This is a genomic window from Imperialibacter sp. (assembly GCF_048007035.1).
Classification (GTDB): Bacteria; Bacteroidota; Bacteroidia; order Cytophagales; family Cyclobacteriaceae; genus Imperialibacter.
This window is the reverse complement of sequence record NZ_CP180355.1, coordinates 3024609-3082131: the sequence shown is the minus strand read 5'-3', so window position 1 is coordinate 3082131 and position 57523 is coordinate 3024609. Positions and strand designations below refer to the sequence as shown.

General features: G+C 46.2%; 55 protein-coding genes and 1 tRNA gene (2 of these 56 only partly in view). 23 read left to right on the top strand and 33 right to left on the bottom strand.

Annotation, left to right across the window (positions count from 1 at the left end):
• The 5 genes from ACMVP2_RS13230 to ruvB all read right to left on the bottom strand — a co-directional run.
• A protein-coding gene (locus ACMVP2_RS13230) for a dicarboxylate/amino acid:cation symporter (RefSeq protein WP_416868018.1) crosses the window boundary here: on the bottom strand, positions 1 to 449 show its 5' end (the start). Its footprint begins 886 nt before the window's first position; the window shows 449 of its 1335 coding nt (coding positions 1-449); the start codon lies at positions 447 to 449; its stop codon lies beyond the left edge, outside the window.
• On the bottom strand, positions 446 to 1522 hold the full coding sequence (aroC, locus tag ACMVP2_RS13225; protein ID WP_151997579.1) for a chorismate synthase: 1077 nt from the start codon (positions 1520 to 1522) through the stop codon (positions 446 to 448). Before aroC ends, ACMVP2_RS13230 begins: the two co-directional genes overlap by 4 nt.
• On the bottom strand, positions 1523 to 2935 hold the full coding sequence (locus ACMVP2_RS13220; protein WP_416868017.1) for a BatD family protein: 1413 nt from the start codon (positions 2933 to 2935) through the stop codon (positions 1523 to 1525). It abuts the gene before it with no gap.
• Between the two features lie 438 nt (positions 2936 to 3373).
• Positions 3374 to 4306 carry a tRNA epoxyqueuosine(34) reductase QueG gene (queG, locus tag ACMVP2_RS13215; protein ID WP_416868016.1) on the bottom strand — a complete coding sequence of 311 codons (933 nt, stop codon included), beginning with the start codon at positions 4304 to 4306 and terminating at the stop codon, positions 3374 to 3376.
• 14 nt (positions 4307 to 4320) lie between these two features.
• Positions 4321 to 5352 (bottom strand): Holliday junction branch migration DNA helicase RuvB, encoded by a 1032-nt coding sequence (gene ruvB / locus ACMVP2_RS13210; protein WP_339791088.1) that lies wholly within the window; start codon positions 5350 to 5352, stop codon positions 4321 to 4323.
• A gap of 121 nt (positions 5353 to 5473) precedes the next feature.
• Here ruvB and ACMVP2_RS13205 point away from each other — a divergent pair, with 121 nt between their 5' ends.
• From ACMVP2_RS13205 to ACMVP2_RS13175, 7 genes are all read left to right on the top strand, one after another.
• A complete protein-coding gene (locus ACMVP2_RS13205) occupies positions 5474 to 6535 on the top strand; it encodes an FAD:protein FMN transferase (RefSeq protein WP_339791086.1) in 1062 nt (353 codons plus the stop codon).
• 143 nt (positions 6536 to 6678) lie between these two features.
• Positions 6679 to 7419, top strand: coding sequence for a ZIP family metal transporter (locus ACMVP2_RS13200; RefSeq protein WP_339791085.1), 741 nt, complete (start codon positions 6679 to 6681; stop codon positions 7417 to 7419).
• Between the two features lie 85 nt (positions 7420 to 7504).
• A complete protein-coding gene (locus ACMVP2_RS13195) occupies positions 7505 to 8365 on the top strand; it encodes a carboxypeptidase-like regulatory domain-containing protein (protein ID WP_339791084.1) in 861 nt (286 codons plus the stop codon).
• Positions 8366 to 8512: 147 nt separating this feature from the next.
• A complete protein-coding gene (locus ACMVP2_RS13190; protein WP_317489352.1) occupies positions 8513 to 8770 on the top strand; it encodes a DUF4212 domain-containing protein in 258 nt (85 codons plus the stop codon).
• Between the two features lie 22 nt (positions 8771 to 8792).
• A complete protein-coding gene (locus tag ACMVP2_RS13185; protein ID WP_416868015.1) occupies positions 8793 to 10484 on the top strand; it encodes a sodium:solute symporter family protein in 1692 nt (563 codons plus the stop codon).
• A gap of 118 nt (positions 10485 to 10602) precedes the next feature.
• A complete protein-coding gene (gene acs / locus ACMVP2_RS13180) occupies positions 10603 to 12501 on the top strand; it encodes an acetate--CoA ligase (RefSeq protein ID WP_339788660.1) in 1899 nt (632 codons plus the stop codon).
• Between the two features lie 140 nt (positions 12502 to 12641).
• Positions 12642 to 13952 carry a pyridoxal phosphate-dependent aminotransferase gene (locus tag ACMVP2_RS13175; RefSeq protein ID WP_339788657.1) on the top strand — a complete coding sequence of 437 codons (1311 nt, stop codon included), beginning with the start codon at positions 12642 to 12644 and terminating at the stop codon, positions 13950 to 13952.
• A gap of 85 nt (positions 13953 to 14037) precedes the next feature.
• Here the strand turns inward: ACMVP2_RS13175 and ACMVP2_RS13170 are convergent, their stop codons facing one another.
• Both ACMVP2_RS13170 and ACMVP2_RS13165 read right to left on the bottom strand, forming a co-directional pair.
• Positions 14038 to 16416, bottom strand: a complete 2379-nt coding sequence (locus ACMVP2_RS13170; RefSeq protein ID WP_339788654.1) for a ribonucleoside-diphosphate reductase subunit alpha — start codon at positions 16414 to 16416, stop codon at positions 14038 to 14040.
• A 32-nt stretch (positions 16417 to 16448) separates the two neighbouring features.
• Positions 16449 to 17435: a ribonucleoside-diphosphate reductase small subunit gene (locus ACMVP2_RS13165; protein ID WP_317489347.1), complete on the bottom strand. Its 987-nt coding sequence runs from the start codon at positions 17433 to 17435 to the stop codon at positions 16449 to 16451.
• Between the two features lie 494 nt (positions 17436 to 17929).
• Here ACMVP2_RS13165 and rplU point away from each other — a divergent pair, with 494 nt between their 5' ends.
• The 3 genes from rplU (at position 17930) to ACMVP2_RS13150 (ending at position 19175) form a co-directional block, all read left to right on the top strand.
• Entirely contained in the window at positions 17930 to 18238 is a 309-nt protein-coding gene (gene rplU, locus ACMVP2_RS13160) for a 50S ribosomal protein L21 (protein WP_151997592.1), read from the top strand.
• A 9-nt stretch (positions 18239 to 18247) separates the two neighbouring features.
• A complete protein-coding gene (gene rpmA, locus ACMVP2_RS13155; protein WP_151997593.1) occupies positions 18248 to 18505 on the top strand; it encodes a 50S ribosomal protein L27 in 258 nt (85 codons plus the stop codon).
• A 220-nt stretch (positions 18506 to 18725) separates the two neighbouring features.
• Complete coding sequence (locus ACMVP2_RS13150) at positions 18726 to 19175, top strand: hypothetical protein (RefSeq protein ID WP_339788647.1); 450 nt, start codon at positions 18726 to 18728, stop codon at positions 19173 to 19175.
• Between the two features lies 1 nt (position 19176).
• Here the strand turns inward: ACMVP2_RS13150 and ACMVP2_RS13145 are convergent, their stop codons facing one another.
• Genes ACMVP2_RS13145 through ACMVP2_RS13110 form a run of 8 tightly spaced genes read right to left on the bottom strand, consistent with a single transcriptional unit; the run spans position 19177 to position 27462 of the window.
• Positions 19177 to 19797, bottom strand: a complete 621-nt coding sequence (locus ACMVP2_RS13145) for a rhomboid family intramembrane serine protease (RefSeq protein WP_151997595.1) — start codon at positions 19795 to 19797, stop codon at positions 19177 to 19179.
• Between the two features lie 35 nt (positions 19798 to 19832).
• On the bottom strand, positions 19833 to 20810 hold the full coding sequence (locus ACMVP2_RS13140) for a polyprenyl synthetase family protein (RefSeq protein ID WP_339788643.1): 978 nt from the start codon (positions 20808 to 20810) through the stop codon (positions 19833 to 19835).
• On the bottom strand, positions 20807 to 22981 hold the full coding sequence (gene rnr / locus ACMVP2_RS13135) for a ribonuclease R (protein WP_339788641.1): 2175 nt from the start codon (positions 22979 to 22981) through the stop codon (positions 20807 to 20809). The genes ACMVP2_RS13140 and rnr overlap by 4 nt, the downstream gene beginning before the upstream one ends.
• 12 nt (positions 22982 to 22993) lie before the next feature.
• On the bottom strand, positions 22994 to 24577 hold the full coding sequence (locus ACMVP2_RS13130) for an ABC transporter ATP-binding protein (protein ID WP_416868014.1): 1584 nt from the start codon (positions 24575 to 24577) through the stop codon (positions 22994 to 22996).
• On the bottom strand, positions 24574 to 25308 hold the full coding sequence (locus ACMVP2_RS13125; protein WP_416868013.1) for a 3'-5' exonuclease: 735 nt from the start codon (positions 25306 to 25308) through the stop codon (positions 24574 to 24576). The genes ACMVP2_RS13130 and ACMVP2_RS13125 overlap by 4 nt, the downstream gene beginning before the upstream one ends.
• A gap of 35 nt (positions 25309 to 25343) precedes the next feature.
• Positions 25344 to 25748, bottom strand: a complete 405-nt coding sequence (locus tag ACMVP2_RS13120; protein ID WP_339788634.1) for a hypothetical protein — start codon at positions 25746 to 25748, stop codon at positions 25344 to 25346.
• On the bottom strand, positions 25745 to 26476 hold the full coding sequence (lipB, locus tag ACMVP2_RS13115; RefSeq protein ID WP_416868012.1) for a lipoyl(octanoyl) transferase LipB: 732 nt from the start codon (positions 26474 to 26476) through the stop codon (positions 25745 to 25747). Before lipB ends, ACMVP2_RS13120 begins: the two co-directional genes overlap by 4 nt.
• Positions 26477 to 26478: 2 nt before the next feature.
• On the bottom strand, positions 26479 to 27462 hold the full coding sequence (locus ACMVP2_RS13110) for a type I phosphomannose isomerase catalytic subunit (RefSeq protein WP_339788665.1): 984 nt from the start codon (positions 27460 to 27462) through the stop codon (positions 26479 to 26481).
• Between the two features lie 33 nt (positions 27463 to 27495).
• On the opposite strand from ACMVP2_RS13110, the gene ACMVP2_RS13105 reads away from it, so the two are divergent.
• The gene (locus tag ACMVP2_RS13105) at positions 27496 to 27855 is read left to right on the top strand and encodes a YraN family protein (protein ID WP_339788628.1); all 360 of its coding nucleotides are present in this window, start codon (positions 27496 to 27498) and stop codon (positions 27853 to 27855) included.
• Positions 27856 to 27860: 5 nt separating this feature from the next.
• On the opposite strand, the gene ACMVP2_RS13100 is transcribed toward ACMVP2_RS13105, so the two are convergent.
• Positions 27861 to 28700: a hypothetical protein gene (locus ACMVP2_RS13100; RefSeq protein ID WP_339788625.1), complete on the bottom strand. Its 840-nt coding sequence runs from the start codon at positions 28698 to 28700 to the stop codon at positions 27861 to 27863.
• 250 nt (positions 28701 to 28950) lie between these two features.
• Here ACMVP2_RS13100 and ACMVP2_RS13095 point away from each other — a divergent pair, with 250 nt between their 5' ends.
• Positions 28951 to 29859, top strand: coding sequence for an SMP-30/gluconolactonase/LRE family protein (locus ACMVP2_RS13095; RefSeq protein WP_339788622.1), 909 nt, complete (start codon positions 28951 to 28953; stop codon positions 29857 to 29859).
• Positions 29860 to 29921: 62 nt separating this feature from the next.
• Here ACMVP2_RS13095 and ACMVP2_RS13090 read toward each other — a convergent pair.
• Positions 29922 to 29995: transfer RNA gene (locus tag ACMVP2_RS13090), tRNA-Arg, on the bottom strand.
• 234 nt (positions 29996 to 30229) lie between these two features.
• Between ACMVP2_RS13090 and ACMVP2_RS13085 the strand changes: the two genes are divergently transcribed.
• Entirely contained in the window at positions 30230 to 30970 is a 741-nt protein-coding gene (locus ACMVP2_RS13085; RefSeq protein ID WP_339788617.1) for an outer membrane beta-barrel protein, read from the top strand.
• A gap of 2 nt (positions 30971 to 30972) precedes the next feature.
• Here ACMVP2_RS13085 and ACMVP2_RS13080 read toward each other — a convergent pair whose 3' ends face one another.
• Complete coding sequence (locus tag ACMVP2_RS13080) at positions 30973 to 31578, bottom strand: PA-phosphatase (RefSeq protein WP_416868011.1); 606 nt, start codon at positions 31576 to 31578, stop codon at positions 30973 to 30975.
• Between the two features lie 14 nt (positions 31579 to 31592).
• Positions 31593 to 33035, bottom strand: a complete 1443-nt coding sequence (gene rpoN, locus ACMVP2_RS13075) for an RNA polymerase factor sigma-54 (RefSeq protein ID WP_416868010.1) — start codon at positions 33033 to 33035, stop codon at positions 31593 to 31595.
• A 299-nt stretch (positions 33036 to 33334) separates the two neighbouring features.
• Between rpoN and asnS the strand changes: the two genes are divergently transcribed.
• The gene (gene asnS, locus ACMVP2_RS13070; protein ID WP_416868009.1) at positions 33335 to 34786 is read left to right on the top strand and encodes an asparagine--tRNA ligase; all 1452 of its coding nucleotides are present in this window, start codon (positions 33335 to 33337) and stop codon (positions 34784 to 34786) included.
• Between the two features lie 72 nt (positions 34787 to 34858).
• Here asnS and ACMVP2_RS13065 read toward each other — a convergent pair whose 3' ends face one another.
• A complete protein-coding gene (locus ACMVP2_RS13065; protein ID WP_339788607.1) occupies positions 34859 to 35245 on the bottom strand; it encodes a T9SS type A sorting domain-containing protein in 387 nt (128 codons plus the stop codon).
• Positions 35246 to 35418: 173 nt separating this feature from the next.
• Complete coding sequence (locus tag ACMVP2_RS13060; protein WP_339788603.1) at positions 35419 to 36912, bottom strand: NAD(P)H-hydrate dehydratase; 1494 nt, start codon at positions 36910 to 36912, stop codon at positions 35419 to 35421.
• A gap of 137 nt (positions 36913 to 37049) precedes the next feature.
• On the opposite strand from ACMVP2_RS13060, the gene ACMVP2_RS13055 reads away from it, so the two are divergent.
• Together ACMVP2_RS13055 and ACMVP2_RS13050 are read left to right on the top strand one after the other, a co-directional pair.
• A complete protein-coding gene (locus tag ACMVP2_RS13055) occupies positions 37050 to 37943 on the top strand; it encodes a bestrophin family protein (protein WP_339788600.1) in 894 nt (297 codons plus the stop codon).
• A complete protein-coding gene (locus ACMVP2_RS13050) occupies positions 37940 to 38125 on the top strand; it encodes a hypothetical protein (protein WP_151997611.1) in 186 nt (61 codons plus the stop codon). The genes ACMVP2_RS13055 and ACMVP2_RS13050 overlap by 4 nt, the downstream gene beginning before the upstream one ends.
• Positions 38126 to 38176: 51 nt before the next feature.
• Here the strand turns inward: ACMVP2_RS13050 and lipA are convergent, their stop codons facing one another.
• The 5 genes from lipA to ACMVP2_RS13025 form a co-directional block, all read right to left on the bottom strand.
• Complete coding sequence (gene lipA / locus ACMVP2_RS13045; protein ID WP_151997612.1) at positions 38177 to 39064, bottom strand: lipoyl synthase; 888 nt, start codon at positions 39062 to 39064, stop codon at positions 38177 to 38179.
• 78 nt (positions 39065 to 39142) lie between these two features.
• Positions 39143 to 39868, bottom strand: a complete 726-nt coding sequence (locus tag ACMVP2_RS13040) for a hypothetical protein (RefSeq protein WP_416868008.1) — start codon at positions 39866 to 39868, stop codon at positions 39143 to 39145.
• A gap of 230 nt (positions 39869 to 40098) precedes the next feature.
• Positions 40099 to 40452, bottom strand: a complete 354-nt coding sequence (ytxJ, locus tag ACMVP2_RS13035; RefSeq protein WP_339788592.1) for a bacillithiol system redox-active protein YtxJ — start codon at positions 40450 to 40452, stop codon at positions 40099 to 40101.
• Between the two features lies 1 nt (position 40453).
• Positions 40454 to 42163, bottom strand: a complete 1710-nt coding sequence (locus ACMVP2_RS13030; protein WP_416868007.1) for a hypothetical protein — start codon at positions 42161 to 42163, stop codon at positions 40454 to 40456.
• Positions 42164 to 42305: 142 nt separating this feature from the next.
• Positions 42306 to 44312 (bottom strand): alpha-ketoacid dehydrogenase subunit alpha/beta, encoded by a 2007-nt coding sequence (locus ACMVP2_RS13025; RefSeq protein WP_416868006.1) that lies wholly within the window; start codon positions 44310 to 44312, stop codon positions 42306 to 42308.
• Between the two features lie 158 nt (positions 44313 to 44470).
• Here ACMVP2_RS13025 and ACMVP2_RS13020 point away from each other — a divergent pair, with 158 nt between their 5' ends.
• From ACMVP2_RS13020 to mnmD, 3 genes are read left to right on the top strand one after another with little or no spacing between them, the layout of a single operon-like run.
• On the top strand, positions 44471 to 45709 hold the full coding sequence (locus ACMVP2_RS13020) for a M16 family metallopeptidase (RefSeq protein WP_416868005.1): 1239 nt from the start codon (positions 44471 to 44473) through the stop codon (positions 45707 to 45709).
• Positions 45706 to 46215 (top strand): 2-C-methyl-D-erythritol 2,4-cyclodiphosphate synthase, encoded by a 510-nt coding sequence (ispF, locus tag ACMVP2_RS13015; RefSeq protein ID WP_339788584.1) that lies wholly within the window; start codon positions 45706 to 45708, stop codon positions 46213 to 46215. The genes ACMVP2_RS13020 and ispF overlap by 4 nt, the downstream gene beginning before the upstream one ends.
• Positions 46215 to 46892 (top strand): tRNA (5-methylaminomethyl-2-thiouridine)(34)-methyltransferase MnmD, encoded by a 678-nt coding sequence (gene mnmD / locus ACMVP2_RS13010; RefSeq protein WP_339788581.1) that lies wholly within the window; start codon positions 46215 to 46217, stop codon positions 46890 to 46892. Before ispF ends, mnmD begins: the two co-directional genes overlap by 1 nt.
• 1 nt (position 46893) lies before the next feature.
• On the opposite strand, the gene ACMVP2_RS13005 is transcribed toward mnmD, so the two are convergent.
• Positions 46894 to 47751, bottom strand: coding sequence for a class II glutamine amidotransferase (locus ACMVP2_RS13005; RefSeq protein WP_416868004.1), 858 nt, complete (start codon positions 47749 to 47751; stop codon positions 46894 to 46896).
• Between the two features lie 145 nt (positions 47752 to 47896).
• Between ACMVP2_RS13005 and ACMVP2_RS13000 the strand changes: the two genes are divergently transcribed.
• From ACMVP2_RS13000 to ACMVP2_RS12990, 3 genes are all read left to right on the top strand, one after another.
• Entirely contained in the window at positions 47897 to 48643 is a 747-nt protein-coding gene (locus tag ACMVP2_RS13000) for a hypothetical protein (protein WP_416868003.1), read from the top strand.
• Positions 48644 to 48825: 182 nt separating this feature from the next.
• Positions 48826 to 49104 carry a type II toxin-antitoxin system RelE/ParE family toxin gene (locus ACMVP2_RS12995; protein WP_416868002.1) on the top strand — a complete coding sequence of 93 codons (279 nt, stop codon included), beginning with the start codon at positions 48826 to 48828 and terminating at the stop codon, positions 49102 to 49104.
• Between the two features lie 93 nt (positions 49105 to 49197).
• Positions 49198 to 49512, top strand: a complete 315-nt coding sequence (locus ACMVP2_RS12990; protein WP_416868001.1) for a HigA family addiction module antitoxin — start codon at positions 49198 to 49200, stop codon at positions 49510 to 49512.
• 217 nt (positions 49513 to 49729) lie between these two features.
• Here the strand turns inward: ACMVP2_RS12990 and ACMVP2_RS12985 are convergent, their stop codons facing one another.
• Complete coding sequence (locus tag ACMVP2_RS12985; RefSeq protein ID WP_416864871.1) at positions 49730 to 51352, bottom strand: IS1634 family transposase; 1623 nt, start codon at positions 51350 to 51352, stop codon at positions 49730 to 49732.
• A 220-nt stretch (positions 51353 to 51572) separates the two neighbouring features.
• Here ACMVP2_RS12985 and ACMVP2_RS12980 point away from each other — a divergent pair, with 220 nt between their 5' ends.
• Complete coding sequence (locus ACMVP2_RS12980; RefSeq protein ID WP_416867791.1) at positions 51573 to 51722, top strand: hypothetical protein; 150 nt, start codon at positions 51573 to 51575, stop codon at positions 51720 to 51722.
• Positions 51723 to 51928: 206 nt separating this feature from the next.
• On the opposite strand, the gene ACMVP2_RS12975 is transcribed toward ACMVP2_RS12980, so the two are convergent.
• The 5 genes from ACMVP2_RS12975 to ACMVP2_RS12955 form a co-directional block, all read right to left on the bottom strand.
• Positions 51929 to 52090 (bottom strand): hypothetical protein, encoded by a 162-nt coding sequence (locus ACMVP2_RS12975; protein WP_416868000.1) that lies wholly within the window; start codon positions 52088 to 52090, stop codon positions 51929 to 51931.
• Position 52091: 1 nt separating this feature from the next.
• On the bottom strand, positions 52092 to 52340 hold the full coding sequence (locus ACMVP2_RS12970; RefSeq protein WP_416867999.1) for a hypothetical protein: 249 nt from the start codon (positions 52338 to 52340) through the stop codon (positions 52092 to 52094).
• A gap of 197 nt (positions 52341 to 52537) precedes the next feature.
• On the bottom strand, positions 52538 to 53527 hold the full coding sequence (locus tag ACMVP2_RS12965; protein ID WP_152001236.1) for a toxin-antitoxin system YwqK family antitoxin: 990 nt from the start codon (positions 53525 to 53527) through the stop codon (positions 52538 to 52540).
• A 228-nt stretch (positions 53528 to 53755) separates the two neighbouring features.
• The gene (locus ACMVP2_RS12960; protein ID WP_416867998.1) at positions 53756 to 54538 is read right to left on the bottom strand and encodes a HEAT repeat domain-containing protein; all 783 of its coding nucleotides are present in this window, start codon (positions 54536 to 54538) and stop codon (positions 53756 to 53758) included.
• Between the two features lie 140 nt (positions 54539 to 54678).
• Positions 54679 to 57523, bottom strand: partial view of a hypothetical protein gene (locus tag ACMVP2_RS12955; RefSeq protein WP_416867997.1) — the 3' portion only. It continues 2255 nt past the right edge of the window; the window shows 2845 of its 5100 coding nt (coding positions 2256-5100); the start codon falls outside the window, past its right edge; its stop codon occupies positions 54679 to 54681.

Sequence of the window (57523 nt, the reverse complement as noted above, 5' to 3'; positions counted from 1 at the left end):
ATATCTTCAAGCATTTGAAGAGGCCCCGACTCTTCCACGCCCTTGGCACTGGTCATTTTCAGGTTCGCATCTGAAGCGTATTTCATACGAAGCTCTTCCCTTTTGTCGCTCGGAAGAAACTTGCCAGGCTGAACAGTATTCACCAGTAGCAACCCAATGGTAATGGCAACGACCGTTGTGAATAAATAAAAGCCAATAGTTTTTCCGCCTATTCTCGAGAGTTTGGTGAGGTCGCTCAGATTAGAAATGCCATCAATTAGGGATACCAGCACCAGAGGAACTGCTATCAGCTTCAGCATTTTGATGAAGATGGTGCCGAATGGCTTCACCCAGTCTGTTGTAAATTCACCAAGGCCACCGAAAATAGCGATCATCCCCCACACCACTCCGGCCAGCATTGCAATTACTATCCAGAGGTGTAAAGGAATTTTTTTCTTTTGGCTTGTCACAGTTTCACGGTTTTGTTGATCAAATAGTAGTCGGCTATAACAAGTGCTGACATTGCCTCTACAATTGGCACTGCTCTTGGCACTACGCAGGGGTCGTGGCGGCCTTTTCCAGTTACTGTAGTGGCATCACCATGCAAATCAACACTCTCCTGATCTGTCATAATAGTGGCTACAGGTTTAAAGGCTATCCTGAAATATATATCTTCTCCATTAGAAATACCACCCTGAATTCCACCTGAGTGATTTGTTTTCGTTTTAACGGTATCGCCATCCTTATAAAAAACGTCGTTGTGTTCAGACCCTCTCATAGTAATTCCTTCGAAACCGCTTCCAAACTCAAATCCTTTCACGGCATTGATACTTAGCATGGCTTTGCCAAGTTCGGCATGCAGCTTTTCAAAAACAGGCTCACCAAGCCCCGGAGGCACACCTTTGATTACCCCGGTCACAATGCCCCCAATCGTGTCTCTGCTCTTTCTAACTTCATCGATCAGGTCGATCATCTTTTCGGCCATTGGCCCATCAGGGCAACGCACGATATTGTCGTCGATTTTTCCGAGGTCTAGCTCCTGATAAGATTTTTCAAGCTTTAAACCGCCTACCTGCGATACATAAGCGTAGCACTCAATACCCAGGGTTTTCAGAAACATTTTCGCTATTGACCCGGAAGCAACTCTGGCGGCAGTTTCTCTTGCAGAGCTTCTCCCACCACCCCGGTAGTCTCTTACACCGTATTTAACCTGATAAGTATAGTCTGCGTGAGATGGCCGGAATTTTTCAGCGATATGGGAGTAATCCTTGCTGCGCTGATCCTCATTATAAATCACCATGCCAATAGGAGTACCGGTTGCCTTCCCTTCAAAAATTCCTGAAAGGAGTTCCACCTTGTCACCCTCCTGGCGCTGAGTAGTGATTTTTGACTGGCCAGGCTTTCTCCGGTCTAGTTCTGCCTGAATAAAGTCTTCGTTGATTTCGAGCCCGGCCGGGCAGCCTTCCAGCACTGCGCCAATACCTTTTCCATGCGACTCACCAAAGGTGGATATTTTAAAGAGCTTCCCGAATGAGCTTCCCATCTATTTTCTTTTCACGTACAATGCAGCGGTAAGCGCTAACATAATTAAAATAAAAACGTTGGCAAAAATACGTGATGAGCCGGCACTTGAAAGTTTTACAAGGGTATTTTCTTCCAGGCCAATTCTGTCATAAAAAGAGCCAAGGTCGCTGGATGAAATATATTCATTTCTACGGCTCTCGCCTTTCACTACCAATTCCACTCTCGATTTAAGTGTATCGTATTTGGCCTCTTCTGGGTTAAAGAACACCATTTGGAAGTAATCCGACAGTTTGTACCCGCCGGGCTCATTGGGAATCCCAAAGTAATTGAAAGTCTTTGTACCTCTCACTTTCCCGTTGTTTCTGTTCACACTTTGCTTTACGTTAGGGTCGTAAAAGTCAAAAGCCTTGCTTTGCGCCACCTGAGGCTTGTTAATCGCAGAGATATTTCCTTCCCCAGCTACAATAAATGAGTAATTAAAACTGTCGCCTGTGTTTAACTCTGTACTGCTGATTTCTTCTTGCAGCCTGTATTTGCCCACCGGCACGGTTTGCTTCAAAGGGTGCGGCGGAAGGTCTTTGACAGCCACCACCTTTTCCTTGGAACTAAAGGTCTTGTAGTCCTCCATTCTATTCTGTCCAAAAAATGTGGGGTTCTTTGCGACCTTGTATTTAATCAGTTCCAAACCCACAGAGGGAAATTTGATGTCGTCGAGGTTGAGGGGGTAGTAGGTAGCCTGATAAAGTTTATACTGCGAATACCGCTTTCCATTGATAGTTACGGGCTCCTTCTGCACATTTTCAATGTTGTAGTTTTCCTCCCAGGTGTTGGCAGGCTTTACTTTTTTCACAATGTCGGTCAGCTGCTTGCCAAGCTCATAAAACTGTAGCGGCGCCTTGTTCTCCTCGGCTACATAAAAAGCAAGGGTCGTTGTAAAACCCTCGCCGACAAACACCTCATCCTTGTCGGTAGAGAGAGCCAAAAAAGCTTCGTCCTTAATATCAACAAACTCATTTGGTGTGCTTTTTCGCCCGAAGAAGTCCTCAAATGGGTCTATGCCAAACGGGTCTGCCTGCTGTCTCCTCGCATTAACAGGAGGCCCCACCTTGATGATTTGACCTTCAGATTTGAACTTTTCTCCGTTTACTGTGATGGTGAATGGCTGGAGGCGAAAACTGCCTTCCCTCTGAGGAGCATAATTTTGAGTAATGCTCTGGGTAGAGCTCATTTTTCCGTTAATGAAATTAGTAGATGTGGAGGAAGAGGTGCCTCTTTTTACAAATCCTGAAATTTCAGGAAATTCATCGTAGCTTCTCAGGCGGTCGTTTTGAACTGTAACCGTAATTGTAAAATATTGATTGAGAGCCATTTCTGAAGGCCCCAGGTCAATAGAAATTTCCTGAGAATAGGATTTTTCTAATATCAGAAGCATTGCTGCTGCTATCAAAAAACTGGTCTTTGCAAACGATTTCAAATGCATAAAATTGTATTTTATGTTAAATCTATTTCCAGATTAAGATTTCATTAAAAGTAGGACAAATCTTTGCCAATTACCCAACATTTTTTTAAGTTCGACGTACTTAAAACCGACGTAAAGTCTAAACGATTGAAAACGACTGTATGTTATGTTAAGAACAAGAATGCCCATGTTAGAGTACTTTAAAACAATCTTAAGTAAAGTTAGCTTTGACAAATTTCTTTTCGAAAAGGAATTGAAAAAAGCTATTAAGGCGTTGGTACCGGATGAGCTACTCGTTTTCCGGGATTGGTGCTACGAGCAATTTGGAAAGATGTATCAGTTAATCCTTAACAAACAATTCAGCAAAGTCAAATTATAACATTAACCACCGAAGGGACAAGAAATTGTCCCTTACTTTTTTCCCGCAAATTGTATATTTCTCTTCAGGCCTGCAAACTTAGTTCTCTTCACGGCCGACTTCTTGAATACCCTGCCAAACGTTTCCTCTGTCATTTCCTCCCATTCACCCCGTGAAAAACTCTCCCAGCCCTGTGGGTCAAAGGCATCTTCATGATGGGGCTTCGAAAACCGATTCCATGGGCAAACGTCCTGGCAGATATCGCATCCAAAAACCCAGTTTTCCATTTTTTCCTTAAACTCCGCTGGAATGCTCTCCTTCAGCTCAATGGTTAGGTAGGAAATGCATTTGCTGCCGTCAACAACGAAAGGCTCAGGGATGGCACCAGTAGGGCAGGCATCCTGGCAGGCGGTGCAGGTACCACAATAGTCCTTCATGGGGCCATCAGCTTCGAGCTCCAGGTCTATGATGAGCTCCGCCAAAAAGAAAAAGCTGCCCATTTGCTTATTCAGCAGCAGGCTGTTTTTGCCAACCCAGCCAAGCCCACTTTTGGCAGCCCAGGCACGTTCGTGCACAGGGGCTGAGTCCACAAACACCCTGCCTTCTACTTCGCCAATCTGCTTTTGTATGGTTGAAAAGAATGTCTTGAGCTTTTCCTTTACCACAAAGTGATAATCCTGCCCGTAAGCATATTTGGCAATTTTGAAATTGTTCCCGCTTTCATGCTTGGCCTTCGGGTAATAATTGTAGACCAGTGACACCACACTTTTGGCGCCTGGAACAAGCTTTGTTGGATCCAGCCGCATATCAAAATGATTCTCCAGGTAACCCATTTTCCCCTGGTAGCCTCTCTTCAGCCATTCCTCCAGTCTGGGGGCTTCCTCGGAGAGAAATTCAGCCTTTGCTATGCCACAAAAGGAAAAACCCAGCTCGCTGGCTATGGCTTTAATTATCTGGGTGTTTTTTGAAACTGTGTGAGTGGGCATATTAAACGCCGCTTTTATTCATCGAACAGGGTACCTGATCTTCCGGGAAGGGGTACTTTTAAATGCTTATAAGCCATAGGCGTGGCCTCTCGTCCCCTCGCCGTTCTTTTGATATACCCTTCCTGGATCAGAAAAGGCTCGTACACTTCCTCGATGGTTTCGGCCTCTTCGCCGCAAGCGGTAGCAATAGTGCTGAGCCCAACGGGGCCACCGCTAAATTTATGAATGATAGTGGAAAGTATCCTGTTGTCCATCTCGTCCAGTCCGTTCTGGTCAACATCGAGTGCCCTCAACGCCATTTCCGCAATTGGCATAGTGATCGTTCCTGTCCCCTTTATCTGGGCAAAGTCCCTCGTCCGGCGGAGCAGGTTATTGGAAATCCGGGGTGTACCACGGCTTCGGCGGGCAATTTCGTAGGCGGCGTCCTCTTCGAGCGGTGTGTTCAAGATGTCAGATGATCGCTTTACAATCTGTGTCAAAAGCTTGGCGTCGTAGTATTCGAGCCTTGCGTTGATACCAAAGCGGGCCCTCAGTGGCGAGGTGAGCAGGCCGGATCGGGTAGTGGCGCCAATCAGCGTAAAAGGGCTGAGGGTAATTTGCACACTCCGGGCGTTAGGGCCTGAATCAAGCATGATGTCAATCCGATAATCCTCCATGGCCGAATAAAGGTATTCCTCTACCACTGGGTTGAGCCGGTGAATCTCATCTATGAAAAGTACGTCGTAAGGTTCCAGATTGGTCAGCAGACCTGCCAGATCGCCAGGTTTATCAAGCACCGGGCCGGAGGTGATTTTTATATTGGACTGGAGCTCGTTGGCAATGATGTGCGAAAGGGTGGTCTTTCCCAGGCCTGGAGGGCCATGAAGCAAGACATGATCCAAAGGCTCGTTACGCTGCTTGGCGGCACTGACAAATATTTTGATGTTCTCAACCACCTTTTCCTGCCCTGTAAAATCGCCAAAATTCAAAGGGCGCAATGCCTTTTCTATCTCCTTTTCGGTGGAGCTCATTTGTTCGTCGTCGCTGCGGAGGTAGTCTTCTCTCATACTCAATTGAGGATTTGCGCTAAGTTAACGAATCGCATTCTTAAGTGGATAGTTCACTGCCCTTTGTTCAGTCAATCAAAAATTTTAACTGTAACTTGCGAGCCTAAAAAACTGATTGTCAATGGATCCTTTTGTCAGGAAGCGAATTCTGCCTCTACTATTTGTCATCGCCCTTTTTATCGTTGTGTTTGTGAGGAGAAACAGCTCACCAACACAGGTAATAATGCTTCAGGGAACAACCATGGGCCCAATACCCTACCATGTGAAATATATTTCTGCTGACGGGGTGTCGTACCAAAACCAGGTAGACTCATTGCTGCGGGCATTCAATCAATCTCTTTCCACCTACGTGCCAGATTCAGAGATCTCAAGATTCAACAAAGCCGACTCGCTGGCATTTGAATCTCCGCTGATGTTTCCCGTGCTGGAAGCCAGCAAATCGGTATATGAAATGACAGGTGGAGCTTTTGACCCAACGGTTGGCCCTCTGGTCAATGCCTGGGGTTTTGGCCCGAACAAGCAACCTTCCGCCGACACGGCAAAAGTGGATTCCCTGCTCAACTTTGTCGGGTTTGACATGATACGATTCACTTCTGCTTATGCCGTCAAGGAGGTTTCGGGCATGTACCTCGATTTCAGTGCTGTGGCCAAAGGCTATGCGGTCGACCTTGTCGGAAATTTTCTGGCTTCTAAGTCCGTCAGCGATTATATGGTAGAAATTGGGGGCGAAGTGACCTGCCGTGGCAAAAATGAAAACGGCGAAGCCTGGCTCATTGGCGTGGACAACCCGAAACTGGATATTACCAATGAAAACATTGCTGCTACGGTGAGCCTTGACAACAGAGCGATGGCCACTTCTGGCAACTACCGAAACTTCTATGAAGTGGACGGAAAAAAATATGCCCACACTATTGACCCGGTGAGCGGCAGACCTGTTCAGCACTCCCTGCTAAGTGCATCGGTCTTTGCCAGTGATTGTATGACAGCAGACGCTCTGGCAACCGCCTGTATGGTAATGGGAGTGGAAAAGGCAGCCACACTTTTTGAAGCCCACAAAGACCTGGACGCTATACTTATCTATAGCGGAGACGGCGGCGAAATACAAACTATCGTGACTTCCGGCATTAAGCCAAATGTACGCTTTCTGCTGTTTCCTGAAACCAGCGACTCAATGCCTCACTAGCAGCTACCTGTAAAGGAAATTTTTAGGGCATTGAACCTTTTGCGTACTTTCGGTATTTAGTAACGATACCTGACAGAATTTTTGCCGGCAAATGTGTCTAACGGAAACCCATAAGTCCTTCATTTTTAGCTTACTCGCTCACAATGGTTATTAGCATTATCTCTCTGTTTGTTTTAACACTGGCCGGCGGGCTTGCCTCCCAGTACTTTTCAAAACCTGCAGGCGCCAGCTATAAGCTTGCATTGGTTTTCGCAGGTTCGTACCTCTTTTCCATCACCATCATACACATTCTGCCTGAAATCATGCAGTCGTCTACCGATGGAAAACATATCGGCATGCTGGTACTGGCGGGCTTTCTCATGCAACACTTTCTGGAGTTTTTCACCACTGGGGTTGAGCATGGCCATAGTCACGATCATTCGCCAGAAAACCAATCCGGGTTAGCACCCTATTCTATCACGGTCGCTCTTTGCGTGCATGCCTTTTTGGAAGGAACAGTTTTGGCCCACCCTGGAGTTATTCATGGACAGCATGAGTCGTGGACCTTGCTGGTTGGCATTCTTTTGCACAAGATACCTGCTGCCTTTGCCCTTATGTCGGTTCTGGGCTACTTCATGGGTAAAAGCAAAAAGGCCATATTGCTACTTGTGTTGTTTGCCATTGCATCCCCATTGGGCCTGATCGTCAGCAATATTCTGAAAGATCAGCTTCTACTTTCCGAGTCTGGGTCGGTGGCTCTATTTGCAATTGTGAGTGGCAACTTTCTTCATATCTCCACCACCATCTTCTTTGAAAGCAGCCCCAAACATCATCATGGATGGAAGAAAAATTTGACCATCATCATAGGAGGCATCGTTGCCATGATATCAGAAGCGCTCATGTGATACAACCAATCGTTCAAATCACTGGTCTTGAATAAGCATCAATGCCCAAGACTTTAATTATCTTTGAGGCTCATTAAAGAAAAGGTTGATTAAAAAGCACCTCATACTGGTCATTTTCTTCCTGGCAGGCAGTTCGTTTGTCTTGGGGCAGGGCATCTTCAACGACACTTTTGTTGTAGAGGGTACACTGCTGGACAAAAATGATACAGTGCCTGTTCCCTATGCGCATGCCTATTCGATGGACTATAAAAGGTTCAGGGTTTCGGATGAAAAGGGCAAATTCACTATTCAGCTTCAAAGAGGCGATACGCTCGTTATATCGTCCATTGGGTATGCCACACGCTTTTTCCTTTTTACTGACATTCCCGCCAGCAGAAAAATAGAGCACACTATTTATATGTCGCAGGACCCTGTGGAGCTGCAAGGCATCACCATTTATGGGAAAATGCCCATGGAAGGATTCTATGACCACGAGCGGATTCCGTATGACAAGTTCAAAGAAAAAGAGCTGGAGCCTGGCTACTATAAGCCTGGCTTAAGCATGGGCCCGGGAGGCGCTGGTGTGACAGTGGGCTTTAGTGGTGCGTTGACTTTATTGGCAGCCCAATTCAATAGCGAGTATCAGCAGCTGAAGAAGCTGGACAAAATAAGGAAGCAAGAATACCAGGTGGCCCGTTACGAATACTTTGTGAAGAATCGTCTAAGCCCCAGGTATGTAACTACCAACACCTCATTGCTGACCACCGAGGTTGACGACTTTATCAAGTTCTGGTCGCCCGACACAGCCTTTGTAGAATATGCCAACGAGTATGAGTTAGTTACTGCGCTGAAGGAAAAAGAGAAGCAGTACATTGATCAAATCAAGCGCAATCGGGGCTCCGATGAAGACATCGTGAGCACCATTGAGCTGAGGAAGCTGCTGATGGACAAAGGGAATGAGGAGTAAAACCTAAGATCCAATTCCCCGCATCCCAACAAAAACGCCCACTAATACCCATCTCCATTACATTATTTCACTTGTTTTAGTACCTTACTGTTTCGAGTGTCCAATAATACACTCAACTTAAGCTCAACACTCTAAACAAGTTCGCTGATGGAAGACAAATGGCACAAACAATACTGGCAGAGAAACCTTCGCTACCTTTCTATACTTCTCATCATCTGGTTTCTAGCGTCGTTTGGCTTCGGGATTTTCTTTGTGGACACCCTTAACACTGTTAGATTGGGTGGCTTCAAACTCGGTTTCTGGTTTGCCCAACAAGGCTCCATCTACATATTCGTCGTACTCATCTTTTTATACGTTCGCTGGATGAACAAGCTGGACAAGAAGTACGACGTTGACGAAAAATAACCTGCTTAAACCTACTTAAAAAATGGACGTACAAACCTGGACCTACATTATCGTAGGCTTCACTTTCGCTATTTACATCGGCATCGCTATTTGGTCGAGGGCCGGCAGCACCAAAGAATTCTACGTGGCCGGAGGGGGTGTTTCGCCGCTCGCCAATGGCATGGCCACTGCCGCCGACTGGATGTCGGCTGCCTCCTTCATTTCAATGGCCGGACTGGTTTCGTTCATGGGCTATGATGGCACCGTTTATTTAATGGGCTGGACAGGTGGTTACGTGCTGCTTGCACTCTTGCTTGCGCCTTACCTAAGGAAGTTTGGCAAGTTTACTGTCCCTGACTTTATTGGCGACAGGTACTACTCCAACCTTGCCAGAACCGTCGCCGTCATCTGCGCCCTTTTCGTTTCATTTACCTACGTAGCAGGCCAAATGAGAGGCGTGGGCATCGTCTTCGCTCGTTTTCTGGAAGTGGATATCAATACCGGTGTTGTCATAGGCATGTGCATCGTGTTGATATATGCCGTACTCGGCGGAATGAAAGGCATTACCTACACCCAGGTCGCTCAGTATTGTGTACTGATTTTTGCCTACATGGTGCCCGCTATTTTCATTTCCCTGATTATGACAGGCAACCCGATTCCTCAGCTGGGCTTCGGCAGCGAGCTTGCTGATGGCACCTACCTTCTGGACAAACTAGATGGCCTGCATCAGGAATTGGGCTTTGCTGCCTACACCACAGGCAAAAAAACCATGATTGACCTGACATTTATAACGGCCGCTCTCATGGTCGGTACAGCTGGGCTTCCCCATGTGATCGTAAGATTCTTCACCGTTCCAAGAGTAAAAGACGCCAGAATTTCGGCTGGCTATGCACTTATCTTTATAGCTATTCTCTACACTACTGCACCAGCCATAGCGGCCTTTGCAAGAACTAACTTCATCTCCACCGTCCACAACAAAGAGTACAACAGTTTGCCTGAGTGGTTTTCCAATTGGGAAACGACCGGGCTCATCAAGTTTGATGACAAAAACAATGACGGCATCGTTACCTATGGAGCTGATGCCAACACCAACGAACTGACCATAGACCCGGACATCATGGTGCTCGCCAATCCTGAAATCGCCCGGCTCCCTAATTGGGTAATTGCCCTTGTAGCAGCAGGCGGGCTTGCAGCTGCTTTGTCAACCGCAGCAGGCTTGCTGCTCGTGATCTCCACGTCTATCGCTCACGACCTCATCAAAAAACAAATTGCTCCCGGTCTTACCGACAAGAACCAACTTTGGTTTGCCAGAGGTGCGGCATTGCTGGCTGTGATAGTCGCTGGCTATTTCGGCATCAATCCCCCTGGCTTTGTGGCAGCAGTTGTCGCCCTGGCTTTTGGCCTGGCAGCCGCATCCTTTTTCCCGGCCATTATCATGGGCATTTTCTACAAAAGAATGAACAAAGAGGGAGCTATCGCCGGCATGATCGCAGGCCTGGGCATCACCCTGTTTTACATGATGCGATACAAGCTGGGCTGGATAGGCGGGCCTACCACCTCATCTGACTGGTGGTTTGGTATTTCGCCGGAAGGATTCGGCACGGCAGGTATGTTCGTCAACTTTGCTGTTTCGCTAATAGTCTCAAGATTCACCCCGGCACCGCCAGAGGATGTGCAGGAAATGGTAGAAAGCATCCGTTACCCGAGAGGCGCCGGAGGTGCTACACACAGCTAATGTGTGCGCCAACAATTTACTCATCCATTTGAGGCATTGCGGTTGTGAACGTTTTTACTTTTGGGTAACTTGAACCGGTAGGTTTTTGTAACACATACCATACAAAAAGGGAATTGAGATGACGGATAAAATACAAACCCTCAGCGGGTATATTCACGAGTACCAAAAGAGTGTGAATGAGCCGGAAGCTTTCTGGTCAAGAATTGCTGAAAACTTTTATTGGCGGAAGAAATGGGACAAAGTAGTGGAGTGGGACTTTCACAAACCCACTATCAAATGGTTCCGCAATGGTAAGCTCAACATTACTGAAAACATTTTCGAAAGACATCTTTTCACACTGGGTGACCACCCTGCCATTATATGGGAGCCCAGCGACCCAAAAGAAAAAAACAGAGTCATTACCCTTCGGGAGTTGTACGAGATGACCTGCCAGTTTGCCAACACCATGAAAAAGAATGGTGTAAAAAAGGGCGACAGGGTTATTATTTACATGCCTATGGTGCCTGAGGCAGCTGTTGCCATGATGGCATGCGCAAGAATCGGTGCCGTGCATTCAGTGGTTTTTGCAGGCTTCAGCTCTACCTCGCTGGCCGACCGAATAAATGATTGTGAGGCCAAAATGATTCTTACTTCCGATGGAAACTTCCGTGGCAACAAAGCCATCGATGTGAAAGGTGTGGTAGACGAGGCGATAGAGAAAACGACGACCATTGAGAAGGTCATCGTTTTCAAAAGAACTGGCTCTGATGTCACGATGAAGCCCGGCCGAGACCTATGGTGGCATGAGGCCATTGAGGGCATGTCGAAGGAAAACAAGGCAGAGGAAATGGATGCAGAGAATCTGCTATTCATTCTCTACACCAGTGGATCCACAGGCAAACCCAAGGGCGTGGTGCATACCTGCGGTGGCTACATGATCTACTCACAATACACCTTCCAAAACGTATTTCAGTACAGCGCTGGAGATATATACTGGTGTACAGCGGACGTTGGCTGGATCACCGGACACTCCTATATAGTATACGGCCCGCTTTTGGCAGGAGCCACCACGCTGATGTTCGAGGGCGTGCCCACCTATCCACATCCGGGCCGCTTCTGGGAAATAATAGACAAATACCAGGTGAACCAGTTCTACACCGCCCCAACGGCCATCAGGGCGCTTCAGGCGTACGGATTGGAACCGCTGGCTCCCTACAAGCTTGATTCATTGAAAGTAATAGGTTCCGTAGGCGAACCCATCAACGAAGAAGCCTGGCATTGGTACCACGACCATGTGGGCAAAAACCAATGCCCGCTTGTCGATACATGGTGGCAAACTGAAACCGGCGGCATCATGATTTCGCCAATTCCCGGCGTAACACCTACTAAGCCATCTTACGCCACACTACCGCTGCCGGGTATCCAGCCCATCATAGTTGACCCAGATGGCAAAGAGTTGACTGGAAAAAGTGTGCAAGGCAACCTGTGTATTAAATTCCCGTGGCCTGGCATGTTGCGCACCACCTATGGCGACCACGAAAGATGTAGACAGACCTACTTTGGGACTTATCCAGGGCTCTATTTTACCGGCGACGGTGTAAAAAGAGACGAAGATGGCTACTACCGCATCCTGGGCAGGGTAGACGATGTCATCAATGTATCCGGACACAGAATGGGAACAGCAGAGGTGGAAAATGCTATCAACGAACACCCTCTGGTGGTAGAGTCAGCCGTAGTTGGCTATCCGCATGACATAAAAGGCCAGGGCATCTACGCTTTCGTGATTGCCGACATGTCGAACAGAACGGAAGAGAACCTGATCAACGAAATTCGTGAGACTGTCAGCAAGATCATTGGGCCGATTGCAAAGCCTGACAAGATTCAGATTGTGCCAGGCCTGCCAAAAACAAGGTCAGGAAAGATCATGAGACGGATACTTAGAAAAGCTGCAGAGGGTGATGTTTCTAATTTGGGAGACATCTCCACACTACTTAATCCAGAGGTGGTGGAGCAAATTATCGCTGGTTCGAAGAAGTAGTCGTTTTCTGTCAACGATTTAAAAAGCTTAGACTTCTTTTAAAGAAGCATCTAAGCTTTTTTCTTTGTGCTTTCATTAGCCCGACTTAAGCACTTTTTTCAGACACCTATTGGGAGAAGTCCCAGCATCCTATTGTTGATATGCGACAGAAGTTACTACGTGAAGGGGCCAATGAACTTTCCTATGAAATAAGAGGCATTGTTAGAAAGGCGGAACAGCTGGAAAAGCTTGGCTACAATATCCTATGGGAAAATATCGGCGACCCTATCCAGAAGAATCGCAGGCTTCCTGATTGGATGAAAGAAATCATTTCAGGACTCCTCTTCGAAGATGAGACATTCGGATACAGTCATTCGAAAGGAGTGCTACACACCCGTGAGTTTTTAGCAGATCGAAACAACAAAAAAGGCGGTGCTCAAATCACAGCCGACGACATCACCTTTTTTAACGGTTTGGGTGACGCCATAGCTAAAATATATCAGTACCTGATTCCTTCTGCCAGGGTCATAGGGCCATCACCTGCCTACTCTACACACTCATCGGCTGAGGCATCGCATGCCAACAACCACCCGCTGACCTACAAGCTGGATCCGGAAAACTCCTGGTATCCGGATTTGGATGACCTCTACAATAAAATAAAATACAACCCCAACATTGTCGGGATGCTGATCATCAACCCCGACAATCCAACGGGAATGGTGTATCCAAAACCGATTCTGGAACGCATGGTGGCCATTGCTAAAGAGTTCAACCTCTTCATTGTATGTGATGAAATCTACATGAACATCATCTACAACAATGCCGATACCTGCTCTCTTGCAGAAGTAATCGGCGATGTGCCAGGCATGTCCTTAAAAGGGATTTCCAAAGAGTTTCCGTGGCCGGGTGCCCGATGCGGATGGGCTGAGTATTACAACCGTGACAAGGACGCTGAGTTTGCCAGGCTTTGCCAGACCATCGACAATGCCAAAATGATAGAGGTGAGCTCTACCAAGCTTCCTCAAAGGGCTATTCCAAGAATCATGTCTGACAGCCGGTACCCGGATTTTATTAAGGCAACCAACAAACGGATTGGTGAAAGAAGTGCCTTTCTTTCTAAAACCTTTAAAGGCAATCCTTATATCACCTTCAACGAGACCAACGGCGCCTTCTATAACACGATGATTTTCAAACCCAACGCTTTGAAACCAGGCCAGTCGATGCCTATCAAAGACGCCAAGGTGAAACAGTTGCTGGACAGCTGGTTTGAAAGCAATAATGGGCCAATGGAAATGGACAAAAGGTTTGTCTACTACCTGCTGGCGGCAAAGCAGGTCTGCCTTGTACCTATCTCTTCTTTTTGCTCAGACCTGATGGGCTTTCGCATGACTTTGCTTGAAGAGAATGATGAGATCCGGGACGAGATTTTTAAGAGAATCAAAGAAGGAATTGAGGAATTCTGTGGAGCTTGACTTCTCCTTAAAGAGGGCACAAAAATAACCCCTTCTCATTGCTGAGAAGGGGTGTATTTAAAAGGCAGAATTAATAATCATTTCATCATCCGCTGCAAGATTCGCAAGACTCCGGATCGTCGAGCGAGCACGACATGTCGGCCTGGTTCTTCGCATCCATCTCCTCTAGCTCTGCTGCAGTAGGCACTTTATTCTTTTGCTTTTCCACCGTGAATTTGATTGCATCAGTGGCAGCCTTGGTTCTCAGGTAGTACATACCAGTCTTCAACCCTAGCTTCCATGCTGTGAAGTGCATAGAAGTAAGTTTACCAAAGTTAGGGTTCAGCATGTGGATGTTGAGGCTTTGGCTCTGGCAGATATACGGGCCACGATCTCCAGCCATTTCCAGAATAGTTTTCTGAGAAATCTCCCAAACGGTTTTGTATAGCTCTTTAATATCGTCTGGAATTCCAGGAATGTTTTGAATTGAGCCGTTCGCCCCCATAAGCTGATTCTTCATGTCCTCACTCCAGAGGTTCAGCTTAATCAGGTCTTTCAACAAATGCTTGTTCACCACAATGAACTCTCCTGACAATACCCGACGGGTGTAGATGTTGGAAGTGTATGGTTCGAAACATTCGTTGTTGCCAAGAATCTGCGAGGTAGAAGCTGTTGGCATTGGCGCAACCAGTAGAGAGTTACGTACACCATTTTTCTTCACTTCCTGCTTCAGCTTTTCCCAATCCCAACGACCGCTGTCTGGTGTAACACCCCACATATCGAACTGGAAGATTCCTTTTGAGGTAGGCGAGCCTTTGAAAGTTTCATAAGCACCCTCTACTTTGGCTATTTCCATAGATGCTTCCATGGCAGCAAAGTAAATGGTCTCGAATATCTCCTTGTTCAGCTGCTTAGCTTCGGGCGACTCAAATGGATAACGCATCAAAATAAACGCATCGGCCAGCCCCTGCACACCTAGCCCTATAGGACGGTGACGCATATTCGACTTGCGGGCTTCAGGCACCGGATAGTAGTTCACATCAATCACCTTGTTAAGGTTTTTGGTGGCTACTTTAGTGATCTCATATAGTTTCTGGTGGTCAAACGTGCCATCCTCATTCACATACTTAGGCAACGACAAAGAAGCAAGGTTACAAACTGCCACCTCATCCGGTGCAGTGTACTCGATGATCTCTGTACATAGGTTAGAAGACTTGATAGTACCAAGGTTTTTCTGATTCGACTTTCTGTTGGCCGCATCTTTGAAAAGCATATAAGGAACACCAGTCTCAATTTGTGCTTCCAGTATTTCGAACCAAAGCTCCTGCGCCTTCACCGAACGACGACCTTTGCCTTCCTTCTCATATTTTTCGTAGAGGCGCTCAAACTCCTCTCCCCAACAATCAGAAAGGCCCGGGCACTCGTTAGGATCCAACAAAGACCACTCACTGTTCGACTCTACCCTTTTCATGAAAAGGTCTGGAATCCAAAGTGCATAAAACAGGTCACGGGCACGAAGCTCTTCTTTACCGTGGTTTTTCTTCAGCTGAAGAAAATCGAAAATATCGGCGTGCCATGGCTCGATGTAAATAGCAAAACTTCCCTTGCGCTTTCCACCACCCTGGTCAACATAACGAGCTGTCATGTCAAAATTACGAAGCATAGGAATGATGCCGTTAGAAACACCGTTGGTTCCCCTGATATAAGAACCCGTTGCTCTGACATTGTGAATGCTCAGTCCGATACCACCAGCAGACTGAGAAATCTTGGCGCATTGTTTCAAAGTATCATAAATACCATCGATGCTGTCGTCCTTCATTTGAAGAAGGAAACAAGATGAAAGCTGCGGCTTGGGCGTTCCTGCATTAAACAATGTAGGCGTCGCATGAGTAAACCATTTTTCTGACAGCAGATTATAGGTTTCAATCACAGAATCGATATCGTCCATGTGAATACCTACAGCCACTCTCATCAGCATATGCTGCGGACGTTCCACCACTTGTCCGTCAAGCCTGATCAGGTAGGAGCGCTCCAGTGTTTTGAAGCCGAAGTAATCATAACCGAAGTCACGGTCATATATAATAGAAGAATCGAGATGAGCTGCGTTCTCCTTTATCACCTTCCATGCTTCCTTTGAGATCAAAGGAGCATTTTCGCCAGTTTTAGGGTCTACGTAAGTGTAGAGTCTCTTCATTGTGTTGGAGAACGACTTGCTGGTAACCTTGTGCAGGTTGCTCACAGCAATACGGGCAGCCAGAATGGCGTAGTCCGGGTGCTTGGTTGCCATACTCGCCGCTGTTTCAGCTGCAAGGTTGTCTAGCTGCTGGGTCGACACCCCATCATACAGACCGTTAATTACCTTCATGGCAACTTCAACAGGGCTAATATAATCTGCATTGAGTGCGTAGCAGAGTTTCTCGATTCTGGCAGTGATTTTGTCAAATTTCACTGACTCTCTGTGACCATCTCTCTTAATTACTAACATATCTATGGTTTATCAGGTATTGGTGGTGGTGATTAAAATTCTTCGTCTAATGAGAACTTGTGTGAGTCCTTGTCATTGTTATTCATAACGCCCGCTTTCTGGTATTCAGCCACTCTTTTCTCAAAAAAGTTGGTTTTTCCCTGAAGCGATATCATTTCCATGAAGTCGAACGGGTTGGTTGAGTTATACAACTTAGGGCAATGAAGCTCATCCAGCAATCTGTCGGCTACAAACTCAATATACTGGCACATGAGGTCAGCGTTCATACCAATGAGTTTCACCGGAAGTGCATCTGTAACAAACTCTTTTTCGATTTCTACAGCATCGGATATGATTTTCTGAAGTGTTTCAACTGGCAGCTTGTTTTCTACGTGGTTGTTGTAAAGCAAACAAGCAAAGTCGCAGTGCAGTCCTTCGTCTCTGGAGATCAGCTCATTTGAAAAGCTAAGCCCTGGCATCAAACCACGCTTCTTCAACCAGAAGATTGAGCAGAAGCTGCCTGAAAAGAAAATACCCTCAACGGCAGCAAAGGCCACAAGTCGCTCCTGAAACGATCCCTCGTCTATCCAGCGAAGTGCCCAATCTGCCTTCTTTTTGACACAATCCATCGTGTCGATAGCATTGAAAAGAAGGTCTTTCTCTTTCGCATCTCTCACGTAGGTGTCAATCAACAATGAGTATGTCTCGGAGTGAATGTTTTCAATCGCAATTTGAAAGCCGTAGAAAAACTTCGCTTCAGTGTACTGCACTTCCGAAACAAAATTCTCAGCAAGGTTCTCATTCACTATACCATCGCTGGCAGCAAAGAAGGCAAGCACATGTTTAATAAAATGTTGCTCGCCCTCGTTCATATTGGCCCAGTCCTTCAGGTCATGACTAAGGTCAATTTCTTCCGCTGTCCAAAAACTCGCTTCAGCTTTTTTATAGAACTCCCAGATATCGTGGTGCTTGATGGGGAATAGAACGAACCTGCTATTGTCTTCCTTCAGTATTGGCTCCTCAATTGCTTTTGTCGACATATTAACTACTTGTTACTAATTCAAAATCTTATTTCTCCTGGTCTTACTTTCTTCCTTCTGTATGCCGGTCTCGTTAAATACAATGACTTAGAGCCACCATTCCATACTGAGCAGGTGATATCTTGGAATAGTGCTATAATGTATTTAAAAACGAAAGGCCCGACTGGATTGGCCTGATGAGAGTGAAACCCCCTCAAAAAACAAGCAGTACAAATATGTGAAAACGGTTGAAAAAATCAAAAGTGGTTTGGCACACAAACTTACGTTATTAAAATAGTGCAAAAACATTCATAACATACTGAAAACTAAAAGCTTATGACTTTATATCGGAACTTCTACTTCATTTCATTTTCGCTGTATTCGCAGTCGAAAAAAAGTTAAATTATTTTAGCGTCAACAATGGGTCGTATCTCTTGACAAGACCCTTGTAAAATATATATTATAGTTATACCTTTGCAGTCCTTTTTACAACAAAAGTTTTAAGAACAACGGATATGTACGCTATCGTAGACATCGCCGGAAAGCAGTTCAAAGTAACAAAAGACCAATTCGTTTATGCCCCTAAAATGGCTGGCGAAGAAGGCGCTTCCGTCGAATTTGAAAATGTACTACTTGTCGACAATGACGGCAAAGTAGCGGTTGGTACTCCTACCGTAAAAGGAGTGAAGGTGTCAGGTAAAATCCTTGGACACGTTAAAGGTGACAAAGTGATTGTCTTCAAAAAGAAGCGTCGCAAGAGCTACAAGAAGAAGAACGGTCACCGTCAGCAGTTTACAAAGGTTTTAATTGAAAACATTAAATAGTAAAAGACCATGGCACACAAGAAAGGCGCAGGTAGTTCCAGAAACGGCCGTGAATCGCATAGCAAAAGACTAGGCGTGAAAATATTTGGTGGCCAGTTGGCAAAAGCAGGAAATATTCTTGTTCGCCAAAGAGGCACTACTCATCACCCAGGTGAAAACGTAGGTTTGGGCAAAGACCACACCCTGTTTGCACTAGTGGAAGGCACTGTTAACTTCAAGAAAGGCTACAAAGACAGATCGTTTGTATCTGTTGAGCCCGTGAAGTAATCAGACTAGAAATTTAAAATTGAAGCCCTGTTGAGTGATCGACAGGGCTTTCGTTATTTTAGAGATGTACTCCAGGCATAACATCAGCCAAGCGGTAGCCGTCTATTTGCAATTCATAATTTTACCAATATTAAACTGTACATTTTTTAGAAGCTAAAATTGACTAACTTATACAACAGTTCCGTTTTTATCGTTAATTTGCACCAAACCATTTAGCTCGATGCGCAAATTTTCTTTTGTAGGGTGCGCCTATCTTCTGCTTTTCTGTATGCCACTGCATCTTTCCGCCAGTGTTGCCAGCCAAATGCACGCACAAGTCTCCAGGACTTTTGAAACAAGCCCGTTGTCGGAAAATGGACTTGCGATGGAAACTGAAATGGCTGAAAACCTGGAAGAGGAAGCTTTGGGACTTTTTGGCCCAGGAAACCGAAATAAAAAGCGACACAAAGAGAAAAAGAAAAGAATGGGAGGGCATAAAAACCTTCATGAAAAACTTAGTCAGAAAGGCATTTTTGGCAAGCAAACAAAAAACAGTGGTGTCGGGCAAAACGTATTGTTTCTGGTAGTGCCAGCGGTTGCCGTAGTTGGCCTGGCCTTCTTATTTGCTGCCAGCACCAAGAACAAAAATGCTGATTCTCTGCTTGACCCCGACCCCAACGGAACCAACTAGCTTACCCGAATAATTTGTAGCTCGCCACTTTCTCAAAGAAGTCACCCACCACACCCGGGTGAATGAAAATACTGTAAATGATTCCAACGATAGCGCCTGTCAGGTGTGCCATATGATTAATATTATCGCTCATTTGCCGTGACTGATTGATCGTGTAGATCAGATAAAGAACTCCCAAAATAAAGCCGGGCAACCCAATCAAGCCAAAAAGGTAGATTTTGTTCAAGGGGTTGAATAGAATGCTGCAAAAAACTACAGCAGTCACTCCTCCTGAAGCACCCAGCGATTGATAGTGAATGCTATTTCTGTTCTTGAAGTAGCTGGGCACATCCGACAAGCCGATTGCTACCAGATAAAACACAATGAATTGAATGCTACTTCCTCCCGAGTAATAGCCAATAATCTGCTCTGCAGCCTGCCCAAAGAAAAAGAAGGTGAACATGTTAAAGCCCAGGTGCATCCAGCTGTTGTGGACAAAGCCTGACGTCAGAAATCGCCAGTACTCTTTCTTCTCCCTAATGGCATAGGGACTCATGGTGAGTTTGTAAAGCAAATTTGGGTTGTTCAACCCCATGATTGAAATAACGACTGTAACAATCAGGATAATCAGTGTGGGACTCATAATTCAGGTGAATAGCTATTTTGGAGCATCAATTTTTAGTTCTCTCGGGCAATGAGGTAGTCAGCAAAATCCTTTATTGTTTGTTTTCTACTGTCCGGCAAAGAAAGGTCGGAAAGCTGCTTCAATGCAAGACGAAAGTAATCATTCATTTTTTGATCAGTCAGCTCCCTGATCCCATTTCGATCATATATTCCCTTGACCGCTTCTACCTTTTCGTCCGTATCAAAGTCCTTCATCATCAGCCAATTTTCGAGCTGGCGTTTGTCATCTCCTGTAGACGTCCGAAGGGCTTGTATCAGCAAAAACGTTTTTTTATTGGCAATAATATCTCCGCCCACCTGTTTTCCGAACTTCGCCTGATCGCCATATACATCCAACAAGTCGTCCTTCAATTGAAACCCGATGCCAATGTTTTCACCAAAGCCTTTCAAAAGTTGAGCGTCATGGGCACTGGCGTTGCCTAGTACCGCACCTAACTCCAGGCTAAAGCCCAGCAGCACGGCTGTTTTGAGCCGAATCATTTCGATGTAGTCAGCCTCGGTCACGGCGTCCACCTTTTCAAAATTCATGTCGATTTGCTGGCCCTCACACACCTCAACCGCACACTGATTAAAAGAGCGAATGATGCCTGGCAGTTTTTCACCCGGCACCTCCAGCAGCAGGTCATAAGCCTTCACCAGCATAGTGTCACCCGAAAGGATGGCTACATTGTTGTTCCATTTTTCATGAACAGTGGCCTGACCTCTCCGCAACGGCGCATTATCCATAATGTCATCGTGCATCAGCGTAAAGTTATGGAACACCTCCACGGCCAAAGCTGGACGAAGGATTGATGCTACATCGTCTCTGAAAAGCTTGTAAGCAAGAAGGGCCAGGATAGGCCGCATTCTCTTGCCACCCAAATCCATGATGTACCTGATTGGCTCGTATAGTTCTTTGGGGTGTTTACCAAATTCAAATTTGGTCAGTTCCTTGTTGAGGAGTTCTGTGTACTGACGCAGCAGCTCTGTCATTTTTCGTTAGCAAATTCCAAATCGATTGTCCGGCGATCAATGTCTGTATTGGTGACCTTCACTTTTACCTCGTCGCCCAGCGTAATCATCCGCTTATTGTTACGACCAATAATCCGGTAATTTTGTTCGTCAAATTCGTAATAATCGTCGTTCAGGTCGGCCAGCCTCACCATGCCCTCGCACTTGGTTTCGATGATTTCCACATAAATGCCCCACTCGGTAACGCCAGCTACAATACCATCAAATACTTTGTCGGCCGCCATTGACATGAACTCCACCTGCTTGTATTTAATGGACGCCCTCTCAGCGTCAGCTGCCCTTTTCTCCATGTCGGAGCTGTGCACGCACATGGGCTCATATTTGTCTTGTTCTACCGACTTACCACCTTTCAGGTAGTGGGCCAGCAGCCGGTGCACCATCATGTCGGGGTAACGCCTGATGGGCGAGGTGAAGTGAGAATAGTGTGGAAATGCCAAGCCAAAGTGGCCGTTGGCAGCGGTGGTGTACTTTGCTTTTGCCATGCTTCTGATGGCCAGCGATGTAAGCACATTTTGCTCCGGCTTTCCTTCAATCTCGTCAATCAGCTTGTTGAGTGTTGACGAAAGGTTCTCATCCGTCAGGTCGATCTTATGCCCAAACTTCTTGGCGAACAGGGTGAAGTTATGAAGCTTCTCCTCGTTTGGTGAATCGTGGGTACGATACACAAATGTCTTTCTTCCACTTTCAGTTTTTTGCCCAAATACGAATTCGGCTACCCGCTTATTGGCCAGCAGCATAAACTCCTCGATGAGCTTGTGCGCATCTTTTCTAATTTTGGGCACAATACCCAGGGGCTTGCCTTGTTCATCCAGTTTGAATTTGACTTCAATGGTTTCAAAGTTGATAGCCCCACTTTTATACCGCTTGTTTTTAAGCAGCTTAGCCAGGTCATTGAAAACTTTCAGCTCGTTGCAATAGTCGCCAACGCCAGCTTCTATGACCGCCTGGGCTTCTTCGTAACTAAAGCGCCGGTCTGAATGAATCACTGTTCTTCCAAACCACTCGTTGACAATTTTTCCGCTGCTCTCCATCTCAAAAACTGCTGAGAAGGTCAACTTGTCTTCGTTCGGTCTTAACGAGCAAAGTGCGTTGGAGAGCTTCTCAGGGAGCATTGGCACGGTGCGATCCACCAGATAAACAGAAGTGGCTCTGGAGTAGGCTTCTTTTTCAAGAATAGTCTCTTCCTTCACATAATGGGTTACATCGGCAATGTGCACGCCAATTTCGTAGTTTCCATTTTCAAGAAACTTGATAGAGAGCGCATCATCAAAATCCTTAGCGTCCTCCGGGTCGATGGTGAATGTGGTAACGCCTCTGAAGTCCCTTCTGGCTGCTATTTCCTTCTCGGGAATAGTCTCCGAAATTTTATCTGACTCCGAAATCACCTCCTCGGGGAACGTAAACGGCAGGTCAAACTCAGCCATAATTGAGTGAATCTCGGCCTCATTTTCACCCGCCTTGCCCAATACCCGCACCACTTTGCCTACCGGGCTCTTATTGGTTCTGTCGTGCCATCGGTCAATTTTTACAATGACCTTATCATTGGTCGTTGCGTTGTTGATATGCTCGGGGTAAACAAAAATATCGTTATGGATCTTTCTGTTATCCGGAATGACAAAGGCAAACCTCTTGGATAGCTGAAGCTTTCCAACAAACTCGTCCTTTTTACGCTGGACAATTTCCGTTACCCGGCCTTCTCGGTGCTTCTTGCCGTGGAACTTGCCCGAAAGCTCGAATTTCACCGTGTCACCATCCACAGCAAACTCAAGATCGTCCGTTTTCACGTATACATCTTCATCCAGTTCGGCGCAAATAATGTAGGCAAACCGTGAGTTAACATGGTCGACAACGCCTACCAAAGCCGATGGCATTTGCTGGCTAACGAACCGGCCGTCTCTGTTTCGGCTTATAATCCCTTCGTCTTCCAGACGAAAGGCAACTTCAGAAACAAGGTTTTTAGATTTCTTATCACGAACACCGAGCGTTTGTATCATTTGCCTGATAGACCAGGGCTTGCCCGATTGTTGTCTGAACAGATGTAGAACTGATTCTTTGATCTGTCCTGCAGATATTGTCTTTCTTCCTGGTGATTCTCCGCTGTTTTTTCTCTTCTTATTATTCTTTTTACTCATGTAGGAGTTTTCTTACAAAAAATTATGGGTCAATGCAGGTTCTGCATCAATTAACTGTTGGGTGTAGTCTGATGTTGGGTTGGCCAACACTTTTTCAATCTCTCCCGATTCTTTTATTTCACCGTCTGCCATCACTGTCAGGTAATCGCACGTGTGGCGGAGAGCTGCAAGGTTGTGCGATACCAGCAGAACGCCCAAGTTACGCTCTTTTTTCAAGTAAAGGAAAAGATCGAGAATTTCAGCCTGTATGGATTGATCCAACGAGGAGGTAGGCTCGTCGCAAAGCAAAATCCTGGGCTGTAGCGCTAATGACCTGGCAATAGCCAGGCGTTGTTTTTCGCCACCAGAAAGCTGACTGGTATGGCTTTTCAAAAGTCCCTTCGGCAGCCTCACCCAGTCTAATAAGTCTTTTACGGTAGTTTTAGTTTCATTTTGGTTTTCGGCGATGGCTTCATTGAGTATTTGTTCCATGTTTTGGCGAGGGTCGAAAGCGCTGGAAGGGTTTTGATAAATCACCTGAACAGCTCTTCGGAAGGCCACCAGTTCATCGGCAGTCAGGGTGTCAACAGACATGCCCTGATAGTACAACTTATCGAAATGGTTCGGGTACATACCTGCCAGCGTCCGCATTAGTGTTGTTTTCCCCGACCCGGAAATACCTGCCAACCCACTTATCGCTCCCTGGTAAAGCTCCAGTGACACCGACTGAACGGCTTTGACGGATTTATTTCTGCGCCAGAAAAAACCAGTTGGCTGGTAGACAAAGTCCAGATTCTTTACAGCCAAAACCGGAGCGTCCCTGTCGGAAAGCCGTTCGGGCCTTTCCTTTCGAGACACCAGCCGCTTATGCGCCTCAATTAAACTGCTGGTGTAGGTTTCCCTCGGTTGGTTCATTATTTCTTTGGTCACCCCATATTCAACTACTCTTCCACTGTTGAGCACCATCAGCTTGTCGCACATGGGTTCCACAATTGACAGGTCGTGGGTAATAAATACAAGTGCCGCCTTTTCCTTTTTAGAAAAATCTTTGAGAAGTCGCAAAATAGCCGCCTGATTCACGGTATCAAGTGCTGTTGTCGGCTCATCGGCGATGATGAGGCTTGGCCGGGCAATCATGGCCATCGCTATCAGCATGCGCTGTAGCTGCCCCCCGGAAAGTTGATGAGGAAGACTGCCCAGCACCCTTGCGGGATCATCAATGCCGGCTCTTCGCACCAGGTCATAGGCCTCCTCAGGTTGAAACTTAATTCCCAAAGCCTGGCACTGATCCTGCCATTGCCTGAGGAGAGTGGTGACCGGAAAGCTCGCCTCCAGCGGCGACTGCGGAATGTAAGCAATGGAGTGCCCCCTCAGCACGCCAATTTGATCTTGCAGCGGCCTGCCTTTCCAATATATGTTTCCAGAGCGGTGAAGCCTTTCATCCAGCAAATGCAGCATGCAATGTGCCAGCAAGGATTTTCCCGCACCACTTTCGCCCAGGATACCCAACGACTCACCGGGCTCTATCAACAGCGAAACATTATTAAGTAAATTTTGCTGCCCAAAGCGGATGGTGAGTTCCGAAATACTGAGCAGCACAGGTGGGTCGGAAGTCATTCGTTAAAATCTACAAACAATATTTTATCCTTTGGAATAGTCGGTTGTTGATGCAGCCTAAGGAAGACCTGAGCAGTTGCTACCACATCATTTTTGCAGTAGCGGGCAATTCTGTCAATGTCTCCGGTGCCATAGTAAACTTCATTTACCATGCTTCCATCAATATCATCTTTTGGAGACGGAATTCCCAAAACTGTGGTGAGAAGTTGCAAAGAGGTAAAGCTCTTTCTGTCTCCGTACTTCCACATTTCCATCGTGTCGAGATGGGGTACTTCCCAGGGTTTTTTGCCTTCGAGCCGTAGAATGTCGGGCAACGATATGCCATGAATGGTCATTCTTCTGCATAAATAGGGGTAATCAAATTCCTTTCCGTTGTGAGCACAAAGGAAATAGCCCTGATTGAACTTTTGCTCCATTAGTTTTTGGAAGCTTGTAAGCAACTGATGCTCATCGTCACCACTGAGGGATGTCACCCTCAACTCAACACTTTTATCTTCATTGAAAGCAAAGTACCCAAGCCCAATAACGATTACCTTTCCGAACTCGGAGTAAATCGCCGCCCGGTTTTCATACATTTCAGCGGCATCGACTTCTTCATTTCCCCCTGAAAGACTAACAGCCTTTTTGCTCCAGAGTTTTTGCCAAATTGGGTCGAGTTCAGCAAATTTTCCTGTTCCCGCTACGGTTTCAATGTCTATGAAAAGGATTTTCTTCGGAGTGCCTTCTGCCATGCCACAATATTTTTTCTATTAAAATAGAAAAATAATCACGGATGCAAGACACCTTCAAGCCCTATCTCATCGATGTAGCTCAAATTATCTTCTAAAATGGTATCGGGGACAAAAATATATTTCTTATCGTACAGTTGCCTGCCTATAAAATAGCTCACCCAGTATTCATTGTTAAGGCCAAAAACCTGGGGATGGATGGACTCTACCTGTGTCGCTCCGCCAACATCAATTAATGGGAACATGTGTCGCAGTGTAGAAGTTTTTTGCTGCTCGCCATCCAGTTCGCCATACCCCTTGGAGGTAACCATTACATTTTCCAACGGCTGATCATTTCTATTGATGAGGTACACTACCCACTCCGCTTCTTCGTCAGCTGTTGGCCTTTTAACCACCGCAAGTGTAACATCTTTTACAGGCAAAAAGGGAATGTCTTTCTTCATGCAGTTACGAGGTTCATTTCAAATAAAGAAGCTATGTTCTTCAAAAGCCTTTGCTGTACCTCTTCCATGCTCACTTCAAGTTCAAGTTCCTGCTGCAGGGAAGTTACTGCCTTGTCGTCTATTCCGCATGGCACTATGTGCTTGAAATACTGGAGGTTAGTATTGACATTGAATGCCAACCCGTGCATGGTGACCCACCTGCTCGACTTCACACCAAGTGCGCATATTTTTCGTGGGTTTTTCTGTTCCTCAAAGTCAAGCCATACACCGGTAAGCCCGTCAATCCTTCCAGCCGACACTCCGTACTCGGCTAAGGTCATTATCACAGCTTCCTCCAGTAGTCGAAGGTATTTGTGGATGTCAGTAAAGAAATTATCGAGGTCAATGATTGGATAAACAACCAGCTGGCCTGGACCGTGGTAAGTGATGTCGCCACCTCTGTTGATCTTGTAGTATGTAGCGCCTATCTCCTTGAGCTCATCATCATCTACCAGCAGGTTTTCCTGTTTCCCACTTTTTCCGAGCGTAAACACGTGCGGGTGTTGGCAAAACAGTAAATAATTGGGAGTGGGCCTCTGACGGTCAACAGGCTCATCCCTGTTTTTAATCTTCAGCGCCACCGTCTCGGCAAATAACTTCTCCTGATAGTCCCACGCCTCCTGATAGTCAATTAAACCAAGGGAGATGACTTGCGTAGTTTTGTTTTTGATAGCGGCAGTAGCCTGCATGGTTAGCTGATATAGGATTCCAACATTTTGAATCCCGAAGTAGTTTCAAGCGTTACTTTCTTCAATTCAGCAGGTAGCAGCACACAGTCTCCCATTTTCACTTCTATGCTTCCGCCGTCATAAGCTATGTTCAGCTCACCGCTCATGCATACGTAAATAATAAACGAGTCGAGGTAGTGGTAGTCACGCTCAATGTCCTTGGTGCACTCAAGCTTATTTGTGGTGAAATATGGGCTTTTTACGAGCTTCACCGGCTCGTTCACCTTGTTCTGATACATTGTTTTGTAATGCTCATGATAGGTGTAATCAATCGCATCCAGCGACTCCTCCACATGCAGCTCTCTCTTGTTACCTTTGTCATCTACCCGGTCGAAATCGTAAATGCGGTAGGTGGTGTCAGATGTTTGCTGAATCTCGGCCAGCAAAAGCCCCTTGCCAATGGTGTGCACCCGGCCAGCTGGCAGATAAAACACGTCGTCGTTAAATACCTTTTCGTAGTTCAACACGTCCATTATGCGCCCTCTTTCGAAGTAGTCGAGGAATTTCTCCTTAGACATTTTGCGATTGAAGCCGGTAATTAGCTGCGACCCATGGTCGGCCTGGAAAATATACCACATCTCCGTCTTACCGTGGCCATTGTGACGAGCCTTGGCCAGTTCATCATTTGGATGCACCTGTATGCTGAGATCATCATTGGCATCGATAAACTTCACCAGCAAGGGAAATTCGTCGCCAAACTGCTCGTAGATTTTTTCTCCGACCAAGGAAGCCTGAAACTTCTGAATAAGCTCCTTGAGGTTCATGCCTTCCAAATGGCCTTCCGCCACCTCAGAGATATTGCCCTCAACACCGGAGATTTCCCATGTTTCTCCACAATTCGGGAGGTTTCCAAAGTCTTTGCCTAAGACAGTCTTTATCTTCTGGCCACCCCAAATTTTGTCTTTGAAGATGGTTTTAAACTTTAAAGGATATAATTTTAGTTGTATCACGTTTATCGAATCTAATCCGCAAATATATAAATGCCTGCCAAGTCACATAACCAAAGCGTAGGGAAAAAAGGAGAAATTGTTGCCGCAGACCATTTGAAAAAAGCAGGCTATGAAATAATTGCAAAAAACTACAGGGCTGGCCGGGGTGAAATTGACATAATTGCAAAACTTGCCGCCACTCTGATATTTGTGGAGGTGAAAACCCGATCCAATGCCAAATTTGGGTACCCGGAGGAAGCTGTGACTCAGAAAAAAGCTGATAAGCTAATAGAAACAGCCCAAACTTATATTGAAGAAGTCAATTGGGAAAGCGACATCAGGTTTGATATTATTTCCGTCGACTTACAACGAAACAGTGAGATAATCCACTTTGAGGATGCCTTTCACTAGAGGGTTTACTTTAGCTGCACCATTAATCGCTCCCTGTCATATATCAACTCACCTTTGTCATTCCATTCTCTCAGAATGACTGGGTTGAAGCTTTCATCAAAAGGATCTTTTGAATACTCAACTTCACGCTTTCTCCTGTTCCTGATGGGGTAATACTCCCGCCAAACGCCGACTTTGTGGTCAAACTTATATTCGCCCATTACGGCTATCTGTCCGTTGGCATGAAACGCATAGTAGTAGCCTTCCTTCTCACCATACTCGATGGGAATTACTTCCTTCATTTTGGTTCGTTCAACATCCCAGTAGGCAATTTTTGATTCCCTTGGCCATCCCTTATAGTACTTTTCCTTGTTCAGGAGAATGTCAGACTTATTGAGTTCTACCCAGCGGCCATGCTTCGTGCCCTTATAGAAAAACCCTTCTTCGAGCACCTGATCACCCAACACTTTGCGGTAGGGGCCGTGCAAAATTCCCGCATACTCTTTATCAATATTTCTGCTGGCCACAATTTTCTTTCTTTTGAAATTGTACCAGTAAATATCTCTCACATATTCATCCGGCTCCTGATACACTTTCAGGTAGCTAAACAATTCCAGCACCGTGTTCTCTCCAAAGCCCGTTCTGGTGAAACCCTTCTTGGTTTTCACTCCATAGTATACGTTCCGCTTTGGTTTTTTCTTCTTAACGTCAATTTTCTCATTCTCTTCGTCCAGGGCATCCAGGTCGATGGTAAGGGGGGAATCATATTTGGGCTCGAACGAAAATTCTTCCTCCTGTGCCCAAAGAGGGCCACTGGCCAGAAGCAGCAATATGAAAACGGAGGTTATTTGATATTTTATTGCCATTGACACTTCAACGAGTAGAAGGGAACGGATATTTTGCGAAAAATAGGAAAAAGAATCCTATTTATCAGGATGAAGGCACCTGCCGACCCGGTCTTCTTGTCGCTCGTGAAGATATTGAATTGGATGGCGGCAATTTCAAAAGTGCGCTGTTGCACAATCCAATTAACTCTTACATATTTAAGAACAGAAGGCTGACCAAAACGACCCTATTCTCACAGAGTCTGGCTAAATTGTTCGAAACCCTGACACCATGACCAAACCCCTGGCACAACCCTACAAAGTAGTCACTTCCAACCGCTGCCTGCTGGGCGAAGGCCCCGTGTGGGACGGCCAACGACAGTTGATCTACTGGCTGGATATTCTGAATGGAATTATTCATGAGCATAGCCCGTCTAAAAACAGCCACCGGCAGATACCCCTGAATGATATGGTTGGAGCAGTGGCCTTGTGCGAAAACGGTGACTTCATTGCCGCCATGAAAAGTGGGCTGGCCATAGTTGAACGGCACAGCGGAGCTTTAAAGCCTCTGGCTGATCCGGAAAGTCACCTGCCAGGCAACCGGTTCAATGAAGGAAAATGTGACCCGGCAGGTCGCTTTTGGGCGGGTACCATGGCACTATCGGAAGTGGAAGGAGCGGGTAATCTTTACATGCTCGACACTGATGGCACATGCACGTTAAAAATACCCGGTGTCAGCATCTCCAACGGCCTGGCATGGGCTTCCGACCACAAAACAATGTACTATATAGACTCCCCTACCCGAAAGGTGGTGGCTTATGATTACAACCAGGCAACCGGCGATATATCCAATCGGCGAGTAGCTATTTCCATTCCAGAGAAAGAAGGCTCGCCCGACGGCATGACCGTCGACAGCGAAGGCATGCTATGGATCGGCCACTGGGATGGTTGGCAAGTTGCCCGCTGGAACCCGCTAACAGGGCAAAAGCTGTTGAGCATCAGCATGCCAGCTGCCCGAATTACTTCCTGCACTTTCGGAGGGGATGACCTGCAAGACCTCTATGTCACATCGGCCAGAGTAGGGCTCACTGATGAACAGCTCGAAGAGCAGCCACTGGCCGGGTCGCTTTTTGTGGTAGAAAATTGCGGGTTCAAAGGGATGGAGGCAGTGAAGTTTGGCTATAGCGGAACAAGTCTTTGACCGGAACAGCACAAAAAAAGGAAAGCCTCCCATTGCTGAGAAGCTTTCCTGAAACCGATTCGTGAACCTGGAGGGAGTCGAACCCCCAACCTTCTGATCCGTAGTCAAATGCTCTATCCAGTTAAGCTACAGGTCCAGTTATTTATTTTCGGTTATTCCCCAACCATCCCACCAGCTTTCTTGTCATGTTAAACGAGAGGCAAGGCTTTCTGGTTGAATTACTGATCAGGCGCTGAATTTACACCTCATCATTAATTACGGGGTGCAAAGTTAATATATCTTGATTCATTAAAAAAGACTTTGACATTCTTAGTTAGTAATTTTAAGTTATCTTTGCGCTCTATTATTCAAAAAAGCAACGTTTCTATTCATGCAGCGATTCATTTTATTAGCTCTATCGGTATTAACATTCACTTTTACTGCGTCTGGCAATGCCGGCACAGAGCCTAACGACAATAAAGAAACGCAACAAGTACATGGGCCAAGACCCGACCTGCCAGGCAAGCTGCTGATCAATTTGGGCTCAAGCTATTTTGTGGATGCTCCGGAAGGAATGAAAACGAAAGTATTTGAATCCCGTCCGTTGGATTTATATTATACCTATCACTTCGATATCCCCAGCTTGAAGCTTTCCTTCGTACCAGGCATCGGCTTTGGCTTTGATAGATATAGCTTTAAGAAAGCCGTTGGGCTGAGCTACGAAACAACGGGAGGTGAAACCAACCTCGTGCTGGATTCCATTGCCGATGTAAAGGTATTGAGGAGTAAGTTAGTCACTAACTACATAGACGTTCCATTGGAGCTGAGGTTTGTCCCCAACTTGGAAAACAAAGAACGTAGTGTCTTTGTTGGTGTTGGCGGCTCCATTGGTTATCTGTTTGAGGCGCATACTAAGTTCAAGTATGAGGATGATGGAGACAAGAAAATGACCAAGCAGAGAGAAGACTGGAACCTTAACAAAATAAGGTACAGCGTACATGCCAGGTTGGGTATTGGCGGGTTCTCTGTCTACTACAAAATGGGGTTGAGCGACGTTTTTCAAAGCGGCAAAGGCCCGAACGGAATCAACGTCACTGCCAATACAATCGGCATCTCGTTTAACGGCTTCTAAGGCTAGGAAAATACCATCATCATCAGGTAACAAAATCCTCCCCCGAGAACAGCGCCAGCTGCCACTTGAGAAAAACTATGGGCTTGCAGCACCAGCCGGGCGGTCATTACCCATCCCAGCACAACAATTGCCGCCACAAAAGGGATAAGTAACTCGCTTCCCGGAAAAATATGGACCAGGGCCAAAATAAAGCCCACCACGCCTCCGATGCCGGCACTGTGAATACTTATTTTCCAGAAGAAAGTGATTCCCGTAAGCAGCACAATCAGCAAAGTGGTGGTGAGCATCAGTAGCACCAACACAGGATTTAGGGTAAGCTTACTATAAAACATATAGGTAGTTACCCCATAAAAAGTGGCGATAAAAACAAAAGGAACCAGCCTGTCATTTTTATCGTGCATTTGAAGGCTCCTTATGGTAGAAGTGAGGCGAAGGGCCAAAAGACTTAGCACTGGTATGATCAGAGTGGTAGTGGATAGTGCCAGCAGAATGTAGGGCACATTTTCGTCGGCCAGTGGCCTGAAAGCCTGTGGCACGTACCGAAAAATAACAAAAAACATGATCGTCGGCAGAAGAAGCGGGTGAAAGACCACCGATAATGCCTGCATAAAAAACCTTAGCACTAGAGCTCCTTCCTTAATCTGGCCACAGGAATATTTAGTTGTTCCCGGTATTTGGCTACAGTTCGCCTGGCGATTTGATACCCCTTCTTTTTAAGCAATTTTTCAAGTTTATCGTCCGAAAGCGGCTTGCGCTTTTCTTCGGCGTCAATCATTTCTTTCAGGAAATGCTTCACCTCTCTGCTACTTACATCGTCGCCAGAGTCAGTAGAAATTCCCTCCGAAAAGAAATATTTCAATGGATATATCCCGAATTCCGTTTGGATAGTTTTGGAGTTAGCCACCCTCGACACCGTGGAAATATCCATGCCTATCTCTTCTGCTATATCCTTCAAAATCATTGGCCTCAGCTTGCTCTCGTCTCCCTCAAGGAAAAAGTCGTACTGGTACTTAATAATCGAATTCATTGTATTGAGTAGCGTTTGCTGGCGCTGCTTAATGGCGTCGATAAACCACTTGGCCGAATCAAGTTTTTGCTTCACAAAAGTGACAGTCTCCTTGAGTTTCTTGTCCTTCTTGTTGCTCTTATCGTAGGCCTGAAGCATCTCCGAATAGTCCCGGCTCACCTTCAGCTCAGGCGCATTTCTGGAATTCAATGACAGCTCCAGGTTACCATGATTATTGAAAAGCATAAAGTCGGGAATGAGGTACTGGGTTTTAACAAGGCCAGACCCTACGCCGCCGGGCTTGGGATTGAGGTGGGTAATGAGCTTGATCGCTTCCTTCAGCAACTCGTCATCCTCAAGTTCAAGCTTCTTTGAAATTTTGTCGTAGTGCTTTTTGGTAAACTCATCAAAGCAGTCGGTCACCACGTGATGAGCCAGCTGCGCTACTTCACCGCCAGTTTCTATTTTCCGGTCGATCTGCAACTGCAAACACTCCTGCAACGAACGGGCTCCTATGCCAGCAGGATCAAATTCCTGAATCAGATGAAGGATTTCTTCCACTTCATCGGCCTCACATTCTATGTTTTGAGAAAAGGCCATGTCGTTAACTATGGCATCCAGGTCTCGCCTGATGTATCCGTCAGCCTCAATACTGCCTATCAGTTGCCTGCCAATGGCATACTGACGCTCGTCCAGCTTGAGAAATCCGAGTTGAGAAATCAGTTGCTCTGACAGCGTGGAGCTCTCACTAAATGGCACTTCACGTTCTTCTTCATCTCCTCCAGGGCCGTCACCCTGCATTTTATACCCGGCGTAGTCGTCGTCGGGCAGGTATTCATCAATGTTCAGTTCGTCGCTTGCCGAATTGTCTATATCATCAAAATCATCTGCCTCTTTAGGCTCCTCCTCCTTACCTTCCTCCAACGCAGGATTGATCTCCAATTCCTCTTCGATCCTGGTCTCCAGTTCCGCCGTCGGTACTTGCAGGAGCTTAATGAACTGAATCTGCTGCGGCGACAGCTTCTGACTCAGAGTTTGGGTTAAGCCCAGCTTTTGCATACTTCGATTAGTTTAGCCTTTTAGTGCTGTAAAATAAGAAATATAAGGTATTTGGCCATTCTTCCCGCCAACTTCATTACGCAATTCGAGTCCATAGGTTGAGTCGGCAATGTCGAAATAGTAGAAAGGCCGCATCCGGTTGATTTTTAATGCCTTTCACCTTTGATAAAAGTACTCAATATAGTTTTTTTGCGGCAATTTTAGAGTTCTCAATCGAGATGAACAAATAGGTTTGGTAAAAATACTGCTACCTTGCGAAAAAAGAGAACCGAGTACTTTTTTAATTAACGAGAAATAAGGTGAGCCAGAAAAAAAGGACTAAAATCAAAGACATTCTTCAGCTAGCTGAAGCAAATGTTACAGTGACTGTGAAGGGCTGGGTAAGGACAAAGCGTGAAAACAAGAATGTTGTCTTTATCAACCTTAACGACGGCTCAACTATCAATAACCTTCAAATTGTTGGCGACCCAACTAAGTTTGACGAGGCAACGCTAAAGAAAATCACTACGGGGGCTTCATTGTCTGTTGTGGGCTTACTGGTAGCCTCGCAGGGATCCGGGCAGAAGTTTGAATTACAAGCGGAAACAATAGATGTGCTTGGTGTAGCTGATCCTGAGAAGTTTCCGTTACAACCGAAAAAGCACTCATTGGAGTTTCTTCGTGAAATTGCCCACTTAAGACCCCGCACGAATACTTTCAGCGCTATCCTGCGGGTGAGGCACTCCATGATTTTTGCTGTGCATAAGTTCTTTCACGAAAAGGGCTTCTTTAATATTCATACGCCCATTATCACCGCTTCAGATGCCGAAGGGGCAGGGGAAATGTTTCGGGTGACCACGCTTGACCTCGACAAGCTGCCAAAGACGGAAGACGGAAAAGTAGACTTTAAAGAAGACTTTTTTGAAAGAGAGGCAAACCTCACTGTATCGGGGCAGCTGGAAGGTGAGCTGACCGCATTGGCTCTTTCGGAGATTTATACTTTTGGCCCCACGTTCAGGGCTGAAAACTCCAACACCACCCGTCACCTGGCTGAATTTTGGATGATCGAGCCTGAAATGGCTTTTTATGACTTGGAAGACAACATGGATTTGGCTGAGGAAATGCTCAAATATCTCGTTACTTATGCGCTGGAAAACTGCCAGGAAGACCTTGCTTTTCTTGAGCAGCGAGCCAAAGATGAAGAGAGCACTAAAAAGCAGGAAGAAAGAAGCGAGCTCAGCCTTTTAGAAAGGTTGCGCTTTGTGGCTGACAATGAATTTGTGCGCCTCACTTATACGGAAGCCATCGATATCCTTAGAAATAGCAACTACAACAAGAAAAAGAAGTTCCAATACCTGATTGACGCCTGGGGCGCTGATTTACAGTCGGAGCATGAACGCTATCTGGTTGAGAAACACTTCAAAAAGCCAGTGATTTTGATCGACTACCCAAAAGAGATCAAGTCGTTCTACATGAAGCAAAACGACGATGGAAAAACTGTAGCAGCCATGGACATCCTGTTTCCTGGCATCGGCGAAATTGTGGGAGGCTCTCAAAGAGAGGAAAATTACGACAAGCTCACCAACAGAATGAAAGAGCTTGATATGGATGCAGAAAGCATGTGGTGGTTTCTGGACACCAGAAGGTTTGGAACCGTGCCCCATAGTGGCTTTGGGCTTGGCTTTGAAAGGCTGATGCTGTTTGTTACAGGCATGAGCAACATCAGAGACGTGATACCCTTCCCAAGAACGCCCGGGAACGCAGAGTTTTAATCCCGCACAAACAAAAGAGGCAGCCCCGACGAATAGGAGCTGCCTCTTTTATTTCACAGTAAGGTTGTATCGTTAGTTCTTAAGAAACTTGATTGCCTTCTTGTATCTGGTATAGTCATCCTTGATGATCAGGAAGTAATACCCTGAATTGAAAGTTTTCACAGGAATCTTGTAAGTATCCTTCGCCACTTCTTCAGGCTCTATCCTAATCGTATTTCCAATGATGCTGTGCATCTCAAATTCCACTTTCTTCAAGTTCGAATCTTTTATCTCAACCATAATAAACTCAACGGCGGGGTTAGGATAAACTTCGACTTGATTCTTCAACTCCAGTGTGGGAGTCTGTCTGAAAGCACTTTCAGCAGTCACTTGCTCCTTGTCTTCGGTAGATTGCGCATACCCATTCACCCCGAGAAGGGCAACAAGAAGCAATCCGATGACAAATTTTATGAAGCGCATAATCTACATAGGTAAAGCCAATATGGCTATGTAACAAAGTACGAAAAAAAAATAGTAATGTTCTAATGCCTAATTGAAATTTTTGAATGCCTTTTTCGTTATATGCGGTTTCCTTAAAAAAGGACGTCAAATGGAAGGGAAAATTAGGTCAGGCGCAAAATTCAGCTCTAAATTTACAATTTTCTAAACGCCGCTGGAAGAAAATCAACAATGTCAGAGGCGATTAAACCATATTCTCCCCTGGATTGAGCACCCAAATCGCCTGAAATTCCGTGCAGTAAGACTGCTAAACGTGCACTTTTCGTCGGAGAAAATGACTGGGATAGCAGTCCGGCTGCAATGCCGGTAAGTACATCGCCGCTCCCCGCAGTGGCCATGCCGGGATTTCCTGTGCTGTTAAAATAGACCTCTCCGGATGGCATGCTGATGCTGCTGTACGCTCCTTTTAGCACCACAATCAACCGGTATTTTTTTGACAACTCTATTTGCTTGTTCAACCTTTCGTAGTCATTGTGCGAGTCGCCTACCAGTCGCCTGAACTCCCCGGGGTGGGGTGTTAGTATGCTGTTGACCGGCACCCGCTCCAGGAGCCCTGGGTTCCTGCTCAAGATATTGAGTGCGTCAGCGTCCATGACCATTGGTCTTGAAACAGTCATCAGAACGCTTTCAAAGGCCTTAACGGTCGCATTATCCGTGCCAATGCCTGGCCCTATAGCGATACAATCAAAGTTTGACAAATCGTCCGGCATTCGGGTAATATGGTCATGACTGGCATCCTCACTGACCATGGCTTCGGGCACAGCGGTGTGAATGGGCGTTACGGCACAGCCTGACGTATGCACCGTTAGCAGGCCTGCACCAGCCCGCATGCAGGCTTTCGAAGAAAGAATAGCAGCGCCTACCTTACCCTTGCTCCCAGCAATCAGCAGCGTGCGTCCTGCATCGCCTTTGTGAGCAAACCTGGGTCGGTCGGGAAGCTTCAGATCCTCATCCCCCGCCTGCTGATAATAGTAGGAACATTCCACTTCCTTCATAAACTGCTCCGACAGACCTATGTCAACCGACTTCCATTCACCCACATACGGGTAGTTCTCAGGCAAAAGAAAGGCTAGTTTAGGCACCTGAAATGTAATTGTAATATCGGAATGGAACGCTACTGCACCATTCTGGGGTTGATCGCAAAAAACTCCAGAGGGGATATCAATGGCTACTTTGCTGGCTTCAATGCCATTCAAAAAATCTATTAGTTTCGCATAGCCCCCATCAACCGGCCTGTTCAGACCTGAGCCAAACAAGGCATCAACTATCACCAGCTTTTCTGGGATGTCCGCAGCGTATATCTCCGACGCTATAGCCACGCTGACAGCGCCCGTGAGGCGGTTAAGGTTGACCCTGAAGTCTTCAGTTCCTTTTTCTGCCGATCCCGCCAGCCACACCTTTACCTCGTATTTTAGGCCTTTCAGCAAACGAGCTACGGCAAGACCATCCCCTCCGTTGTTACCTGTTCCGCAGAAAACCCAGACGATATGGTCATTAAAAAAGTGTTTTTCAAATTCATCGACAAAGGCATTACTAGCCCGTTCCATTAGATCAATAGAGGCTATGGGCTCATTTTCTATCGTGTAGGCGTCAGCTTCACGAATTTGTTGAGGAGAAAGAATTTTCATAGCAACTGAATTCTCAGTAAGTTAGAAAGCTTTTTTTACAAGGGCTTTAAAATGATGTCATTTGAGCTAGGGAGTTTATTATTCCTTACCTATCTTTTGAGCTGTTTTTAGCAAAACCTACCCTAAATTCTGATCCTATGATTGAGTACAACCCTAAATCCTGGGTTTCCCTGATTTTTGATGTCTACAGCCGATATGTTATCAAATCGCTTTTCCCGCTGCTGGCATTCATGATCGTTTATTCCACTGTATTGACCTATGTACTCGTTGATATATTCGAAATTCACATTTTTTTCGAGGGAGCTATTGTATTTCACTCACTATTGGGAGTGGTGCTGGGCCTTTTCCTGGTGCTGAGAACCAACACGGCCTACGACCGCTGGTGGGAGGGCCGAAAATTGTGGGGGCAGCTCGTGAATGATACCCGGAGCCTTTCCATGAAGGTCAACGCCTATCTGCCTGAGAAATCAAGAGACGACCGCTCTTACTTTGAGCACATGATTCCAAATTTTGTCTATGCCATGAAAGAGCACCTCAGGCACGGCACGAAAATGGAAGAGCTGGAGTTCGAAAACGAATATGACGAACAGAAAGTAAAGGCGTGCGACCACAAACCGAACAAAATCAACGCCATGCTTTTCCAAAGAATAAACGCCATCTTTAAAAAGGGCGAAATCACCGGAGAACAGCTTATTATTTTTGACAAAGAAATTAAGAATTTTGCTGACATCATGGGAGCCTGTGAGAGGATCAAAACGACACCTATTCCGTACTCCTACAGCATGTATATCAAGAAGTTTCTCTTTATATACACAATGACCCTTCCATTGGCTTTCGTGGTTGAATTTGGCTACTGGACAGTGGTTCTCGTAGCTTTGATATTCTACATTTTAGTGAGTATTGAGCTCATCGCCGAAGAAATTGAGGATCCGTTTGGAAAGGACATTAACGACTTGCCAGTGGAACGTATCTCTATGAATATCAAGAGGAATGTAAAAGAGATCATTCAGGTGGACTTCCCGAAAAAATGAATGAATACCAGCTGCTGCTCATCGTTAACCTGATAGCCGGTGCTGGAATTGTTATTTGGGTCAACAAGAGAAAATATGAAGGGAAGAAGGCAATTATCTATGTGCTGGCTCTTGTGCTGCCAATACCTACGCTTCTCTATCTGTACCTGTTGTATAAGTTCACGGATCAGTTAAAAAAATGAAGGCATGGATTGTAGAATCCATGCCTTCATTTTTTCTAAAGTTTGTTCCAGTCAAATTGGCACGTTCACATGCCTTTCAGCGTGGTAGCTTGACCTAACCAGTGGGCCGGATTCCACATACTTCAAGCCCCTCTTCAAACCCTCTTCTCTGTACATATCAAAGGTTTCCGGGTGAATAAACTCAGCCACTTCAATATGCATTTTGGTCGGCTGGAGGTACTGACCCAGTGTCAGAATGTCGAGCCCGTTGGCCACCAGGTCATCAATAGCTTTGAACACCTGATCCTGTGTTTCGCCCAGGCCAAGCATAATCCCCGATTTTGTGCGTTTTCCCAGCTCCTTGGTTCTTCTGGTCTGTTCCAGGCTTCTCTCGTATTTGGCTTGCGGGCGCACCCTGCGGTAAAGGCTTTCCACAGTTTCCATGTTGTGTGAAACTACTTCTTGTCCGCCTTCCACCATTCTATAAAGAGCATCCCAATTAGCCTTTACGTCTGGAATAAGCGTTTCTATGGTTGTTTCGGGGCTGGCAAGCTTTGTTTGCACCACAGTTTGGTACCACACCTCAGCGCCTTTATCTTTAAGTTCGTCACGGTTAACTGAAGTAATCACGGCGTGCTTCACCCCCATCAATTTGATGGCTTCGGCCACTCTCCTGGGCTCGTCTTCATCATATTCGGGTGGCCGGCCGGTTGCCACAGCGCAAAAAGTGCAACTGCGTGTGCAAACATTACCGAGGATCATGAAGGTGGCGGTGCCGGCTCCCCAGCATTCCCCCATATTTGGACAGTTGCCACTCTCACAAATCGTATGCAGTTTGTGGGTGTCGACAAGTTGGCGAACCTTGGCGTATTCCTTTCCCACTGGCAGTTTTACTCTTAGCCAGTTGGGCTTTTTCACCCGCTGTGTGGCATCCTGAGAAATTACTGGTAACTCTATCATTGTTAGCTTTCTTCTTCCAATTGAATTATTACAAAATAATACCCTCCATGGTTCACAAACAAATGGAAAATGGAAAGGTTACCGGCGGGCGCCGTAATAGAGTGTGAAAAAGGCCGATGTGAAAAATGCGGTGTTTGTGGCAGCCGGTATGATAATAATCTCTTTTGTGAAAGCTTCTGCCAGCACACCTATTTCAAAACCAGTGACATTACTCTTGAACGTGCCAAATTCGAAGTTGATAGCTGCTTTGGCATTTAACCCTGGCTGTATTTTCGACTGACCAAGGCCCTGAAAAAGTCTTCCAGTTCCCAAAATACCGCCAAAACTATGTCTGGCCGGGTCAAACTGCTCTACTGTAAAAGTACTGGGCCCGGTGGCGTATTTCACATAATAAGGAGCAACAATTCCCACAGTGGGGCCAGCTGCCCAGCTGGCATTGATCTGAACACCCTGTTGTGGCGCTTTTCGGAACATCAAATAGTCCTTACCATACTGCAAGCGAACAGCATAAAGGTAGTTTTTCTTAGCCCAGACAAACGGATTGCCGTATTGGGAAATATACCTGTACTCTTTTGGGTGCTTCACGTTGATCAGTTCCATTCCAAAAGTTCGGAATGTCTTTTCATCCATGGCCTGAGAGTACTTCAGAACGATGCCACCTATGAGTCCGCTGTTTGTGTTTTTATTGATGCCCCAGATATATTCTCTTGAATATTCATAGTTCCCGTTGTCCTGTGACTTAGCCACTGACGATGCCAGGAGAATAAAACAAAAGATAGAAAGTCCTGTATTTAGACGTTTCATAAGGGAACCAGATATTTTACACCAAATTAGCTATTTTTAGCTTAATCGTTAATCAGCAAGACTAAGTTTGAATCAAAATGGTTGACTGCCTCCGGGCAAAGGCATGACAACAAATTGATTCGGACTTCAATAACAAATCAACACCTGTTACCCCTATCGCTTAGTAGGCAAATACTCTAAGCAGCGACTGCCAGGGTGTCGATAAGGAAAACAAAATTCCTCTGAAGCCTTTAAAGCACAACATCTTTGGTCGCCGACTTGATCGCATCGTACGAAATACTGAAATGCGAAGCGTCGTAAACCGGCTTGCCCTGGAAAAGCACGATAGCTTGTGGAGACTGGTGCTCAATACCCAACTCATTTGCCACAGCGTGCGACGTTGGTCTATTGGCTAGCAGATCCAGATAGTAGGGTTTCCAGTCCTTCATCTCACTTTCGTCCCATTTGCGTTCGATCCTGTCCAGTGACGCCGCACTTATAGAACAGCTGGTGCTGTGCTTAAAAATGAGCACTGGATGGGAGTTTGATTCTTCAATAACGCTTTCAATTTGCTCAGGCGAGGTGAGCTTATTCCATTTGATCATACTAATAATTCCAGATGTCTCTTTCTTTTTTGTCGTACTTAGGCTTATCAGGCCCATTTTTAACACCCTTTGCTACCTCTTTGTTCCCGCTCACTCTCACCAATATGATATTAAGCTCCCGCCATTCTTTTCTGAGCTTTCTGGAGTTAATCTTCTTGCCTGTAACGTAGGCGATACTAGGGTGGCTATCACCCGCTCCTCGTTTTATTTTAAAACCACCGGTATATTCAGCGAGGCGTCCGGCCTCTTTCTCTGCGTGATGCTTTTCTCTTCCCTCCGTTCTCACCTTTAAGAAGCCTCTGTATTCATTGTACATCAAGGCGTATCCTTTGTCTTGTAGCTTTTCTGCAAACTTAGACACCCTTTTTTCGTCACCCTGCCAGTCGGTGATCATTTCGTTGTATCTTTTTCTGAAGCTCCTGTCTCTTGGCGTGGTTACGATGGTGGGAATATGGGTCGACACCAGTGGATTATAATTATTGTCTCTTCTCTTTTCCTTATCAGGCAGGGAAAACTGTCTTGCTTCGTCAGAGATTGACCTGTTAACTCCGTTCCCGGGCCGATAGAACCCCGCTTCCTTGCTGTACCTCGGCGTAGCCCTTCCTATTGGGAGAAACCCTGATGTATTATTGAACCCAATCACCCAACCTCCCTTTTTCACTACAAAACCCTGGTCTTTGCTATACCTCGGAGAAACACTTTCCGGCGAAACCTGCTTGGGAGCCTTGCTATATCTGGGGGACACACTTCCGGGAGAAACCAGCTTGGGAGGTACACTGTATCTTGGTGACACACTTTTGGGAGATACCTGTTTGGGTGCCACACTGTAGCGAGGTGAAACACTCTCGGGTGACACTCGCTTCTGGGGTTTGCTGTACCTCGGGCCAGCTTTGGCTATTGGCAATATTCCGGGGGTCTTTCTAAAACCAAAAATCCACTTACTCTTGTTGGTGACAAAACCCTGGCTTTCACTGTAGCGTGGCGAAACGCTTCCGGGAGAAACCTGCTTAGGTGCCTTGCTATACCTGGGCGACACACTTTCGGGGGATACCCTCTTTTGGGGCTTGCTGTACCTTGGGCCTGCTTTGGCTATTGGCAATATCCCAGGGGTGTTCTTAAAGCCAATAACATACCCCCCCTTTTTAACCACAAACCCCTGGCTTTGGCTGTACCGGGGGTTAACTGACTGAGGGCTTACTCTTGGTTGCGGCACAGAATACCTGGGTGAGGCGGCGTACCGTTTGGTTCGATCAAACCCTGGATTTTTTGAATACCTTGGATTAGGAGAGTTGGGGTTATAGATGCCTATTTTTGGTGAGAGCCGTATCATAGGCACTCGCCTGCGTTGCTTGCTTGCCTTTTCGCTATTGGACCTGTACTTAACTTTTGATTTTCTTCGGGAGACCTTTTCAGGCTCTGAAAAACGGGCGGAGGATCGGGGCGAGTTATCGATAGAAACACCGCCGCCAGTTGACTGATAGTTGGCCCCCTGCCTGATATTCTTCTTTGGCCGCTTAACGGTTCTTGTGTCTACTTTCCTGTCTTTCCTTGAAACACGTCCCGCATTGTTTTTTTCGGATCTCCCTTTTTTTCTATTGAGGAAAAAACCGGGGTTTTCAGGCTTTTCGTCAACGGTCTTTAGTTTATTCCTTCCCTCCAGCAACTGAGCCCTTGCCGCATCAGCAGAAGCCATCCATAGCAGAACGGCCAACAAGCTAATCCAGGTAAGCCTCAAGGCTGATGAGGTGAAAGATTTAAAAGAAGAAGAAATAAACACCCGTTAAACTCAATTAAGTAAACCTAAAGCGGCAATATATAAAATTAATGCCCAAATGAAGAATTGACAGCCTTTACTAAAAACGCAAAAGTTCTTCGATTCTTTCCTTCAGGCGGCCTTTTGGTAAAAAATTTTGCTCCAATGCCGGTGCAAAAGGCACTGGCGTGTCAAGACTTGCTTCACGCATAACTGGTGCATCAAGACTGGTGAAGCAATGCTCACTTATCCAGGCAGCGATTTCAGCACCAATGCCGCCTGTGAGGCAATCCTCATGCAGCACCAACACTTTGCCTGTTTTCTTCACTGTCTCCGTTACAGCTTCCTTGTCCCAGGGCAACAATGTCCTCAGATCGACAATATCGGCCGACACGCCCAGTTCTTTACAAACATGCTGAGCCCAGTGTACCCCCATGCCATAAGTAATAATGGAAATATCGGTGCCTTCGGCAGCTAGTCGGGCTTTGCCTATTTCCACTGTGTAGTAGTCATCAGGAATCTCTTCAGTAAGGGAGCGGTAGAGCACTTTGTGCTCAAAGTACATGTAGGGGTTGGGGTCTTCCAAAGCCGCATTCAGCAGACCCTTGGCGTCATACACCGTGGACGGATAAACGATTTTTAGCCCAGGTGTGTGAAAAAACCAGGCTTCGTTAGATTGAGAGTGGAACGGCCCGGCGGCCACGCCGGCTCCCGTTGGCATCCTCACTACCACATCTGCCTTCTGGCCCCAACGCCAATGGCTCTTGGCTAAGTTGTTCACTATTTGGTTGAAGCCTTCTGTTACGAAATCGGCAAACTGCATTTCCACCATCGACTTCATGCCTTTGATGGAAAGCCCAAGGCCGGTGCCTATAATGGCCGACTCACACAATGGCGTGTTGCGTACCCTGTCTTTTCCAAATTTCTCAACAAAGCCATCCGTCGCTTTGAAAACTCCGCCGTACTCTGCAATGTCCTGCCCCATGAGTACAAGCTTGGGGTATCGCTCCATGCTTTGACGAAGACCGTCGGTAATGGCATCGAGAAAGCGCTTCGGGGAGGTGCTTTTGCTCTTTGGCACAACTACTTGCTGCTCGAAAGGGCTGTAAAGGTCGGCCAGCTCCTGCTCTGTCGACGGAATCACCTCCGGCTCACTGAAAGCTGTCTTGACTGCCTTGTCTACCTGGCCTTTTATTTTCTTTCTGGTCTTTTCAGCAGTCTCGGCGGTCAGCACGCCAGTTTCGAGCAGGTATTGCTCAAAATTATTAATTGGGTCTTTGGTCGCCCAATAGTCCATCAGCTCCTTAGGCACGTACTTGGTGCCGGATGCCTCCTCGTGCCCCCGCATCCGAAATGTATTGGCTTCAATCAGAATTGGACGTGGGTTTTTTCTGATATCTTCCGCCAGCCTGGATATGTTAAGATAAACCTCCAGGATATTATTGCCGTCGATGCTGATCGTCTCGATACCATAGCCTGGCCCTTTGTCTACAAAAGACTTGAACTTGAATTGTTCGTTGCTGGGTGTACTCAGGCCGTAGCCGTTGTTCTCTACAATAAAAAGCACCGGCAAATTCCAGACAGCCGCCACATTAAGTGCCTCGTGGAAATCGCCCTCGCTACTACCACCATCGCCAGTAAAAACAGCGGTTGCAGTATTCTCCTTTTTCAGCTTACCCGCCAGGGCAATGCCATCTGCCAGTGCCAATTGCGGCCCCAAATGGCTGATCATCCCCACAATCTTATACTCTTGCGTGCCAAAGTGAAATGACCGGTCCCGGCCTTTGGTAAACCCGTTGGCCGTGCCCTGAAACTGCGAGAAAAGTCTTTCGTAGGGAATGCCACGGGAGGTAAACACGCCAAGATTACGGTGCATTGGCAGGATGTATTCGCTTTCCTTTAGAGCGAGTGTGGCCCCAACGGATATGGCCTCCTGGCCAATGCCTGAAAACCATTTGCTGATTTTGTTCTGGCGAAGAAGAATAAGCATTTTCTCTTCAATCAGCCTGGGCTCTAAAAGCTTTTCGTATATGGAAAGAAGCTGTTTGTCAGTCAGCGACTTCCTGTCAAATTTCATTTGGGTGTGGGTTCCGGCCGCAATTGCCATAATCTGTTGTTTAATTGTTAGCCAAATGTAAATGTTTGAGCTTTGCGGAGGAAAGCGGAGATCGAAAATTCTTCGCAAAACCGAACCTTTTACTTATTCGATGTAGTTTCGGACAATAGTATCAGTGAATGCTTATTTTAGCGACAATTTTGTAGCAAATGATTCAATTCGAAAGTTTTAAACTGGCCAATGGGCTGGAGGTGCACGTTATACCCGACCCCAGCACCGAACTGGCGGTGGTCAATATCTTATACAAGGTAGGGTCAAGAGATGAGGAAGAGCACAAGACCGGCTTTGCACATCTTTTTGAGCACCTGATGTTTGGCGGCTCAAAGCATATTCCCAGCTACGACGAGCCGCTTCAGCTGGTGGGTGGGGAAAACAACGCCTTTACCAGCCCCGACATTACCAACTATTATATCACGTTGCCGGCAGCCAATATCGAAACCGCTTTTTGGCTGGAATCGGATCGTATGCTGAGTTTATCGTTTGACCCGAAAGTGCTGGAAGTGCAGCAAAAAGTAGTGATTGAGGAGTTCAAACAGCGCTATCTGAACCAGCCTTACGGCGATATTTGGCTGAAGCTAAGGCCCCTGGCCTATAAAGAGCACTCCTATAAGTGGGCGACCATCGGCAAGGAAATTTCTCATATAGAGAATGCCACCATGGGCGATGTGCAAGATTTTTTCTTCAAATATTACCGTCCTAATAATGCTGTCCTGGTGGTGGCTGGCAAGGTCACTACTGAAAAAGTACAAAAATTAGCGGAGAAATGGTTTGGCCCTATTCCGGCAGGTGATGTTCCAGCACGGCGCTTGCGAGCGGAACCAAAGCAACATGATGCACGAATAATGAATGTGCAATCAAAAGTGCCTTTAAGTGCTCTGTACAAAACGTTCCATATGAGTGGACGGGCAGCCGACAACTATCAATCTATCGATTTTTTGGGAGATATTCTGGGCAGAGGGAAATCGAGTAGGTTATACAATGTGCTGGTGAAGGAGAAAAAAATATTCAACAGCATACAGTCGTATGTGCTGGGCTCCATTGACCCCGGTCTGCTGATGATTGATGGCAAGCTGAATGAAGGCCATACCTTTGACGAAGCTGAAAAGGCAATTGATGAGGTGTTGAGCGAAATAAAATCGAAAAAGATTAATGACGATGAGTTGATAAAAGTGAAAAACAAAGCGCTTTCATCTCTTGTTTTCTCTGAAGTGGAGTTGCTGAACCAGGCAATGAATGTGGCTTTCATGTCGTTTCTGGGAGACCCAAACTGGGTTAATATGGAAACCGATAAAATCGAATCGGTGACCACAGACAATATTCTTGACGAAGCCAACAAAATTCTCACCAACGCCAATAGCTCCACGCTCTACTACGAAGCAATAAAATGAAAAAGCCAACTATCAGGATCGGTTACGGATACGATGTGCACCAGCTAAAGGAAGGCTACGACCTATGGCTTGGGGGCATAAAAATCGACCATGAAAAAGGTGCCGTTGGGCACTCAGACGCCGACGTGATCATTCACGTAATTTGCGACGCTATTTTGGGCGCTGCCAATATGCGGGATATTGGTTATCACTTCCCCGACACAGATCCAAAATACAAGGGAATTGATAGCAAAAAACTGCTCGACGAGGTGATGACCCTCATTAGAAATAAACACTATGAGGTGGGAAACATTGACGTGACTCTCTGCGCTCAAAGGCCAAAAGTGAACCCGTTTATTCCCAAAATGGTGGCCATTCTTTCCGAGGTAATGGATGTAGCTGAGGAAGATATTTCCATAAAAGCCACTACCACCGAAAAGCTGGGCTTCGTTGGTACTGAAGAAGGTATTGCCGCCCATGCTGTAGCGCTTATCTATAGAGTCGAAAAAACAAAGGGCGGAGGTTGATGGACTCAAATGTTCACCTGATCCTGACAGATGACGGCTCACATTCCTTGAAGAATGAAGCCCTCAATGAGACCTACCACTCGTTCCATGGTGCTGTTCAGGAATCAGCTCACGTCTTTATCGAAATGGGGCTCAGGCATTGGTGTAACCAGCACAAAGGTGCAGCGAGAATTCTGGAAATTGGCTTTGGCACAGGCCTTAATGCCTATCTCAGTCTGATCTTTGCTAAAGAGCATGCCCGAACAGTAGCCTTCGAGACGTTGGAGACTTTTCCCCTGCCAACCGAGATTTATGAAAATCTGAACTATGCAGATCTGATTGGAGAAGGCGACCTGCCAAAGTACTTTCGACTGCTTCACAGCTCCGACTGGGGTAAGCCTGTGGAAATTACCCCGCACTTTTTCCTAAAAAAGCTTGAAACTCCGGTACACGACTATTCCTCAACCACTCCTTTCAATATCATCTACTTCGATGCATTTGCTCCCAACAAGCAGCCCGAGATGTGGACAATGGAAGTGATACAAAAGATGTATGACTCGCTTGCTCCCGGGGGTTTTCTGGTAACATATTGTGCACAGGGGCAGTTTAAGCGAAACCTGAAGCAAGCGGGATTTACAGTGGAGGAGCTTCCCGGCCCGCCAGGCAAAAAGGAAATGGTAAGGGCTGTGAAAAAGTAATTTAGGCCGTCACCTTTCTCAAGCTCACACTCAAGTCCTTTTTTACCAAAATCATGTGATTATCGGGGATAGGCTTCCAGTCCTCGGCAAACTCAGTCAGTTTTTCCGATACAATCATCACCGACTTTTCTTCAGGCGTGGCAGGCAACATGTGGCACATCCCGTCTTCGCACACATAGCGGCTTCCCTCTGAGTAGTATAGAGTCAATGGCTTATCGCTCGGGTTGGAAATGTACCGCAGGCCCACCATGCGCTCACCGTCCACAAACACCATGTTGAGGTAGGCAGGGTCTGTGATCTCAGCTTCGTGCATGGCGGCCTTCATGTCGACAATCATTTCCTCGAAGGAATCGGCCACATCCTCGGCGTCGAAGTTGGCACCTCTTGTTGCCAGCTTGTCAAGAAAAACAGCAAACAGGTGCTCAGAATCCGTCTGGCCCTTGATCCAGCGGTAGCGATCCTCATGTAAGGAACTGGTTAGCCTGCGCTTTATTTTGATGAACTCGTCAACGCCGCCATTGTGAAGCATCAGGTAGTTGTGGTAATGAAAAGGGTGGCAGTTGGCCTCCGAAACGTCCCCTTCGCTGGCAGCACGGACGTGGGCCACCAGGCATTCAGACTTCACCTTTGGAGCCAGGTAGCGGAGGTTGCGGTTGTTCCATGCCGGGTAAATCGACACAAACGTGGCGGGGTCGGGCGAAATTTCTTTGTGGTACCAGCCCACGCCGAAACCGTCTCCATTGAGCGGCTCCTCAATTTCTTTGGCGCTAAAGCTCTGTTTGATCATCGAGTTTTTAGGCTCATAAAGGAATTTATCCATCAGGATGGGTCTTCCCAGGTAGGCGAGGAGTCGGCACATAGTTTACTAGGGTTAAATGGTAGAAAAAGTAGCTGTTTCTTTTTATATTAGATGCAAAACAGCGGATAATATTTTTTGGCGGAGTGGCGGCGCAGTTGATTGTAGCAATTATTTCGTCATCCAATTTTTTAAACTTATTACTGTTATGGAAATCATTCATTCGATGGAGCATAGCCTCCTAACAGTCGGTTTGTATCCCACTGAGAAGAAAAAACCATCATTTATCAATTTTCTAAGCAAAGCTGCCCCAGTAAGTCTCTTTATTCTACTGGCGGGGTTAGTGGCACTGTCTGGTTGTTCCACTCCCAAATACTATCGATTTCATGAAACCACCTATTCTTCCGGCCCAACACCAAAAACCCTGGATCGACTGGCAAGCAAGTCGCCTACGGTGGAGCATGCCCCGGAAGGCCGGGAAATTTCTTTGGAAGGTGAGTTGTTTAGCGCTGCTACGCAAAGGGTTGCAACCTCCAATCACTCAAAAAAGAAACTTAGGAAAGACATCAAAATGATTATTCGGGGAAGTTCGGGTTGGAATGAAGTGGCATCTGCGAAAAAGGCCACGAGCGATGTTATGCCAAGCCTGACCGACAATATTGCTGAAGAGCCTCCGAAAAAAAACAAGGCAGCCGGGGCGGCATTTACTATGTTCATTATCTCTATGCTTAGCATTTTGGCCGCAATTGCCATTGCGCCAGAGTTCCTGATATTTTTGCTCTTGTTGATTCCAGCCACCATTTATGGCTATATCGGCTTGAAACAGATCAAAGAGACAGGAGAGTCTGGAAAAGGCAAAGCCCTATTCACCGCCATTTTTGGTACATGCGTTTTACTTTTCTTCCTGATATTCATGATCTATTTCGGGCTGGTAGATGGGGAGTGGTTGCTGTGATGAGCGAGTGACGGGATCTTTGTACTAAAAAGGGGTTCCCTTACCAAAAAAAGGTTTGACATAAGAAATGATTTGAACCTGTTACGTATCAGGTGTCAAAAATTAGTTATATTTGTATCGTTGGCAAAAGGCCATCGAAAGTTCTTTGAAATGCGGTCAACAAATAATTCATTATTGCATCAGTGATTATTTCAATCAAAAGTAAAGTGCTAGAACGTTTCCTAATAAAAGGAGATGTATCTGGAGTGAATCAAATGCATGTCAAGAAGCTCCGAAGATTACTTTCAAGGCTGAATGTAGCATCTGATTTAAATGACCTATCCTTTCCTGGAAGTGGATTTCATCCGTTAAAAGGTGAATTGAAAGGATACTATGCGCTAAGTGTAAGTGGTAATTGGAGATTAGTTTTTCGCTTCGAAAAAGGGGACGTAATTGATCTTGATTATTTGGATTACCACTAATTGGATTATTTGTTGCTGAAGTAGAATGGCCATACAATGTAATGACACATGTAGAATAATTAGATAGATTAAATTTAAGAGCGAACAATAAAGATGAATTATATAGCAATGTATGACCCTTCCCACCCAGGAGAGATTCTTCGTGAAGATTACATGGAGCCTCTAAATATAGATGTAACGTCCATGGCAGAGAAGGTGATGATATCAAGGAAGCAACTTTCCTTGATCTTGAATGAAAAAGCTGGCATCAGTCCGCTGATGTCTCTTAAACTAGCAAAGGTATTCGGGACAAGTCCCGAGTTTTTCCTTCGACTTCAGCAACAATATGATCTTGCCAAGGCGAGGACTGAATTTGAAAAAGTTGAAAAAGACATTCCTGTGCTATATCATGAAGAAAACCCGGCCTAGATCGGGTTTTCCTGTTTAAGGCCCTACACCAACGCCTCCCAAAGCACTTCCACCGGATGCTTCGCCACTCTGTCGGTTCCATCTTTGATCTGATGGCGGCAGCTTGTGCCTGGTGCGGCAATGATGGTGTCGTCAGCTTCTTCCTGAGTTTGACACGATTTTGAGTTAAGTATCTGATATATAAGTAATTAAAAAATTGCTTTCGATATACAAGATTTTATAAGTATTTGATTATCTGATCCTTATGAAAAAGGTCTGGGAGGTTCTTTTCAGCCACTGCTTGTAGTAATTGCTGTGAGATTTCAGAGGTCTTGGAGCGCAGGTAGAAGTATTGATCGGCTTGTTTGACAAGGCTGACTTGCATTTTGGACAAGTGGGTTCGGATGGTTTGCTCTGTAAGTGGGGTGCCTTGTTTGGTTAGCCGAAGTTGTAAATGGTTTAGCATGCTATAGGCGATATAGCACAGACAAATGTGACCCTGGATACGCTTATTGGTCCAGTGGAACATCGGGCGGGTTTCCAGATAGCCTTTGAAGGTACGGAAGCTATGCTCTATCTGGTATAGATGGTGGTAGTGATCCAGCACCTGTTCATGGGAGAGTCCTTTGGCGTGGTAGGCGATGGCAAGGAAGCCGTCATACTTTTCGCTTCGTTTGATTTTTTCAGTATCAACCACATACTTTTCCCCTTCGGTATTTTTGAGGTAGTAGTGATGGGCCTTCTTTTTGAGTTGCGTTGGGTTTTTGAGCAACAATTCAGCCTTACGAAGCTTTTCTTCTCTTTCTTGTCGATCTTTTTCAGCTCGCTTTTCGCTGTAGGTAGCTATGATCTTTCGCTCATTGTATTCCAGGACAGTGTAGCGCACTTTGACCGGCTCACGCTCCGAACCTACTGAAGAACTCATCCATTGATGGTGATAGTTATCCAGATCGATCAACCGGGCCTGGATGGGTTTGGGGAGTACCTTGAGCCGCTCTCCCATGATGAACTCATAGCCTTTGTCAACAGTGACTTGCAGGTTGTCAGTATTGAGCATGCCTCGGTCGGCGACCAAGACGATGTTTTCGATCTGGTATTCTTTCTTGAGGCTTTCCACCATTTCTGTGTAGGTGTATCCTTCCCACAGGTCTCCGCTATAGAGTTTGTAACCGATGGGTTGCTTGTATCTGTCAATGAGCATGGCAAAAACCACTTGTGTGCTTCCTATTTTGCCATCTTTGCTAAAGCCTTTCTGACGCAATGCTCCTTCCTGTTCTATTTCTGATTCAAAATAGAAGGTGGTCACGTCATAGAACACCACATCTAATTTCTGGTTGAACAGGTCTCTACCAGTTTGGAAAATGGTTTGCTGGATCAGTTGGCTATGGTCAGCCAGGTAGTCCAGACTCCTGTAGAGGTGTTGCAAGGACACCTGAGCCAGTCCCAGGTATTCTTCCTGGTGGAAAAAGCTACCCCGCTTGCTACAAGGATCATTGAGGCGCTCAATGAGCAGTAGTAAAACCACTTCAGTAAGAGAGAAGGTCAGCTTTTTCTTTTTGGTGATCCGCTGAAATATGCGATCAAGGCCGTAATAGTGGAGTATTTTACGGTAAACCAACAGAAAGCCGTAGTTATATCTACCTTCTTCGCTGACTTGCTCACCGAGTAAATCCTTCAGATTTCCACCACCTAATTCATAGAGCCGCTGGCCCATTCGTTTCAGAGACTCGGGCGAAAAACTGTCTACCCGCCCCAGGCTGTAAAGCGTTTTGGTGCGTGGCTTGCCATCCTGGTCACGATAAGACTCAACGATGCGGATATAATCACCTGATGGCTTCTTGTCGATAATGATACTAGGCACTCAAAATCTGTTTGAGGCAAATCAAGCCACTATCTGAAAGAAAATCAAGCGAGTTTTCGATATACAAATTTCTGAAAAGTAGTCTAAAAAGTGCCCATACACAGCGCAATGGCACTTTTTCAATTTCAGCGTGTCAAACTCAGGAAAAATAAGTCGCTATTAGCAAAGGCATGAGACTCCGGCTGGGCCAGGGCATTAGCGGTGGCTTAGGGCTGTATGTATGCGCTACAAGCGCAAGTCTCACTACACCCCCGTTTCCGCATCGCTCAAACGAGGGCGATGGGGGTGGGTGGTGCATGATGGTGAAAACCTTTCTGACTATCTGCTGGAGATTGGCGCCGCTTCCAGCCGGGCTAAGCCGTGGAAATGAAAAGCCCTCACATTGCTGGAAGGGCTCTTTGTGTTTATTCCTATTGGTACGAGACTCCGTCCGGGTTCCCCAACCGGGTTCAAACTCGCACCAGCGTTCAGCGCCAGTGGCTGGCTAGCTGCTCGGACTCGGGGCTAATGTCGTGTTTTGATCTTGTCTGGATCCTGCCTCATGCTAAATACATCAGTCACATAAACTACATCTTCTTATTGAAGGTAAATGATCTTGTAATTGCCTTCAAGTATAAACCGGTGGCCCTGATTGAGGGGACGAAGTTCTTCAACTATTCTGTTGGCAATATTTTCCGGGTAACGGCAATAAATCTTTCGAAGGCTCTCCTCTGCCGGGTCGGTAAACTCCACTTTCATTCTACCAATCCTTCACATTTTCCCTCACCCGATCAATGCTTTTTGTTCTGCCTTCTTCGATGGCTTTGTTGGAAGCTGCCGCCCTCAATATCAGGTCGGCTTGTGTGATAATGCTTTCATCGGCATCGTAGCCAACGACTCTTGCCTGATGTGAACTTTGCAACACTTCCTTAACCTTTCGGATGATGGCGGCGTCCTGTAACCTGGCCAATTGTTCTATTAGGAGTAGTTTTTCTGCTTCTAAGTCCATTTGTATCAGCTTTTCGTCCTTTAAAGTTAACGATTTAATTTATTGTTTGATTCATCCAATACACTGAACTGACTCACTTCTTCATTTATTCGGAAGCTTTGGAAGCAGGAAGCTAAAAGCTTCAGGAAGAAAAGCCACAAGCCTGAGCAGCTCGATTCGCTAGCGCTAAACTTGCGGCATGGGGGGAGACAAAATAGTTATACGGATCTATCTTTGTTTTCTTTATCATTCAGTTCCTTTTCAACACTGAACTCGGCAAATCCAAAAGAACCGATGATCTGTTTTATAAGGTCTAGTTTCTCCCGATAATCATCAGTTGGGTTTTTCACCTTGATCAAGTACGTACTACTATCATAAAGTACGATAAGGGAGACTCGATTATCCTTGCTGTCGTGATCAAAGACTAGCTTTGATAGAAGTTCTTCTTCCGTAGTATGACTTCTTACTACGTTGTTTAGCGTGCTATCAACCCCTTCAGATATTTCTGCATCTATATTGGAGAAAAGATTTTGATCTTTACTTACCATCATGTCCAGCAACATCTTTCCTAAAGTTACTGTTGCATAGAAGTCACCAGAATACTTCTGTTCTACGTCAATAAAAACCCCTTGGGGGAAGCTAATCGTAAATTGCAAAGCTATATGAGTTAAAATAACCGCCTTTTCTTCATTTGTAATCAAGTAGTCAAGACTATCTTCATTAAAGTGCTTCATTTGAGCCCACTCTTTACTTGAGCCCTTGTAGCTTTTTGTAATCCCCGTGAACTTCCCGTCAACACCGATAGTCCCTTTTTTTATTTCTCTTTCGCTATTATCATATTCTATAGCTTCCCCACTTGCATTGACTTGTATTTGGTCAATTTCTCCCGATTCCGCATAGAAGAAAGTGGAATCAACCAGCTTTCCGTTGCGAACATTAGTTCTGGAAAATATTTTACCTGACTCATAATATTCTATCATGAACCCTTCCTGAATTCCGTCAACAAAGTTTGCTCTTCGTTTAACTTTACCGCCTTCCCAATACTCTAAAAGCTCTCCATCAATTTGGCTGAAGAAATTAACTGGATATTCTTTCCTAATTTTACCGTCATCAAATCTTTCAACCTCTATTCTATGATAGAAAAACACAAAATAAAACACCAACGAAACGGTGAAGGTAACTAGTAGCCAAATAATGAAATTCTTCATTTGATTAACGGTCATCAGTTCTCGTCGTTCCAATAAACACTAGCTTTGACAATGATTCGTAAGACCAGATTATTTGAACCTAACGGTGTTGAACTTGTAAGTTGTGAATTAATTTGTGTTTGTGAAGATGTTTTTTCGATCGTAAGATAAGAGTAGCATTATTTCCCCCGGCCTCAACCCCAAGGGTTCGTTGGGCCCGTATCTCATCATCTGGTCAAGAAATGTAGATCAATTTATGTCTTTTATCCGAAAATCCTCATGATCAGCGAACCACTCCCTTGCTGTTACCAGCGCCTCCTGGTAATTGTTGGTCTTCAGGTCACCGGAAGCAGTCGTTGCAATAGGAAAATCTACTATCTGTGATGCCAGTAGCTCCAATATCCGGTAGGCGCAGTTGATGGCGTTGGTTTGGTCAGGGTTGGCGGACTCACAATTCTTCTCGTTGCTGTAGAGCAATTCTACCAGGTAGTCGTAGAGTTGCTTTTGCTGGGTGTAAATAATTGACGGGGCCATGTCGTAGACCATATCGTCATTTACTTCAATTCCTCTCACTTTGTTATTCACCAGGTTGATGGCCGTTTGATCGCCCAGTCTGGCTAATGCCAGGTAGGCAGCCCACCGCACCTTTGCCGAATTGCCGGGTTGCGACAACTGTCTGAGAGCTGGGGCGGCGCTCTCGTCTTTCAGCGTTCCGACCATTTTTATCAAAACCTCCTTCTTTGCCACCTGCCGATCGAGCGTCTGGATAAACAATGTCTTCTGCGAGGCATTGAACAGCGAAGGCGGCACAGAACTAAGATTTTGAATGGATAAGCCAACTATATCTGAAGACTCATCCTCCATGCCCCGTAGCTGAAGGGCCAGTATTTGTTGTTTAGCTACAGGAGCAATGGCGCTCTTTTGCATGACGTCGAGAGATTGGTAGCAGGCTTTTCTTACGGAAACTGTTGTGTCGTTCAGACTTTCGGCAATCAATCGTTTTAAGACGGCCGTATTGTTTGTTGATCTCAATAAACTGTATGGCTGAGCTTGGCTAGTTCCCGTTTTCACTTGATTTATGTAAGCTGAATAAGCTTCCTCGGCAGATTGACTCAACAAGCTGTTTGATAGTAAAAAGAAGAATATGGTAACAAACAGCGCTATCTTTTTCATCATAAATTCATTTGAAAATCCTTATTAATCCCGAAGCTGAATACCAGTATCTGCAAGTGGCCGTTCACTTTGCCATATAAAATGCTGGGAGCGGGGTTGAATCTCATATTGGCATTGGCAGCCAGGTAAATGTCCACCAGGGTAATGGTGCCCGTTTTGCCGGAAACTTTCTTTTGATACTGGGCATATATTTGCGCCCATAGCTCGAGCCAAAGGCCTGCTTCCTGGAGTTGGAAGCTGGGATTGTACTGCGCAATTACCTGCACGCCGGCTGCCGCACCCGCCTCTATCACGAGGTCAAACGCTGCCACCACGATTTCGATGTGAATTGGGTCCGGCCGGAACATGAATTCCAGTCCCAGCCCCAGATTGGCGGTGTTTTGGTTGAGGTCGAGCCAGCCTGTGGGGCCAAAACCGGCGCAGTTCAGGATAAACTTGAGTCGCTCCTGCTGGCTGCCCAAAGCTACCCGCCAGGCGCCGGGCTTCACATCCACCAGCAAGCTACCCTGGGCACAAAGCACCCCGGGCTTTTCGAAAGAGGCAGCCAGGTGTCCAAAAAAGTGCTGCTCCGCCGAATTGTACTTTAAGGTAATAGTACCCTTAATAACCGCTGTTTGATCAATGGTCGTGACTTGCGGAACACTGCTAAGCATCTGGCCATTGCCCAGGAAGTCGACTGTAAAGTCGCCTGTAGTGGCCACATCCATTTTTGCATCGATCTCCAACCGGAGCATCTTACCATTTTGTGGGCCAAAAGCCACCATGTGCAGGTAAGCCCCATAGTTGTTGTTGCCATCAGGTACAATGCCCTCCAAACCATTGGCCGCCATGTGGCGATAAACCCTCCCTTGCAAAGCCACTACTTTGACTACACCGAGTTCAATTTCATCCGTCACTTCCCTGATTGTGGAAGCTTGCATCGGTTGCCCCAGGCTTGCTGCATCGGCAGGTTCACCCGGCACTGGCGTCCTTCCGCCGCCAACCTCAGCCATCCAGAAGCTCAAATTGTCTTTCCTGCCGCTCAGGTAGGCGAGCTGTATCTGGAAAGGCTTGGGCACTTTCACAAAAGCGTCTACATCGCCCGACCACGAATCTCCATACTGGGCATGCCCTTTTGTAAAGTGAATAATTCCATTGAGATCAAGCGCCGGGGAGCGCACACTGATAGGGATTGGGTCGAAAAGCAGATCCTTCGGGTTAGCCCCCGACAGGAGCTTCCCGCCTACCGCAGCGAAGTCCACTGGTATTGAAATGCCAACCTCATCGCCAAGAAGATTGTTAACCATTTCGTTGGCCGCAGCTGAAGCTTTTTTGGCCACGGCTCCGGAAATCGCCTCCAGTGCTCCCTTCCTGATCTGATTGACAATTCGATCTGCGCTTATGTTGGCTATCAAATCTTGCCCTACACTTTTGATAGCCTCCAGCATCTTTTCCATGTCGACCTGGGCACCCAGCTCATCCCCGAGGCCTTTGAGCTCATCATCAAACCCGTCCAGAACTCCTTGCATAATTTCGGAAGGATTCTGATCCTGGTTAATGGCACCAAGCACCACGTTCTCTGCAGTTTGCCTAACGAGTCGCTTAGCCCTCTCATTCAAATTAGTGCTTATGAAAGAAGTAACTGGAAATACGATATTTTGATTAACCGATGAATTGAGTGCTATGGTGAGTTCATTCACTATGGCCTCTCTGGTGGAGTTGGCAACTGCTTCTACTATTAAAGAAGCGTCTGGAGCATCTTGGGAGAGGCTTGCTATTACATCTGAAGAAACTGTGGAAATAATTGCTGTCACTGCCTGATCCACTTCCTGCTTTACCGAGCTGGTTAGCTGGTTGGATTGCCCAATGATGACGCCATTTATATTGTTGGTAGCTTGCTCCACTTTCATCAAAAAGCCGTCACCCAGAGAAGCTACCTGATCAATGGCAAAATTGGTGGCAAATCGCTTCAGCTCTGCTACAACGTCCGATATATTGTCAAAATCTTCTTCGCTGTTCTGAATCTGTTCAATCAGCCCATCAACGACCGTGGAATCGTTAGCCAACTCCCGGAAAAGCTCCAAATACGCCAGCAGCCGCTCTTTGCGATCAGCGATTGATTCATAGTCAATTGCCGTAGGTTCCTCAGGAACATTTACCAAAGATTCCAGGTCATGCGCCAGGCCACCCAGGCTTCCTGAGGCAGATGCAATCAAGTCAACAGTTGTCCCTTTAAGTGCTTCCGTTTGCTGCTCCACTTTTTGAGTGAGGTCCTCTTCCAGGGCGGCCATCTCTTCTTGCAATTTGTCAAGGCCATTTTGAGCCGATGCCAGGTTGAATGCTCCTTGCGTGGGGGCTGGTACATAGCTCTTGTCAAGCAACGAATTCTCAACCATCGAATAAAGGTTGAAGGCTGGCGCACCATCCTTTCCGCCCACATCCTCACCCAAAATAACTTTTCCGGAAATAGCAAAGCCGTAATAGTTTTGAGTTCGGCCTGCGCTAAGAGCGTCGATAGTTACTGGATAACCTCTAAAGGTGGCATTGACCTGGTTAGTAAGCGCCAAAACCCCTTCGGGCACATAAAAGCCTACCCTGTAGTCTCCCCATACATTGAAATTATTGACTCCGCTCAATGTTACGCCCACCGACGGCCAGGTCACATCCATTGTGAGCCGGAGGCGATCGTTGCCTGCCATTTCCCCTTTCCTGATGGTGAGGTCAACCGCCAACTCCCCTCCTTCCGGATTGAAACGGAACGTTTTATTGTTCAGGTTGGCCAGCGTTCCCGGCCGAAACCCTCTGTCATATAGCTGAGAATGAAACTCAAAAGGCGTCGTGGTATCAATAAAAGGCACCAGAAAA

Bases quoted from the DNA above. Each gene is read 5' to 3' on its own strand.
- ACMVP2_RS12990 (WP_416868001.1), top strand. From the start codon at position 49,198: ATGAATTATATAGCAATGTATGACCCTTCCCACCCAGGAGAGATTCTT.
- ACMVP2_RS13085 (WP_339788617.1), top strand. From the start codon at position 30,230: ATGCAGCGATTCATTTTATTAGCTCTATCGGTATTAACATTCACTTTT.
- ACMVP2_RS13200 (WP_339791085.1), top strand. From the start codon at position 6,679: ATGGTTATTAGCATTATCTCTCTGTTTGTTTTAACACTGGCCGGCGGG.
- queG (WP_416868016.1), bottom strand. From the start codon at position 4,306: ATGCCCACTCACACAGTTTCAAAAAACACCCAGATAATTAAAGCCATA.
- ACMVP2_RS13050 (WP_151997611.1), top strand. From the start codon at position 37,940: ATGAATGAATACCAGCTGCTGCTCATCGTTAACCTGATAGCCGGTGCT.
- ACMVP2_RS12980 (WP_416867791.1), top strand. From the start codon at position 51,573: ATGCGCTACAAGCGCAAGTCTCACTACACCCCCGTTTCCGCATCGCTC.
- rnr (WP_339788641.1), bottom strand. From the start codon at position 22,981: ATGAGTAAAAAGAATAATAAGAAGAGAAAAAACAGCGGAGAATCACCA.
- lipB (WP_416868012.1), bottom strand. From the start codon at position 26,476: ATGCAGGCTACTGCCGCTATCAAAAACAAAACTACGCAAGTCATCTCC.
- lipA (WP_151997612.1), bottom strand. From the start codon at position 39,064: ATGATAGAGTTACCAGTAATTTCTCAGGATGCCACACAGCGGGTGAAA.
- ACMVP2_RS13150 (WP_339788647.1), top strand. From the start codon at position 18,726: ATGCGCAAATTTTCTTTTGTAGGGTGCGCCTATCTTCTGCTTTTCTGT.
- ACMVP2_RS13125 (WP_416868013.1), bottom strand. From the start codon at position 25,308: ATGGCAGAAGGCACTCCGAAGAAAATCCTTTTCATAGACATTGAAACC.
- ACMVP2_RS13005 (WP_416868004.1), bottom strand. From the start codon at position 47,751: ATGTGCCGACTCCTCGCCTACCTGGGAAGACCCATCCTGATGGATAAA.
- ACMVP2_RS13065 (WP_339788607.1), bottom strand. From the start codon at position 35,245: ATGCGCTTCATAAAATTTGTCATCGGATTGCTTCTTGTTGCCCTTCTC.
- ACMVP2_RS13100 (WP_339788625.1), bottom strand. From the start codon at position 28,700: ATGGCAATAAAATATCAAATAACCTCCGTTTTCATATTGCTGCTTCTG.
- ACMVP2_RS13025 (WP_416868006.1), bottom strand. From the start codon at position 44,312: ATGGCAATTGCGGCCGGAACCCACACCCAAATGAAATTTGACAGGAAG.
- ACMVP2_RS13190 (WP_317489352.1), top strand. From the start codon at position 8,513: ATGGAAGACAAATGGCACAAACAATACTGGCAGAGAAACCTTCGCTAC.
- mnmD (WP_339788581.1), top strand. From the start codon at position 46,215: ATGGACTCAAATGTTCACCTGATCCTGACAGATGACGGCTCACATTCC.
- ACMVP2_RS13020 (WP_416868005.1), top strand. From the start codon at position 44,471: ATGATTCAATTCGAAAGTTTTAAACTGGCCAATGGGCTGGAGGTGCAC.
- ACMVP2_RS13080 (WP_416868011.1), bottom strand. From the start codon at position 31,578: ATGCAGGCATTATCGGTGGTCTTTCACCCGCTTCTTCTGCCGACGATC.
- ACMVP2_RS13170 (WP_339788654.1), bottom strand. From the start codon at position 16,416: ATGTTAGTAATTAAGAGAGATGGTCACAGAGAGTCAGTGAAATTTGAC.
- ACMVP2_RS12975 (WP_416868000.1), bottom strand. From the start codon at position 52,090: ATGAAAGTGGAGTTTACCGACCCGGCAGAGGAGAGCCTTCGAAAGATT.
- rpoN (WP_416868010.1), bottom strand. From the start codon at position 33,035: ATGCAAAAGCTGGGCTTAACCCAAACTCTGAGTCAGAAGCTGTCGCCG.
- rplU (WP_151997592.1), top strand. From the start codon at position 17,930: ATGTACGCTATCGTAGACATCGCCGGAAAGCAGTTCAAAGTAACAAAA.
- ACMVP2_RS13095 (WP_339788622.1), top strand. From the start codon at position 28,951: ATGACCAAACCCCTGGCACAACCCTACAAAGTAGTCACTTCCAACCGC.
- ACMVP2_RS13140 (WP_339788643.1), bottom strand. From the start codon at position 20,810: ATGACAGAGCTGCTGCGTCAGTACACAGAACTCCTCAACAAGGAACTG.
- aroC (WP_151997579.1), bottom strand. From the start codon at position 1,522: ATGGGAAGCTCATTCGGGAAGCTCTTTAAAATATCCACCTTTGGTGAG.
- ACMVP2_RS13105 (WP_339788628.1), top strand. From the start codon at position 27,496: ATGCCTGCCAAGTCACATAACCAAAGCGTAGGGAAAAAAGGAGAAATT.
- acs (WP_339788660.1), top strand. From the start codon at position 10,603: ATGACGGATAAAATACAAACCCTCAGCGGGTATATTCACGAGTACCAA.
- ispF (WP_339788584.1), top strand. From the start codon at position 45,706: ATGAAAAAGCCAACTATCAGGATCGGTTACGGATACGATGTGCACCAG.
- ACMVP2_RS13185 (WP_416868015.1), top strand. From the start codon at position 8,793: ATGGACGTACAAACCTGGACCTACATTATCGTAGGCTTCACTTTCGCT.
- ACMVP2_RS12965 (WP_152001236.1), bottom strand. From the start codon at position 53,527: ATGAAGAATTTCATTATTTGGCTACTAGTTACCTTCACCGTTTCGTTG.
- ACMVP2_RS13220 (WP_416868017.1), bottom strand. From the start codon at position 2,935: ATGCTTCTGATATTAGAAAAATCCTATTCTCAGGAAATTTCTATTGAC.
- ACMVP2_RS12970 (WP_416867999.1), bottom strand. From the start codon at position 52,340: ATGGACTTAGAAGCAGAAAAACTACTCCTAATAGAACAATTGGCCAGG.
- ACMVP2_RS13205 (WP_339791086.1), top strand. From the start codon at position 5,474: ATGGATCCTTTTGTCAGGAAGCGAATTCTGCCTCTACTATTTGTCATC.
- rpmA (WP_151997593.1), top strand. From the start codon at position 18,248: ATGGCACACAAGAAAGGCGCAGGTAGTTCCAGAAACGGCCGTGAATCG.
- ACMVP2_RS13130 (WP_416868014.1), bottom strand. From the start codon at position 24,577: ATGACTTCCGACCCACCTGTGCTGCTCAGTATTTCGGAACTCACCATC.
- ACMVP2_RS13060 (WP_339788603.1), bottom strand. From the start codon at position 36,912: ATGAAAATTCTTTCTCCTCAACAAATTCGTGAAGCTGACGCCTACACG.
- ACMVP2_RS13055 (WP_339788600.1), top strand. From the start codon at position 37,050: ATGATTGAGTACAACCCTAAATCCTGGGTTTCCCTGATTTTTGATGTC.
- ACMVP2_RS13000 (WP_416868003.1), top strand. From the start codon at position 47,897: ATGGAAATCATTCATTCGATGGAGCATAGCCTCCTAACAGTCGGTTTG.
- ruvB (WP_339791088.1), bottom strand. From the start codon at position 5,352: ATGAGAGAAGACTACCTCCGCAGCGACGACGAACAAATGAGCTCCACC.
- ACMVP2_RS13040 (WP_416868008.1), bottom strand. From the start codon at position 39,868: ATGAAACGTCTAAATACAGGACTTTCTATCTTTTGTTTTATTCTCCTG.
- ACMVP2_RS13120 (WP_339788634.1), bottom strand. From the start codon at position 25,748: ATGAAGAAAGACATTCCCTTTTTGCCTGTAAAAGATGTTACACTTGCG.
- ytxJ (WP_339788592.1), bottom strand. From the start codon at position 40,452: ATGATCAAATGGAATAAGCTCACCTCGCCTGAGCAAATTGAAAGCGTT.
- ACMVP2_RS13175 (WP_339788657.1), top strand. From the start codon at position 12,642: ATGCGACAGAAGTTACTACGTGAAGGGGCCAATGAACTTTCCTATGAA.
- ACMVP2_RS13165 (WP_317489347.1), bottom strand. From the start codon at position 17,435: ATGTCGACAAAAGCAATTGAGGAGCCAATACTGAAGGAAGACAATAGC.
- ACMVP2_RS13145 (WP_151997595.1), bottom strand. From the start codon at position 19,797: ATGAGTCCCACACTGATTATCCTGATTGTTACAGTCGTTATTTCAATC.